This is a genomic window from Coprococcus eutactus, from assembly GCF_001404675.1.
Classification (GTDB): domain Bacteria; phylum Bacillota; class Clostridia; order Lachnospirales; family Lachnospiraceae; genus Coprococcus; species Coprococcus aceti.
In genome coordinates this window covers 576,716-619,054 of the sequence record NZ_CYXU01000002.1, presented here as the reverse complement: position 1 = coordinate 619,054, position 42,339 = coordinate 576,716, and the positions used below count along the sequence as shown (strand labels likewise).

The 42,339-nt window shown below is 41.0% G+C and carries 34 protein-coding genes and 2 pseudogenes; all 36 read right to left on the bottom strand.

The window, feature by feature from the left end; all coding sequences use genetic code 11:
* Window positions 1-42: 42 nt before the first annotated feature.
* Complete coding sequence (locus tag ARA78_RS07095; RefSeq protein ID WP_055280299.1) at window positions 43-1,143, bottom strand: P-loop ATPase, Sll1717 family; 1,101 nt, start codon at window positions 1,141-1,143, stop codon at window positions 43-45.
* 650 nt (window positions 1,144-1,793) lie between these two features.
* Entirely contained in the window at window positions 1,794-2,657 is an 864-nt protein-coding gene (locus ARA78_RS07090) for a hypothetical protein (protein ID WP_055280298.1), read from the bottom strand.
* Window positions 2,658-2,830: 173 nt separating this feature from the next.
* Window positions 2,831-2,986, bottom strand: coding sequence for an abortive infection family protein (locus ARA78_RS14640; protein ID WP_082423614.1), 156 nt, complete (start codon window positions 2,984-2,986; stop codon window positions 2,831-2,833).
* Between the two features lie 289 nt (window positions 2,987-3,275).
* A pseudogene (locus ARA78_RS14555) lies at window positions 3,276-4,066 on the bottom strand (nucleotidyltransferase).
* 326 nt (window positions 4,067-4,392) lie between these two features.
* Window positions 4,393-7,497 (bottom strand): metallophosphoesterase family protein, encoded by a 3,105-nt coding sequence (locus tag ARA78_RS07080; RefSeq protein ID WP_082423608.1) that lies wholly within the window; start codon window positions 7,495-7,497, stop codon window positions 4,393-4,395.
* A 211-nt stretch (window positions 7,498-7,708) separates the two neighbouring features.
* Window positions 7,709-8,302, bottom strand: coding sequence for a hypothetical protein (locus ARA78_RS07075; protein ID WP_330375986.1), 594 nt, complete (start codon window positions 8,300-8,302; stop codon window positions 7,709-7,711).
* Window positions 8,303-8,326: 24 nt separating this feature from the next.
* Window positions 8,327-8,815 (bottom strand): hypothetical protein, encoded by a 489-nt coding sequence (locus ARA78_RS07070; protein WP_055272393.1) that lies wholly within the window; start codon window positions 8,813-8,815, stop codon window positions 8,327-8,329.
* A 251-nt stretch (window positions 8,816-9,066) separates the two neighbouring features.
* Window positions 9,067-9,282 (bottom strand): hypothetical protein, encoded by a 216-nt coding sequence (locus ARA78_RS14635; RefSeq protein ID WP_420314947.1) that lies wholly within the window; start codon window positions 9,280-9,282, stop codon window positions 9,067-9,069.
* Between the two features lie 8 nt (window positions 9,283-9,290).
* Window positions 9,291-9,428 (bottom strand): hypothetical protein, encoded by a 138-nt coding sequence (locus tag ARA78_RS13875; protein WP_156329413.1) that lies wholly within the window; start codon window positions 9,426-9,428, stop codon window positions 9,291-9,293.
* A gap of 6 nt (window positions 9,429-9,434) precedes the next feature.
* Window positions 9,435-10,454 (bottom strand): dTDP-glucose 4,6-dehydratase, encoded by a 1,020-nt coding sequence (gene rfbB, locus ARA78_RS07065; protein ID WP_055272390.1) that lies wholly within the window; start codon window positions 10,452-10,454, stop codon window positions 9,435-9,437.
* 18 nt (window positions 10,455-10,472) lie between these two features.
* Window positions 10,473-11,357, bottom strand: coding sequence for a glucose-1-phosphate thymidylyltransferase RfbA (gene rfbA, locus ARA78_RS07060; RefSeq protein ID WP_055272388.1), 885 nt, complete (start codon window positions 11,355-11,357; stop codon window positions 10,473-10,475).
* A 182-nt stretch (window positions 11,358-11,539) separates the two neighbouring features.
* A complete protein-coding gene (locus ARA78_RS07055; protein ID WP_055280296.1) occupies window positions 11,540-12,646 on the bottom strand; it encodes a DegT/DnrJ/EryC1/StrS family aminotransferase in 1,107 nt (368 codons plus the stop codon).
* 443 nt (window positions 12,647-13,089) lie between these two features.
* Window positions 13,090-14,377 (bottom strand): annotated as a pseudogene (locus ARA78_RS13640) (IS110 family transposase).
* A gap of 119 nt (window positions 14,378-14,496) precedes the next feature.
* On the bottom strand, window positions 14,497-15,543 hold the full coding sequence (locus tag ARA78_RS07040; RefSeq protein WP_172674896.1) for an ornithine cyclodeaminase family protein: 1,047 nt from the start codon (window positions 15,541-15,543) through the stop codon (window positions 14,497-14,499).
* A 14-nt stretch (window positions 15,544-15,557) separates the two neighbouring features.
* Window positions 15,558-16,802 carry an ATP-grasp domain-containing protein gene (locus tag ARA78_RS07035; RefSeq protein ID WP_055272382.1) on the bottom strand — a complete coding sequence of 415 codons (1,245 nt, stop codon included), beginning with the start codon at window positions 16,800-16,802 and terminating at the stop codon, window positions 15,558-15,560.
* Window positions 16,803-16,815: 13 nt separating this feature from the next.
* On the bottom strand, window positions 16,816-18,270 hold the full coding sequence (locus tag ARA78_RS07030) for a lipopolysaccharide biosynthesis protein (protein ID WP_055280295.1): 1,455 nt from the start codon (window positions 18,268-18,270) through the stop codon (window positions 16,816-16,818).
* A complete protein-coding gene (locus ARA78_RS07025; RefSeq protein WP_055272378.1) occupies window positions 18,257-19,294 on the bottom strand; it encodes a hypothetical protein in 1,038 nt (345 codons plus the stop codon). The genes ARA78_RS07030 and ARA78_RS07025 overlap by 14 nt, the downstream gene beginning before the upstream one ends.
* Before the next feature lie 36 nt (window positions 19,295-19,330).
* Complete coding sequence (locus tag ARA78_RS07020) at window positions 19,331-20,482, bottom strand: hypothetical protein (protein WP_055272376.1); 1,152 nt, start codon at window positions 20,480-20,482, stop codon at window positions 19,331-19,333.
* Window positions 20,475-21,566: a glycosyltransferase family 4 protein gene (locus ARA78_RS07015; RefSeq protein WP_055272374.1), complete on the bottom strand. Its 1,092-nt coding sequence runs from the start codon at window positions 21,564-21,566 to the stop codon at window positions 20,475-20,477. The genes ARA78_RS07020 and ARA78_RS07015 overlap by 8 nt, the downstream gene beginning before the upstream one ends.
* 36 nt (window positions 21,567-21,602) lie before the next feature.
* On the bottom strand, window positions 21,603-22,499 hold the full coding sequence (locus tag ARA78_RS07010) for a hypothetical protein (RefSeq protein ID WP_055272372.1): 897 nt from the start codon (window positions 22,497-22,499) through the stop codon (window positions 21,603-21,605).
* Between the two features lie 27 nt (window positions 22,500-22,526).
* Window positions 22,527-23,621, bottom strand: a complete 1,095-nt coding sequence (locus tag ARA78_RS07005) for a glycosyltransferase family 4 protein (protein WP_055272370.1) — start codon at window positions 23,619-23,621, stop codon at window positions 22,527-22,529.
* An 88-nt stretch (window positions 23,622-23,709) separates the two neighbouring features.
* Window positions 23,710-24,204, bottom strand: coding sequence for a PssE/Cps14G family polysaccharide biosynthesis glycosyltransferase (gene pssE, locus ARA78_RS07000; RefSeq protein WP_055272368.1), 495 nt, complete (start codon window positions 24,202-24,204; stop codon window positions 23,710-23,712).
* Window positions 24,205-24,678, bottom strand: coding sequence for a PssD/Cps14F family polysaccharide biosynthesis glycosyltransferase (gene pssD / locus ARA78_RS06995; RefSeq protein ID WP_055272537.1), 474 nt, complete (start codon window positions 24,676-24,678; stop codon window positions 24,205-24,207).
* 21 nt (window positions 24,679-24,699) lie between these two features.
* On the bottom strand, window positions 24,700-25,950 hold the full coding sequence (locus ARA78_RS06990) for a nucleotide sugar dehydrogenase (RefSeq protein ID WP_055280294.1): 1,251 nt from the start codon (window positions 25,948-25,950) through the stop codon (window positions 24,700-24,702).
* Between the two features lie 65 nt (window positions 25,951-26,015).
* Window positions 26,016-27,467: a sugar transferase gene (locus ARA78_RS06985; protein WP_055280293.1), complete on the bottom strand. Its 1,452-nt coding sequence runs from the start codon at window positions 27,465-27,467 to the stop codon at window positions 26,016-26,018.
* A 246-nt stretch (window positions 27,468-27,713) separates the two neighbouring features.
* A complete protein-coding gene (locus ARA78_RS06980) occupies window positions 27,714-28,484 on the bottom strand; it encodes a hypothetical protein (RefSeq protein ID WP_055223477.1) in 771 nt (256 codons plus the stop codon).
* Window positions 28,485-28,577: 93 nt separating this feature from the next.
* Window positions 28,578-29,330, bottom strand: coding sequence for a CpsD/CapB family tyrosine-protein kinase (locus ARA78_RS06975; protein WP_055223475.1), 753 nt, complete (start codon window positions 29,328-29,330; stop codon window positions 28,578-28,580).
* Window positions 29,327-30,145 (bottom strand): YveK family protein, encoded by an 819-nt coding sequence (locus tag ARA78_RS06970; RefSeq protein ID WP_055280292.1) that lies wholly within the window; start codon window positions 30,143-30,145, stop codon window positions 29,327-29,329. Before ARA78_RS06970 ends, ARA78_RS06975 begins: the two co-directional genes overlap by 4 nt.
* A gap of 54 nt (window positions 30,146-30,199) precedes the next feature.
* Window positions 30,200-31,210 carry an LCP family protein gene (locus ARA78_RS06965; protein WP_055280291.1) on the bottom strand — a complete coding sequence of 337 codons (1,011 nt, stop codon included), beginning with the start codon at window positions 31,208-31,210 and terminating at the stop codon, window positions 30,200-30,202.
* A 28-nt stretch (window positions 31,211-31,238) separates the two neighbouring features.
* A complete protein-coding gene (locus tag ARA78_RS14375; RefSeq protein ID WP_015534756.1) occupies window positions 31,239-31,364 on the bottom strand; it encodes a hypothetical protein in 126 nt (41 codons plus the stop codon).
* A 55-nt stretch (window positions 31,365-31,419) separates the two neighbouring features.
* Window positions 31,420-32,133: a CpsB/CapC family capsule biosynthesis tyrosine phosphatase gene (locus ARA78_RS06960; RefSeq protein WP_022217122.1), complete on the bottom strand. Its 714-nt coding sequence runs from the start codon at window positions 32,131-32,133 to the stop codon at window positions 31,420-31,422.
* 271 nt (window positions 32,134-32,404) lie between these two features.
* Window positions 32,405-33,160, bottom strand: coding sequence for a hypothetical protein (locus ARA78_RS06955; RefSeq protein WP_015534754.1), 756 nt, complete (start codon window positions 33,158-33,160; stop codon window positions 32,405-32,407).
* A gap of 131 nt (window positions 33,161-33,291) precedes the next feature.
* Window positions 33,292-34,149: a TrmH family RNA methyltransferase gene (locus ARA78_RS06950; RefSeq protein WP_022217123.1), complete on the bottom strand. Its 858-nt coding sequence runs from the start codon at window positions 34,147-34,149 to the stop codon at window positions 33,292-33,294.
* A complete protein-coding gene (locus ARA78_RS06945) occupies window positions 34,146-35,426 on the bottom strand; it encodes an O-acetylhomoserine aminocarboxypropyltransferase/cysteine synthase family protein (RefSeq protein ID WP_015534752.1) in 1,281 nt (426 codons plus the stop codon). Before ARA78_RS06945 ends, ARA78_RS06950 begins: the two co-directional genes overlap by 4 nt.
* Window positions 35,427-35,448: 22 nt before the next feature.
* Window positions 35,449-39,258: an EAL domain-containing protein gene (locus ARA78_RS06940; protein WP_055280290.1), complete on the bottom strand. Its 3,810-nt coding sequence runs from the start codon at window positions 39,256-39,258 to the stop codon at window positions 35,449-35,451.
* A gap of 400 nt (window positions 39,259-39,658) precedes the next feature.
* A complete protein-coding gene (locus tag ARA78_RS06935) occupies window positions 39,659-41,983 on the bottom strand; it encodes an alpha-galactosidase (protein WP_015534749.1) in 2,325 nt (774 codons plus the stop codon).
* Window positions 41,984-42,339: the final 356 nt, after the last annotated feature.

The following is a 42,339-nucleotide window of genomic DNA, read 5'->3' as shown; positions in this document are numbered from 1 at the left end:
AAATGGATGCCACCTGTACAATACAGGATAGCATCCATGTGTTCAGCCTAGTTCATAAATATGTGTCCAGGATTCTGGGTACATATCAATCAAATTTAGACGTTTTTTATACGCTTCTTCAGCTACACTTTGGCACAATTTTACCATATCTCTAGGTTTTCTTCTTATTAATGAATATATTACTTTGTGTGTTGGTGCATTTGTCCATGCCCTTGCTTGCTCATCAAATCTAGGTACAAATACAATATTTAAATATTTTGCTATATTATATTGCATTGTTTGTTTATTTGCAGTGATAGACTCATCAAATGTTTCATCAAAATATGTACATATCCTTTTGGCCAAGGTCTTCATTATTTCCTGGTTGTTCCATTGACACTTAATAATCGAGCTTTCGAATTTGTCAGAAAACTCCTCATCTCGAATCATCTCATATACATCTGTTCTTAATGCAATTCTTGCAGACAATCCCCCCATGTCACTAGTCATATCGCTTAAAACCAATAATAAACTTTTTATTTTTAATATATCCGACGCCTTCCCCTTCCAGTCCAAATCAAAATCATCAAAGAAAAGCCTGATTTTTTTATTATTGATCATTCTCTGTAGCACATGATGCTCTCCGCATGATTCAGAATCCTCATCTAATTTAATATATTTATCATACATCGGTTTTAATATTTTCACTGATTTAGCTATAAAATCTTTTTCTGCATAGCCCGTATTATAGGCCCAAGTCATAGCCTTCTGACAATCATCTCCCATAACAAAAGTCATATGGGATATCAGTTTCATTATTACTAATTTACTAATTGCTCTCTTCCATAATGTTTTTAACTCATACAAATTATCTGATCTAAGTATATCTGAGTACAACTCAGATAAATCATCTAATCTAATCCATAGGGGAACAAAATTTCTTTCTGCTGACTCTATATAAGCCATTTTTAATAATGCAGATTTACCTGTTCCCTTTTCCCCCGTTATTATTTGTAAATTCAATCCAGACATTACATCCTCATATTGTATTGTTTTATAATAGTACGATGTTAAACGAGAATCATCCTCCTTTCCTGCATCCTCATGTCCAAATAAAATAAGTCTATTTTCCTTTTTGAATGTCTCAAATGTTGAATTCTTCATTTATCCGTCTCCCCTTTCAATTATGGATTTAGTTTAGTGTTCTATTTGTATATATATCGATAGTATCATGTATTTATTATACAATCAATATATTTTGATATATCATCATGTTGTTTTACGTAACCATCAAACTATAAATTCCACATTATTTGTTTACTATATATTGCTCCAATTATCATTTTTCCCTTATTTATCAGTAACTTTCATCCTCCATTCGGCCAACTGCTTATCTACCGCTATCTGTCCTACTTCATTATTCTCTCCATTCTCCATGTTGCAATTGTTGTGATCAAGCTTTTTTGTAATACTACGACCTAAATTCTGCCACAGGGTTTATGCAACCCCGTAGCGTGCCTCGTAAGGCGTTTTGTAATTATTATAAGAACGCGGACGTACATGATTATATTGTACATACCTCGTTTCCTCCTAAGATTATCAACTGCTTGATAAATAGCACAACTGCATTGTGTAAGGATGATACAAATTGTTTTCGATATTGTAGTGTAGCCTTTCCGTTTAAAATGAAATTGCTATATTTAATGGGCATTGCCCATGATTCAAGTGCATTGTCTTGCAAAATGTGCTTTATTATATTCTCTCTTTAACAAATTATAAAATGTAAAAGTTATTTTAATCGTGCTTATACACTCTTATTTTTTCCAAAAGTTTCTAATTTTATATCTTAGAATCGCCTTTTTTACTTCTCTCTCCACATCAATAGCCTGGCTATTCCTAACCGTTACTGGCAACTTTATATCATCTTCAAATTTATATCGTGCATTATACGTTTTTACAAATAGTTTAACGAACGTCGGATCATACTCTAAATAATCAAGCAACTTCTGCCAGTAGTCTGCCATACATCTCGCATCTACAAAGTATGAGTCCAACGTTTCTCCCAGTTGTATCATTATGTCTTCACTAGCCGATTCTATGTATTCTTTTGCCAGCTTATCAATTTCAGGGTATTTGTTTCTGAGATTTGGCAGCCTATTCTTCACATGATTCAAAATCCCCAACAACTTGAAATTAAGGTTAATGAAAAAGCATGATTGAATTGAGTCAATCAGCAAATCATTGCCCTTGTATGATAATGTCAAATTTGCAATATAAATGTCACCTTTATGCTCCCAATAGAAGTCAATATATTTCTTTGCATTTTTTTTGCGAAATTCTTCATAATCACAAACTCTATCCCATTTTTCCTTTTCTGGAACTAATGGCATATATTTTCTAACTGCTTCAATGCCATCATATATACCTTCAATACATTCGTTACATCTAAAATCCTGCTTCAGCTTTCTCTTGCTATACAACACCTGCCATTTGTAAATAATAATAACAGCAATAATACTGCAAGCTACACCAGAAAAATAAGTATTTGTAACAATCTTCTCTACTAACGAAAAAAATGGTAGGCCTACAATTGCTGTAAACACACCAACTTTCCATGCAATTAGAGATAATAGTATCAATGACAGCAACATCAATGAAAACATTACTTTTCTATACATAATTTATCCTTTACTTATAAGCCTTGCTACAGGTACAAGGTCTGTAAAAACGCTCCCAATATTATTCCCCCACACAGGGCATTCTACCTCTTCACGTTCACGGTTGCCCTCCCATATAGATCTATCATCATATTCCGAAATGGAACCACATTTATCACAAGTCACTCGATGAATCATATCGTCATGCCTCCTTCATATAAACAGATAATATAAAAATCCGACATTGCCATTGACGCATTTACAAACAGTCTTGCATGATGTTCATCAATTGCTATCCTATTAGCCCCAACTCCATGCGCATCACTGTCTTTGTTTCTCCTTTCAACAATCGAAGATTTATTCCTTTATTGTATAACCATCCCCAATAGCTATTATTTACTAGCTAAGAATTGATACGAATAAAGTATCTATATTACCTTACCAAATTGGTTTAAATAAAATTGTCGTCAGTCATTTGTTTTGTCGCATACTTTGATATTGAACATTATAACATACAATCTTTTCCAATCTACATTATATTGTAAATCATAATAAATCTGTGAAATTCCCTATAACCACCAATTGCCAGCCCTCCCGGGCTGGCAATTACATCACATCACATCCATATAAACATCCTATCTACAAATCCCCAAACAAATCCTTCTCATACATACCGTCCTCAATCATCCCCTTAAAGCTCTCCTTAACAGCCTCAACATCCTCCTTATACGTCATACCATATCAGGTATCATTCGTCCGGAGAACCTTAACTGTCATCTTCTTCTCATCCAGAAGTTCTCCTATAAATGTAGGAATAAGGAACTCTGCCTTAAGTGGATCAGTTGGAACCTCCGTCTCAAAGAACTCCGCAAATCCTGCCTCCAACATATCCAGGAATTCCGGTGTCAGTCCCCACATGTTCATGGACACCAGAGACTCCGTATCAATGGCTGTGCCGTCCGTCTCTGCACCATTCACAGTCTTGACGATATTCCTGGTCTCCACCACCTCCGTCAGATTATTCTGATCGTCCATCTTGCAAATGCCTCTGGTCACACCACCATTATCAGACAATGTATTCTTAAGTACAAATCCAGCCATACATGACTGTCCTCCGTTCACCAGATGCTCATGAACCAGTCTGAAGCCTTCCTTGCCATAATAATCATCTGCATTTATCACGACAAATGTTGTATTCAACACAGCTTTAGCTACAAGCACGGCCTGTCCTGTTCTCCATAGCTAATTCTGCCTGCCGACAGCTCCCATGAATTACCCTCGATATCCTTGCGGATAATAAATACAACGTGATTAAACCCTTCATCTATGGCATCATGGATTGAGTAATCCATGATAATGTGCTAACCATCATCTATAGGCTCCAGCTGTTTTATTCCTATTACAAATCTTAATCCCATTCCTGCCGCCATAATAAGTAAATTTATTTACATATATCTCGTTTCCTTAATTAGTCAAATGCTTATAAATCCATATTTATCTTCAACAGCAATATATACATTATGTACAGTCATATCTCATTGTTCGCAAACGATTTCCTATTATAGTAATTGTTTTCATAGAACGTTCGCCTACCCCTAACACCTCAAGATTTCCATTCATATTTTTCAAAATCTCAAATATACTTATATTAGCAATCACTATTAACGTATCTTGAATACTATACCACCTCATATTAAGTTGGTCGTAATCTTTTATGAGGAAACGACATATAGGTGAAAATCCTATATAGTGATTGCTATTTTTTTATTATTTGATTTTTAGCTTGTAGAATTTGGCAATCTTTTCTTTGCCCTTTTCCAAAAAATTTATCTATTAAACGAATAGCATCCCCATGCATTTCAACATCGTGATAAATAAAATACTTTCTGACAATTAATTTAACCATCTTCTTAATTAGCGGTAAATTTGATGCATCATAAATTTGCTCTGCTCTTGCGGCAAATGTTTTGAAATTGGCAACATTCTCTTGCATCATTAAATTTTGTATTTTATAATTTGTATTTTGGTTATAATCAAATTTTTCTAAGTCCCCAATAGTTTTCATAGTCGATGCTGTCATAGAAATAAAATCATAAATACTTAAAATGTATGCCATTGATTGATTTTGCAATTCACATGTTATCATATCTTCTGTTATTAATATACCTTTTCTTGTTTTAGGTTTACTTTTTAAAATATCTTCAATGATCCTACTACAATTTGCATCTATATCCTTAAGCATAAAATATAATAGCTTATTTGGATATCTATACAAAATATCTACTATTTCTTTCTTTTCATCAGCCTGCAACATAAATCTAAAATTAGGAAGGATTTTTGCAACAAGATCCAAATAATTAATACCCTTAGCTATTTTATTACTGAAAGAATTCACTTTACTAGCATCATACGAGTATAGACTATCGGCTTGGTTTTCCTTTTCTTCAATAATCTCCTTTTCCATTTTATTTTTCACTTCTTTGATTTTTTCTTTTTCTGTTTTGTCTGGAAGTTTAGGAGTTGATGTATTTGAAACTTTCGATAAAAATTCAATATTATTCTTATCAATATCTAACTCTAGCCAGTCATTCATATGTGCAAAAATGCTCTGTAATATTGGCCTTAATATTTGTGTATTACTTGTAATATATGACAGAAAAAGTATTACATCACCATTAATTCCAAAGCAAATATTATCTAGAACCTCCTTTAAATCTTCTAGGCTCTCCCTCATCTGGCATGTTCTATTCAAATGCCGAGCAACAAAGTATGCCAATAAGTTTTCATCGCAAAATTCAAGCTCGAAAGAAATGCTTGATTCTTTCAAAATATTTGAGTTTATCGCCACTTTATACACATATTTTGTGTTAAGTTCTTCATTATCATATCTTTTTTTATATTCATCAACAGCGCTCTCAAATTCTTTATATGAAATTTTCTGATACTTTTTTATAAAATGAATAAAATGTGCAACATAATCTAATGCCATTAAAATTTCATCAACATCATTATCTTCTTTTGTATTTTTAGAAATTCTGTATGTAATATTTGCGGCAAATACCTTACTAAAAACATTTGTTTCACTCTGTGTTTTTATATGTGAGAACTGGATATAATAATCAACAAATTGATGAATGAAATCAGGAGTAAGCTGAAAATATTTTATTTGATTAGTAATATCTTCATTGATTTTTCTGCTTTTTTCTTCAACATCCAATGAAGGATATTCCACTAAGTAGTTAGAACATATTTTCTTAATAAGTTGCTCTCTTTTCACATAATAAAACGGACATATTTTTAAATAGAAGAATGCATTTTCTGTTAGTTCTTCCACTGTTCTGTCTTTTATATTCATATTCCAGTCAATACCACAAAATGTGATAATATGTCCAAATTGCTCTGAATATTCATCTAAGAATGCTCTCCATTTTTCTTTATTAACTTTATCGTTGCCATCCACTATAAGAATTTTCTTTTCTTTTTCAAGTTGCAAAAATTCATCTACATCAGCGTTATCACCAAATTCATTTTGAATGGCATATTTTATAATATTCTTTATATTTTTAGGAGTAAAACTATCTTCTGTTAAAAACAATACAGTGTAATCTTCTGATAATTGATTCGTAAGATATTTTGCTAAAATACTTTTCCCTGTACGCGAACTGCCCTCAATAGATATTTTTGATTTAATCGACAATAATTCTTTAAATTTACTATCAGATGTAACTGTAAAATTCTTTAAATCTGAATTTGTATCTTTTGACTCTAATGCTGGGAAAACAAAATACTTACTATAATTTTCACCATCCCGCTCATTTGCATCAGTCAACAGTTCTTTCTGAAATTCTGGCGTGAATCTAAAGTTACTATTAGTATTGAAAATAACATTTTTATTATCTATCACTTTTGTCGGTTTATATATTTTGCCATTATATATGTATTTATATCCAACAAGTGTATGTGCTTCAGTATCTAATATTAATGCATTAAATCCATGTTCTGTTTTTGTTCCATAAAGTGCTATACCACTTGAAATATCAATATGTTTTCCGTTAACATCCTTGTCCTCATTTAAAGCAAAATGTTCATGTCCTACAAATAACAAATCTGTTGATTGATTTAGAGTATCATACAATTTATGCTTTGATGTATCACTAAACCATTCTGGGCCATGATGAATTATAGAAATTGTATATTTCTGGTGTAAATCTATGTTTAACTTTTCAAATTCAGTCAGAGGAATATAATGCATTCCTTTGTCCCTATTTCCACTTCCTAATAAGGAAAAAGGAGCTGAATTTATTAAGTTTACCTTTATTATGAAATTATCATATTTGACTTTTCTCACATCAATTACTTTGCTTTTTAAAAAGCATCTATTTCTTTTTGCAAATTCATAAAAATTTGATAATTCATCTAAATCATCATTAAATCTTGAATCTACTTCGTTCCTTTCATAATAGGACTCCAATTCAAAATTATCTCTATTCTTGTTTTTTACTAAATTGTCATGGTTTCCAGGCACAATAAGTGTTTGAACATATTTTCCGTCAATATATTTCTGACTAATGTTTTTTGCGATATAACCCACAAGTTTCCCTGCATTGGCATATGAATTTTTATCTCCTGCATTAACAATATCCCCTGAAAACACCAATGCACATTCATCAAATTCTCCAATTTGTACTAAAGAATTCACAATTGCATTTATATTTATTACTCTAAGTTCTGTATTATCTCTTAAATGCGCATCACTTAAGTGTAAAAAAAGTATCTTCATTTTACCTCCTTCACTCCATGGGCTTTCATCTATAAATTGTCCTTTTCTTCTTGTTTTGTCATGTATTTCAATAATAATCATTATAACACGCAGTTCTTTTATAGTCTATATTATGTGGCAAATCTCAATCCATCTACATCTCCTATAACCACCAATTGCCAGCCCTCCCGGGCTGGCAATCACATCACATCCATATAAACATCCTATCTACAAATCCCCAAACAAATCCTTCTCATACATACCGACCTCAATCATCCCCTTAAAGCTCTCCTTAACAGCCTCAGCATCCTCCTTATACGTCCATACCATACCAGGTATCATTCGTCCGGAGAACCTTAACCGTCATCTTCTTCTCATCCAGAAGCTCTCCTATAAATGTAGGAATAAGGAACTCTGCCTTAAGTGTATCAGTCGGGACCTCCGTCTCAAAGAACTCCGCAAATCCTGTCTCCAACATATCCAGGAATTCCGGCGTCAATCCCCACATGTTCATGGACACCAGAGACTCCGTATCAATGGCTGTGCCGTCCGCAGCTGCACCATCCGCAGTCTTGACGATATTCTTGGTCTCCACCACCTCTGTCAGATTATTCTGATCGTCCATCTTGCAAATGCCTCTGGTCACACCGCCATTATCAGACAATGTATTCTTAAGTACGAATCCAGCCATACATGACTGTCCTCCGTTTACCAGATACTCATGAACCAGTCTGAAGCCTTCCTTGCCATAATAATCATCAGCATTTATCACGACAAATGGTGTCTTCAGCACGGCTTTAGCAGCAAGCACGGCCTGTCCTGTTCCCCATGGCTTAGTTCTGCCTGCTGGCAGCTCCCCTGGAATATCCTCAATATCCTGAAATGCATAATCAACCGCTTTGTTCATGGAGTCAGGCACCTACTATCTGTACTATCTGTATAGAGAACCGAATAGCAAACTTACCGCTGTATTATTTTTGCAATATTCATTTGTGTTCAATATATAAGCAAATATATTTGTCATAAAACAACAGAAGCAAAACCCAACAAATCCATACATCGACTGCTTGCATAACATATTCAGTACAAAAAGAAAAATCATGTGCATATAATATATTACTGTACTTGTTCGTCTAAATTTTCTTCCATCGCCAGAGCAGTTGCACATCAGCACTAACATAAAGAACATCACACTCATTATTATTTTCATGAGAAAGAGATTTAAGAATGCTGCAGCTAAAAACGTTCCCACCAATACTGGAAGAATAATTTTTGCCTTTGCAAATATTCTTGTTCTTGCAATCAACACACCCAGCAAAATATAATATGTTCCCGAAAAGATTCTTCCTTTACCTATTGTTTTTTCTATTAAAACAAAAATAATGCCAAGTAACTGGTTCTCAGAAACGGGCACTGCCATAATGTAATCTACCGAATACTGCAAAGTAACGGCAATACAGATAGCTACAATACCGTACAGTTCGAACTTTTTTTAGATATGATCTTATATACCATAAATCCATATATGGATGAAAGAAGATACCACAACGGCCATGAATAGTGATTTTCACCTTGAAAGATCACATTCCTAAAGAACAAAGCCGTAGACTTTACTATCCCGTCCCCAGATTAGGCAAACCAATATATTGTAATAGGCAGATAAATTGCCGTCTAAATAACATAATACCGTATCAGTTTCTGTATCTGCTTGTTTAATACGAATATCTTGTCATTCCTTTTTTTGCATTTTTTCTCTACAAGATATCCACTTGAAAGAAAAAAGAATGGAACCGCAAGTGAAACAAATATATCAAACAAACTGGTAACTACTTCATTTTGAACATTCTTTAATGGCAATGTATGAATAGCAATAACACAAAATGCCATTATGTATTTCACAACATCAATCGCATAATTCTGCTCTGCTCTGCTCTGCTCTGCTCTGCTCTGCTCTGCTCTGCTCTGCTCTGCTCTGCTCTCAAGATTGTATCGCCCCTGTTTCTTTCGTCAATATTGATTTTTACTGCGTTCACTCCCTGTTAGCGATTGCTGTACATTTTCTCGTAGTAGTTCTGATACTCGCCGCTGATGATGGTCTCCCACCACTCACGGTTATCGAGATACCACTGGATCGTCTTCTTGATGCCGTCCTCGAACTTGGTCTCCGGCAGCCAGCCCAGCTCATTGTGGATCTTAGTCGGGTCGATGGCGTAACGCATATCATGACCCTTACGGTCGCCAACATGGGTAATCAGACTCTCCGGCTTACCCAACTCTTTGCAGATGATCTTTACAATCTCGATGTTCTGCTTCTCGTTGTGACCGCCGACATTGTAGACCTCGCCAACACGACCCTTGTGGATAATCAGGTCGATAGCCTTGCAGTGGTCTTCCACATACAGCCAGTCGCGGACATTCAGGCCCTCACCGTAAACAGGCAACGGCTTGTCAGCCAGAGCATTAGCGATCATCAGCGGAATGAGCTTCTCCGGGAAGTGATACGGACCATAGTTGTTGGAGCAACGAGAGATCGTCACAGGTAGACCATAAGTACGGTGGTAAGCCAGAACCAGCAGGTCTGCTGCAGCCTTGGAACTGCTGTACGGAGAGCTGGTGTGAATAGGAGTCTCCTCAGTAAAGAACAGGTCAGGACGATCCAGCGGCAGGTCGCCATAAACCTCATCGGTAGAAACCTGATGATAACGCTGGATACCATACTTTCGGCAAGCGTCCATCAGCACACTGGTACCAATGATATTGGTCTGGAGGAAGATGCTCGGATCCTCGATGGAACGGTCAACATGAGATTCTGCTGCAAAGTTGACCACGATATCTGGATGTTCTTCTTCAAACAGCTTATCCACAGCTTCGCGGTCACAGATGTCTGCCTTCACGAAGCGGAAATTCGGGTTGTCCATAACAGGTGCCAGCGTGGACAAATTGCCTGCATAGGTCAGCTTGTCCAGACAGATGATCCGGTAATCCGTATACTTCTTCAACATATGAAACACAAAGTTACTACCAATAAAACCGGCACCGCCGGTAACAATAATATTCATTCTCTTCTTCCTCGCCTTTCAAAAAATAATTCTATCTTCTGCCACTCTTCTCAGATGTTCGCCATAAGGAGACTTTCCATAAGCATCCGCAGATTCGAGCAATTTTTCTTTATCAATCCACTTCTCATGGTAAGCAATCTCTTCTGGTGCAGAAATTACCATATCCTGTCGATTCTGAACTGTCTGAACAAAGATGGCCGCTTCCATCAGGCTGTCCATCGTTCCAGTATCCAGCCAAGCAAACCCACGACCCAAAATCTGTGCTTTTAGCTTTTCCTGTTTAAGATACATGTCATTCAATGTGGTTATTTCAAGCTCTCCACGTGCTGAAGGAACAACCTGCTCTGCCATTTCAGACACACCGGCAGGATAGAAATATAAGCCCGTAATGCAATAGTTTGACTTTGGATTCTTCGGCTTTTCTTCAACAGAGATCACATTTTTATTCTTATCAAACTCCATGATACCAAATCGCTCAGGGTCTTTGACGTAGTAGCCAAAAATAGTTGCATATCCATTTTCTGCATTATGTACTGCATCAGATAAGTTTTTTCTAAACCATCCACCATAGAAAATATTATCCCCAAGCACCATTGCGCAAGCATCATTTCCAATAAACTCTTTTCCAATGATGAACGCCTGCGCTAAACCATCAGGACTTGATTGTACAGCATATGATAAATTAATTCCGAAATGTTTTCCATCTCCCAGCAGCTCCTGAAATCTCGACGTATCTTGCGGTGTAGAAATAATCAAGATATCTCGAATTCCGGCAAGCATCAGTGTTGACAGCGGGTAGTAAATCATCGGTTTATCATACACAGGTAACAACTGTTTGCTTGTCACCCTTGTCAATGGATAAAGACGTGTACCTGAACCTCCCGCTAAAATAATTCCCTTCATTATTTTTCCTACTTTCTATGTTAATCACAAATTGTTATTAAGCTTTAATACATTTCTGCCGTAATAGATATTACGTTGCCTACTGCTCACCACGAAGAGGTATGTAATTTCGAGCAGCATCGCCTGCATCTAAAAGCGTGCAGGCGTTCTTATCTACTTTTATTTATGTATTGCGGTTTCTCTTAACCAAGAATGATATCGCAGATACGATCAACATCTTCCAGTGCAAGATCTGCATACAACGGCAGGGTCAGCACACGCAATGCCAAATGCTGTGCCACAGGAGTTTTCTCCGTTCCAGCAGTCGGATAGTTACGATAGCACTCAAAACTATTGGTTAGCGGATAGAAATACTTTCTCGCCGTGATGCCCTGCTCTTCCAACATTGCAAAGACTTCATTACGAGTATACTTATAGCCGTCGAAAACAACTGGTAAGTACGCATAGTTACTTTCCACATTTTCTTGAATAGCACTAAGCTGAATTCCTTCTACACCAGACAGACGCTTGCGATAACGCTCTACGACTTTCCTTCTCTTTGCAATTTCATCGCTCAGATGGCGCAGATTGCAAATTCCCATTGCTGCCTGAAACTCATTCATCTTGGCATTACCACCAACAAAGCACACTGATTCAGGTCCATGAATACCAAAGTTCTTCTGATCATTCAGCAATTGAACCCAGCTATCATTTTTGAAGCAGACTGCACCGCCCTCAATGGTATTGAATACTTTTGTAGCATGGAAACTGAACATTGATGCATCACCAAAGCATGCAGAAGACACACCTTTGTATTTTACAGCGAAAGCATGAGCAGCATCATAGATGACTTTCAGGCCATTCTTCTTTGCAATTCTATCAATTTCTTCCACATTACAAAGATTGCCGTAAACATGTACAGGCACGATAGCAACCGTACGGTCTGTGATGAGACTCTCAATCTTTGTAACATCGATCGTATAGTCTTTCTCATTGACATCACAGAACACTGGAACTAATCTGTTTCGAACAATTGCGTGTGTAGTAGACGCAAAAGTAAACGGTGTAGTAATCACTTCACCTCCTTCTGGCAGGTTCAGCGCTGCGATAACATTCTCCAATGCCAAATGGCCATTTGTATAAAGAGCCACATGCGGAACTTCCAAAAATTCCTCCAACTGTGCTTGTAACTGCTTATGCTTTACACCCATGTTAGTCAGCCAGTGGCTATCCCAAATAGAACGAATCTCTTCAACATATTCGTCAAGAGTCGGCATAGATGAACGAGTAACTAAAATTTTATTATCCATATTCCCCTCTCTATTCTTTTTAGTGCAAATTTAACAAAAAGCCTTGATTTTACGGCATTTGCTAAATCGTTAATAGGTTACATATATTTACAAAACAGAGTTTTCTGGATATGAAGCGACTTCTAAGAGTCCATTTCTGATGATTTTAGGTACAAGAAATAAAACGTCGTTTGTTTTTCCCTATGAAGACTTTCTTGTTCTCCCAAATTCCTCTACAGTAACTAACCTCTCATATCTACCAGGATCACCTGCTTCTGCCGGGTCCTAAATTCCTTCGTTCTGCTTATCCATAGTTGGGTGCTGCTTATGCTCCTACAGCAAGGTCTTTGCCCTATAAAAAATGTCAACGCAGCTACTAGCTCTACTTTGTTTTATATACTTTTACATTCCTGTTTCACAGCACCATTGACGGCGGACGCTTTCCTGTTTACAGTACTTCTTTCTTATGCGGCTATAACTCCTCTTTCATGATGAATATCTGACATAATTTTAAACCGGTCATAGTCCACACCTTTTGTTAATACCGCATAGAATACGCGAATTAACTTACAACTGACAGCAATCATTGCCTGTCTTCGTTTTAATGGATTTTTTACACGAGTCACATAATAATCATAGATTGTTCGAAACTCTTTGTTCCTTGCCAACAACGGTATCATTACCTGATACAAGATCTTTCTGAGTTTTCTTCTTCCTCGCTTGCTGATTCTCGATCTTCCCTTATGCTTTCCGGAACTGTTTTCTACTAATTCCAAACCGGCATACTTTTGGATCTGTTTCGGCGACTTAAAACGTCTTATATCACCTACTTCAGCAATAAATCCTGCTATTGTAACACTTCCTACTCCTTTAATGGCGAGTAACTTCTCCACATGCTGTACTTTCCGAATAGTCTCTTCCAGTACCTTATTCACAGCTTCCAGTTGTGAAATCCATAATGATGTTCCTCAAGCAGCATATATAACTCACTTCTTGTTCCAATTTCTCCATCCAGACCAACACTATTGTGTGCAGCTTCTACCAGGGTCTTTGCCCTATCTTCTGTAACGCCTCTGCCACGCATCTTCTTATCGTGCCAGATCTTTCGGATTCCTTCTACTCCAAGTGCAATTACATCCTTCGGCATTGGTGCTTTTTCAAGCACCGCCAAACCACTTGCGGCATCAAATCTTGTATATAATCCCAGATACTCCGGGAAGTGTATTGCAAGCCATCTCTGGATTCTGTTTGCAGATATGTTATGCTGCTTCATAATCCTGTCACGGCTGTATACCAAATCTCTTGTCTCGGCATAAATGCCCTCTGGCATGTATGGAATCGAATATCTTCCATCCACAACCAGCTTTGCTATTGTCTTCGGATCTTTTGCATCCGTTTTCTTTGGAATATTATCATCAAGATCCTTGATCTTCTTAACAGAGAATGGATTGACCATTACCAATGTTTTCTGATGATCCTGTACATACTTTGCAAACGCAAACCAGTAATGACCAGTCGGCCACAGCCAATCAGAACTGCAGTCTTTTTATTCTCATTTTTCAGCTTTTCTGTCCAAAGCTGAAAGGAATTAAATCCTTCGATATCATTCTGAAATGAAAAAACTCGTTTTGTACGCTCGCGCCCTCTGTTATCAAAAGCTCTTGCATAATGCGTCTGGCTTCCAATATCAACTCCAACAACCAATGTTGTATCTGTTACTTGCTCAATTTTTTCATTCTGTGTATAATTCATGTTGAACCTCCGGTGTTTTGATTGTTTTGTTTACATCCGCCAAGATGCAACTCAATCATACCTTGAGGTTCTTTTTTATTCAATTGGCGCTTTTAATGAATTACAGGAATGCTCCACAATCAGATACTCTTTAACAATGCATCTGTAACATCTGTTTCCTGAATCTTCCAGTCTTTTCCCAGATTACTATTCAGCACTTTCTTATAGAAACTGTATGCAACGCTAACATCAACAAAAGAAAGACCGATGGAATTGAAATAGCAAATTTCATCATCATTTTCTCGACCAGGCTTTGTTCCGTCTATAATGTCGGCTATATTAGCATATATATCGCTATCTTTTAGCAATCCATCTTTATACATCCGGGCAATGGTTGGTGAGCCCCTATGCTTTAAAGAATGCCAATCATCACATACAATTTTTGTTGCTTTTTGCGGTACAGCGTATTCATCTTCCCATCCACCTACATGGCAGTAATAGGTTCCATTTTTTACAGCATCTGCTTTTAGAAGAGGTGCTTGGCAGCTAACTGCTGTAACAATTATATCGGCGTTTTGGGCGGCCTTGTCATAATCAGAATTACACGGTATAAAATCGACATCAGGATACTTTTTTTTCATTATATCAATAAATTGATTTTCCCCTTTTCCACTTCTGGATGCCACATAACAAGTATCTATTTGCGGGAACATCTGTTTAATCGCAACAAAGTGCGCCTTTGCTTGTTCTCCAGAGCCAATCGTTCCATATATATGGCTATCTTGACGAGCTAAATATTTTGCCCCAATTGCCCCCATACAAGCCGTGCGTAATGCAGTAATCAGCGTGCCATCCATCACCGCAATCGGAAATCCCTGTTCCAATTCTGATAAAATAATTACGCCGGAAACATTCTGAGATGAAAACTTATGTGGGTTTTCTGGAAAAACGGATACCCATTTAATTCCGCAAACACCGTCCTTCATCAATGTTGATGGCATGCAGTTAATTCTATCCTGCGTTTCCAGATTAAAGATTTGCGAAATTTTATCTGGAAGCATAACTCCACCATTTTTATAATCAACAAGAACTTCTTCAATTACCCTAATAACTTCCTGAATATCACAGCATTTTGTTTCCATAATATCTTCCATGGATATCAGCTTGACATTTAAATCGTTTTTCAAGAAAACCCCTCCCCTCATAAAATCCTATCTACTGAAAACTTTTCGTATTGCATATTATTACCCAGCTCATCAAATACCAGCATACTATCCTGCAACTTTGAAATTTCACCTTTAAGATCTTCCGTATCAGCACACAAAATATCCATTTCGGCCATTCTTTGATTTACATCGTAACTCCAAGAAATTTCACTTCCAATCTCACATCTTGGAATCAGCGAAACCACTTTACAATCATCAGTCCGGTCGAAGCCTTGCATTTTTGCGACTTTACCTGCTTTTAACGTGGGGAACAAAACCGCTGCACGCTTACCGTTCAGGTTAACACCATCTTCCAGTGGTTTCACACTGCCGCAATTACCTTCCAGCGCGTAATGAACCATTGCCTCCATCAAATCAATGCCAAATTCCTTTGTATACACTCTTTCATAATCGACACCCGGAAATCTCAGGCCTGGATCAAAGAATCTAAATTTACCATTGTCCTCAAAACCCTGCATAAAGATCGGACCGTTCTTGTATCCCATTGCTTTAAACATTTTCACGACATTTTGATGTGCCGTTTTCAAATATTCATCTGTAAATCTTGATGGAGAAACAGCGCAGGCTACAACTTTTTCAAGGTGATTTTCCTCAGAACCACAGTAACTGTCTACTGTTCTAATTAAATAAGGTTCACCATCCACAAAGAAATATGTGACTTGAAACTCATGAGTCCCCTTCATATATTTTTCGATGAGGATATCTTCATTTGAAGATTCGCTTTTTGCAAAATTTATTGCATTTTCAAGTTGTTTTGTAGTGTAACACACAGACTGTCCACGCGATCCTCTGCTGTCAACAGGCTTAACGAACAGTGGAAATTCCGCCTGTCCGGATAAGGCTTCTTCTTCTGTATACTCTGGAATAACATCAACACCGTTCTCCACGCACATTTTCTTGAAAGCATGCTTATCAGTCATATAGAAGAACTGATCTTTTGTTCCATAACACGGCAAATCAAGTGCCTCACAGATTTGTTGATATGGCCTTTGACATGGGTCAATGTATCCGCAAATGACACCATTCACTTGCTCTTGCTTACAGCGTTCAACAATCTGATCTACATCTTTAATATTAAGCATCCATGCTTCATCTGCGACTTTCTTTGCAGGAGAATCCACAAGATAATCTGTAACAATCGTGTATACGCCCATCTTTTTCGCTGCTTCTACCAGCTTTATCTGTTGAGCGGTTCCACCAAGAATCAATAATTTTTTCATCATCCATCCTCCCTTATTTTTTCACAATTTTCTTCAAAAGTTGACGAACCATATCTAGCAAATATTCGTAGGATTCCAAATGTAATACAGCTGACATTCCTATATAAACCGCTGCACCAAATGGTATCTGAATCAGCAAGGTTATTCCATTAGACAAATGTAATAGGCCTGTTAAACTCACACAGAATCCCATAAATACCGCCAAAGAGATGCCTGGAAGAATATCTTTTAACTGTTCCAGATATCCGTAGTTTAGAAGTTTTCTATTAGGCCACGAATTAATAATCTGACTTAATACGCTATTCACAAGCAAACTGTACGCCATAGCCAATACGCCAAACCACATTGTAGAGAAAAGCAATCCCAATCCAACTATTTTCTTTGCAATCTCCAACTTCAAAAAGTAATCACTACGTCCCATTGCCTTAATAGCATTCAAATTAGCAGTGTGAATTGGGTAAAACATATATGTAATGCAGAAAATTCTCAAAAATGGCACGCACGGCAGCCACTTGTCCGTTAATACCACCTGAACAATAGTTTTCGCACAGAAAGCAAGTCCCATCATTAACGGTGCCATAATATATGTACTGGTCTTGATGGAACGGCGCGTCATCGACTTAACACGAGCCCGATCATCTTGCGCAGATGCCATTGAAGGTAATAAAACACTGTCAATTGAGGAATTAATATTATTGACAATCGTGTTCGGAAACTGTTTTCCTTGGTTATAATAGGCCAAGTCCGAAGAAGAATACATTTTACCAATAATGAGACTTCGGATATTATTGTAAATCGTGTCCAACAAAGAAGAGGCAAGCATTTTCCATCCAAAAGAAAGCAATCCTTTTAGACGCTGCCATGAAAACATTCTTTTAGGTCTCCACTTGACTGTCAACCACAAAATCAGTGTATCAATCGCCGTATTTGAAAGTTGCTGTGCAACAATGGCCCAAACACCAAATCCCGCATAGGCTAATCCAATACCTAAAAAAGCAGAAAAAATTGTTCCTCCCAATGTTGAAAAGAAAAATCTCTTAAACAACATATTGCGTGAAACATACGACTGCTGAATTCCCTTAACTCCTGATATCACAATCGTCAAACTTATAACGCGTATTATCGGCGTTAGGGTTGTATCTTTATAAAAATTGGCGATAAATGGTGCCGCAACAAACATTACTGCATATAGCACTAAACAAACTGCAAAATTAAAATAGAATACAGATGAAAAATCCAAATCATCTGCATCCTTTTTCTGAATTAATGCAAGTCCTAATCCGCTATCAACGAACACCTGCATAATAGTAGTAAACACTGTAATAAGTGCAATTTGCCCGTAATCCTCTGGCGCAAGAATTCGTGCAAGAACAATCGACACAATAAATGTTACCAATTGTGCACCACAACGTTCAGCAAATCGCCATATGAAATTTGAAAGGACTGAATTTCTATCACTTTTTGCCATTTTTTATTCTTTTTAGCAGTCTAAACAATCGAACTGTTATTTCTCTCCCAAATATTTTTTCAAAGAAAAGCAGCGTATCAACTTTCCTTTTCTTATACTCATCCGTCACCAGGAAATCATCTAGCAAAGTTTTGTTATAGTTTAGAAAAGTATCATCATCCTCTATTAACTCCACTTCATTCCCGTCACCCATATCTATGACTTGCGCATTGTAATCATAAGAAAGGGATGTTCTATTATCCGTATTAGTTATTTTCTGGCAGCACAGTCCCGTTCCGTCAAAACCTGAATTTTGTGTTTTCGACACAAACGGTGTAATTACATATAAATCATTGAATGCCATATAGACACCCAAAGACATATCAGATGAAGTCTTAAAGTACTTACTGCTGTTCGTCAAAGCATGAAACATATAGTCGTAATATCGTCCCTGAATCAGTTGATCCAATTTACCATTACGCTTTACTTCTGGATAGCAGTCATACATATACCCATTTTTTAATGTCTCTATAGTCTTCAGCTGTTTAGCCTTCCAAAATCCCGCTCCCCACATTGAAAAAGTAAACTTTTGTTTGAAAATATTTGCACCTTTAACATTTGCTTTATAGGGAAGTGGATACGAGTACCCATTAACTCCTATTACACTCTCATCCGCTTCATATTTTTCCAACGCTTTGTCCATAAATTCCAAGAAAATAGGCGAAAACACTATATCATCCTCGGCATAGATCCATCGATCATATTTACCGCTGATATAGTCTCTCATCTCTGAGGAATTTAATGCCGCACCATAGTTTTTTTCTCTTTTAACAACATTAAAACTATTAAAACAGTCAAATTTGCCGTTTTCTAAATAACTACATATCTTTTCATACCCGGCTCTATACTTTTCACTTGGCGGATAATCCAGTGCAATATAAACATCCGTATATCTAGCCCATGTATTTGTCTTTAGTGACTCGATGCATTTCTGAAAATGCTCTGAGCGACATAGAGTCGGAATGTATATAGGAGCATATACCATAATGTAAAAATCTCTCCTTCCTTTGTTGATTTGAAATTATATTGATGGCTCTATGGCATTGCGTCGTTCCCTAGCTCGATAGCTTCCTGGAATAACCAACGCAGCAAATAAAATCGGGAAACACATATAACAACTTAATCCATGTACTTCCGTCATTGAATACAACGCCCACACAAGGATGAATATATTGTTTTTCAAACTGCCTTGTTTAGCAACTTTGTATAAAACGACAATTATTAGCAACAATATGACTATTCCAACATTAATCAATAAGTACGAATAAATGTTATCGAACGTAAATCCGCCGGAAAAGCCGTAATATTCATCCCACGTTGTGGTAAAGTTACGCATATCTCTTCCAAATATCGTCAATCCCAAACGGTTATATGCATACGATGCCAATCCAATCCGGCGCGTTAATAACTGATCCACTGCATGTGACAATAGGTTTCCCTTCTCATATAAAAATGTCATTACAAATGTAAATAAACTAAGAATAGGAACTGCATATTTAGCTAATGCATCAATCAACTTGCTGCATTCTTTATTTTTATATATCATTACGATCAGAAGTACGAACACAGATAAGTATAAACTTGTTCTAGTTTTGGCTACACGATAGAACAATAACTCAACTATTATTACCGCTATAAAGTCTTGTGAATTTAGGCTTTCAAACTTTAGCCAAAAATACATAATAACTAGATTAAACACAAATGCCGATAAAACATTTGCATGCCCAAATCCCAATGAATATCGTATATATCCGTGATAAAGAACATAGTATTTACTGCCCAGTAAAGTACTTACTGCTCCTACCAAACAATGAATGCTTATCAACCAAAATTCATATTTAAAAATGAAACGAACTACTCTCTCAATATCCTCATCTCTGATCGCTAGACAAGTTATTACAGTTATTAGCAAACCTGCTGAGCCAATATTAATACAGATAACTCCAAAAAGAACTGTAACAATTGCATACGCAACAAGCTGTCTGATATTATATTGTTTACTTAGAATATGAGCCACTAATAGCACCACAGAAATTGCAGTCAATATATTATCTACCATTCCCGATGAATGCCACATCGAAGACATGCTCAATATAGTCTTCACTATTAAAACTAAAATTCCAAAATCCAAAGCACTCCTTGGTTTTGGAATAGTTAATATACTATCATTCATCTGCTACTTCCTCTATCACTTTATCTAAATGCGCCACAAATTTTTCCATATCAAATTTATGTGCCGTCATTATCGCTCTATTTTGTATATGCTCCCACTGTTCCTTATTATCAATTGCTTTCATTATCACTTCCGCCAACGCTTTCGGATTGCCTTTTTCAGCTAAAAAACCATCAACACCATCTGTAATAATTTCAGGAATGGCACCTGAATTAGAGCAAACACAAATCTTACCAGCTGCCATTGCCTCAACAATCCCAATTCCAAATCCCTCTTCCCAGATACAAGAGTGAACAAAGATATCTGAATTTGCAAGAATTTGTGGGACATCTCTTCTTGTTCCGACAAAGCTACAGTTTTGGTTTAATGCCAATTCTTTTGCAGTCTTCTCCAGTCGCTCTCTGTATTCTCCATCGCCAACAATCGTAAACGAAAGATTATATCCATTTTCTTTACAAATTTTTATTGCTTCTAGCGCAATCTGTACACCCTTTACTTTTACTAATCTTCCTACGAACACAAGTCGAACGGGATCATGAGCAGATAAACACCTTTCAGCAAATCGGCTAACATTTACACCATTGTAAACGACTTTTATCTTCTCAGCTCTTGCCTTGAAATTGACTATTATACTTTTCTTGACATAATTAGATATTGCAATTATTCTTTTTGCGCTTTTTGCAGCGGTAATATTTATAACTTTTCGAGCGGTTTCATTGTTTCCACTTAATTCATCTTTTGCATCACAGTGGACATACATGAGTACAGGTATTCTACGGAATAGGATAGAAAGTAGTGTCACATAAACTCTTATCATCGGCGAGCCATGATGTGTTACAATGACATCGGGTTTTACACTTTTAATAATTGCAATCAATTCTTGTGTGGCCTTAAAAGAGCCCACCTTTCCTGCATCTAAAAAATATGTATTACAGCTGCACTCTCTAATTTGTTGCTCATAATATCCATCTTCCCACACAAATACAAAATAATTATTGTGACTGCTTTTCTTTGCATATTCCGCTACTAATGTTTCTATGCCTCCGCTCTTGCCACAAGCAAGTATGTGTACAACTTTGTGCATAATCCACCGCCTCGCCATCTCTTATTACTCACATCATTAGATTCTGGATTTCTTAAAGAGCAACTTCTTTGACGAGCGAACACATAAAACAAACGAATCTGCATAAGCAGCAATCAAATACGCACTTCCTACAAACGCGTTCCATTTTTTCTTATGCTCCCATTCATAATCAACTTTTCTTTTTTCAATTTGATATAGCGGAAGAATCGTTCTCGATGTTCCAAAATGTACCAGTTTACCACCTGTAGTATCACTGCCGTTAAACCAATACTCCAATCTTCTGCCAAAGAAATCTGCTCTCAGTTTTTTTGCATTTCGTAAAAAGCAAAAACGATCATTAATTTGATCAATCGGTCTTGCACCATTGACTGCCATTGCCAACGCAATAATCGGCTCGTCTGCAGGATTTCTAAAATTCTTAAAACGAAATGCCTTATAGTTATTTGAAATATCGATACACGTCTTATAAATGGCATCTACTTCTTTAGATTTTCTAAAATAATAGATTCCACCATGCAAATCGATAGAATACTTTACCTGTTCCTTATACTGTAACGTTTCGCTAATCTTAAACCATGCCCGTTCTGAGTCTTTATAAAAGACCTTACCGTATGCTGAGAAGGTGTTTTGCCCCCCCCCGAAATCTTTCCAGTATATGTTTAAATCGTTGAATGCAATACAGTCCGAATCAATAAAAATCGTTTCATCATATGGGCTATATCGCATTATATCAATCTTATCCATATAAGAACATGTGGCATCCTTTATAAGAACCACATCATCAAATTCTTCAAATTTATCATCGGCTTCATCAGTTATGACACCAAACCTCACGGGACTAGCACTTGTCAGCTTATATGACCTAACAAGTGTCTTCGCCATTTCGTGATATTTCTTATCACCTGTCGCAATCGTTATAAATCCTCTGCTCATGTTCTATTACCTCTAATAGTCTCTCGCTTAACTCATCTTAAATGCCTTCTTATGCGTAGCTTCCCGATAGCAGTTGTATATCTTCTCAAAATACTTACTATCCGAAAATTCAGTCAGTGCAATCTCTTTTGACTTCGCAGACATTTGAGTATACCGACCTTTGTCCTCGGTGATTTTTTTGATTTTGTCCGCTAATGCTGAAACATCTCCCGGCTTTATAAGAAAACCGTTCTCGCCCTCTCTAACGGCAGCAGCCATATCACCAACAGCCGTAGCAATCACTGGTAAGCCATAACTAATGGCCTCCAGCACCGCAATCGGAAGGCCCTCGTTATAAGACGGAAGTACCAACGCTTGGCTTTCTTTTAAATATCGTTCTTTTGCCTTTCCGTCTGTCCATCCAGCAAATTCTATCCAAGGTTCAACTTTTAATTCACTTGCCTGCTGTTTTAGGCTTTCTTCTTCCGATCCACTTCCAGCAATTATAAATTTAATATTATTAAGCCAGCCTTCCTTTTTCAGCAAGCTAATTGCTTGAATTAAATCTGCCACACCTTTCCGTTTAATCAAAACTCCAAGGAACAAAATTTGAAATGTATCTCCGTTCCAATTTGTAGTATAATCCGGAATGTGAACTGCATTACTGACAACAACCGTTCTAGTGGCAGGCTCAATTTCCTTTACTGCCTTATTCCATTTATCGCCTAATACAATAAATGCAGAACTTTCTGCCAGAAGATTTCTGATTTTCTTTTTTGTTCTTGAATTTGATTCATTATACCATTTTTGAAATTCAGATCCATGTAAATGAATAACATCAGGCACATCATACTTTTTGCACAGTTTATGAATCAAATATTTTCGGTAGAAACTACCTTTATAAGACATATGTATATGAACAACATCCGGTTTGTCAGTTCTTATTGCTTTTTTTATATTTTTATAGGCGTGAGCAAAAAATATAATTTTCTTAATACTTGAGTCTTCGATATATGTTGGGAGAAAACTCATTTCTACGCCAATGGAATTCCAATCATAAGCCAATAGCTGCTGAATAACACTTGTAATTCCGCCCTTTACTGATTGGTCATTTCCAACCATTAAAATCTTAATTTTCTCCACACGATACCCTCCTCTTTATATCTTCAAGATATTGTCCTTTGATTTCACTTCATATCTTGTTCACTTTCCTACTGCAACGACAGTCCATTTAGTCCAGATTGCTTACAAACCCATCAATACTACTTATAATTCTTTGTGTGTTACTCACATACTCCTTATATGTAGTCTTTTTCACTGTTTCCAGTGCATCACCGACTTTTTCAGCATCATCACACTCACAAATTAACTGAAGCTCTTTGAACTGCCCCACCAACTGAAGCTGATGGTCATCAACATGCTCACCATATTTCGCACGTCTAGGAACGGCAATTACCTTTTTACCTTTTTTTACAGCCCCAATAATGGCGCCAGTACCTCCATGAGTTATAACTATTTCCGCCTTGCTCATTTCCTTGCTGAACTCTTCTCTGTCCAAAAACTTTTTGTAATTAAAGTTCTTCGGCAAATAATCACTGTAGCCAATCTGTGCAAACACATCTTCTGCATCAACTGTTCCTTTTTCACACAGTTCATCAACGGCTTTCAGCAATCTATTAAACTGAAACTTCTGTGATCCAAGTGTTATAAAAATCTTATTTACCATTTAATAGATTCCTCCTAAATATATAGCTTTAGGATAGAATTTCAGCATCGGCTTCCACTGAACATAAAACTGATCCGCAAACTTATAGAGCAGTTTTCCGGTTTCTGTCGGAGAAGTAACTTTTGCAAAAGATTCAATGTAAATCAGCTTTTTACCCATAAGTTTAGAAATCAGACAAATCGGTATCATTGCAAGAACTCCTGTGCAAATGACCACATCAGGTTTTTCTTTTCTGTAAATGCCGATAGACTTCCAAGCATTTTGAATCATCCGCCAGATAAAATCTTTTTCTCGGCGGTTGACCTGCTTCATATAATATGTTTTTTCGCCTTTTGCTTCTGCGCTGTAATCTGTCTTCTCAGTAATAACAAAGCTTTCATATTTCTCCATCAGTGGTTTTAACATCATGAGCTGCTCATAATGTCCGCCTGATGATGCCGCAAAGCATATCTTTACGTTTTTCTTTTCATCCATCTCTCTACTAACCCACACTTATTAATCTCTACCAAACAAATCTCTCGTATAAACTTTTTCTTTCACATCATCAAGATCTTTACTATACCTGTTTGCGATGATGGCGTGGCTCATTTCCTTGAACTTATCCAGATCATTAACCACTACTGATCCGAAGAATGTCTCACCATCTTTCAGAGTCGGCTCATAAATCACAACCGTTGCACCCTTGGCCTTGATACGCTTCATTACACCCTGAATAGAACTCTGACGGAAGTTATCGCTGTTGCTCTTCATGGTCAGGCGGTACACACCAATAGTTACCTTTTTCTCTTTATCTTCATCAAACTCGTTCTCTGCATCGTAGCCGTAGTAACCAGCCAGCTTTAGAACGCGGTCAGCGATGAAGTCTTTACGAGTTCTGTTACTCTCGACAATAGCCTCGATCAGGTTCTCCGGCACATCTGCATAGTTAGCCAGCAGCTGCTTGGTATCCTTCGGCAGGCAGTATCCGCCGTAGCCAAAGGACGGATTGTTGTAGTGACTGCCAATACGAGGGTCAAGGCAGACTCCGTTGATAATCTGCTGGGTATTCAAGCCCTTGCTCTCTGCATAGGTGTCCAGCTCGTTGAAATAGGCCACGCGCAGAGCCAGATATGTATTGGCGAATAGTTTTACCGCCTCTGCTTCGGTGAAGCCCATGAACAGAGTGTCAATGTTCTCCTTGATAGCACCTTCCTGCAGCAGACCAGCAAACTCATGTGCAGCCTTTACCAATCGCTCATCACTTAAATCAGTGCCGACGATGATACGAGAAGGATAAAGATTGTCGTACAGTGCTTTGCTTTCTCTTAAAAATTCCGGGCTGAAGATGATGTTCTTACTGTTGAATTTTTCACGTACGCTTGCGGTGTAGCCCACAGGGATCGTGGACTTGATGACCATGATGGCGTTCGGGTTATATTCCATGACCAGCTTGATCACAGCCTCGACTGCGCTTGTGTCGAAATGCTGCGTGTGGCTGTCATAGTTCGTAGGGGCCGCAATTACAACAAAGTCCGCTTCAGAATATGCAACCTTTGCATCCAACGTTGCGGTCAGCTTCAATTCTTTTTCAGCCAAGTATTTTTCAATATATTCGTCCTGAATTGGAGACTTATGATTGTTAATAAGATCCACTTTCTCAGGAATAATATCAACAGCAGTTACCTGATGATGTTGAGAGAGCAATGTCGCAATTGACAGCCCAACATACCCAGTACCAGCAACCGCAATTTTATAATCAGTTTTCATTGTCATTTATCCTCCTGCATCTAAGTATCTCTATTTTTAATTCACTTATAGAAAGCAGCCGTATACTACTTCGACCCTTCCCTGCCAAGCACTACCTTGATAGTCTTCAGCACTATCTTCATATCAAGTCCAAAGCTCCAGTTCTCTATATACTCCGTATCCAGTCTCACAACCTCCTCGAAGTCCGTGATGTCACTCCTACCACTAACCTGCCACATACCGGTGATTCCAGGTTTAGTAGCAAGTCTGCTCTTGTGATGCATCTCATACTGCTCCACCTCAGAGATAAGTGGTGGTCTTGTTCCAACCAGTGAGAGATCCCCTTTCAGCACATTGAAGAACTGTGGGAACTCGTCTATGGAGAAGTCTCTGATATACTGGCCAATTCCCTTCTTCCTGGTGCCGTCCGGCAGTATCTTGTTGCCTATGACTCTCGGGTCAAAGTCCATCTTGAACATCTTCGAATCGCTCATAGTGTTCTGCGCCATGAGTTCCTTCTTGCGCTCCTCAGCGTCCATGTACATGCTTCGGAACTTGTACATCTTGAATATCTTGCCATTCAGTCCCACTCTCTCCTGCTTGAAGAAGATCGGTCCCGGGGACTTGATGTATATGATAGGTTCTATAAATATGGTGAGGATGAGCGTGAATATGCTGCCCACCAGACCTCCTATTATATCCATGACTCTCTTTAACAGCATCTGCTTTGGTGTTGCGTAGTTCATCATGGTCGTGACCACGGTCTCACCGTTTATCTTCTGGATAAGCTGCTTGTCGCCGTGGGTCCTCACGATGGATGATATGCACATGTGAACCGTGATGCCGCCCTCGATAAATGCGTCTATTAGGGTGTTCGCATATCCGTATGCTCCGCGCACATCCACATATATCTCGTCCACCCATGCGGTTCTCACATAGTCAACTGCGCTGTTGTAATCTGCCACCACCGGCACTCCCTGGATCTCCTGACCGATGAGATTGGCATCTACCACCATGACTCCTACTATATCAAACCCGGAGTAGTTCTTCTCCTTGAGCCCTGCCACCACATCATCTGCTATATGTCTGGTGGTCATAACGAGCAGCTTCTTGCCCTTGCCCTTCTCTGCATATTTCTCAAGATGCTTCTTCCACAGGCTTCTCACCGCGAATGTGGCATACACATATATGGCCCACATGAGCAGTATGGTAATTCTGGAATATATAGATGTATCCTTGAGGACAAACACATACAGAAGGAGCAGTGCAACTATCACGAAACCGTTCTTGAAGCTGGATATGAATTCCTTGAAGTATCCTCTTCTGAGAACGCCCTCATATGTATTCAGGAATATCATGGCTACTATATCCGCCAGCTCCGTGATGATAGCCAGCGCGAGATAATCTCTGCTCGCATACGGATTTACCATGCCGTGTCTGATCTGGAATGCCACAAGAAATGATAATTGAAGTACTATAAGATCCAGCAGCATGAAGTCGAAGTGCTTCAGCCAGCCCTTTGCGCCTTTCTGATACATAATTTTCTCTCCTCATCCTCTGTCGTCAGGGTCATATTTGTGCCCGCATGACCCAGTCTGTTGATTCATACATGAAATGACTCAGCCCGTGTGATTGTCGGCTGAACCTTTTCATCTGTAAACCATGATACGCATTAAACGGTCTGTTATTTATCACCCACACCGGCGGCGCGGAACGTCCTGTGGCATGGACATTCGTTTTGCGCCACCGGCTAGGGCTTGGAACTATTTAACATAGCAGGATGATTATTTAACCTTGTAAATAATTGACTTGCTGTATGCCTTGTAGTTCTTTGTTGCAGCAACCTTAACAGTGATTCTTACCTTTGTGCCCTTCTTGACACCCTTACCAACAGTAATCTTGCCATTCTTAACCTTGACCTTCTTATTGGCTGACTTGTAAGTAACCTTTGCCTTTGCCTTAACACCAGATACAGTGATCTTCTTCTTAGAAGCATTTACCTTAACCTTAACAGACTTCTGAGCAGCCTTGTTAATTGTGTAGTAAATTGTCTTTGTACCCTTGTAGTTGTTGATACCCTTTACGGTAATCTTATACTTGCCAGCGTTCTTAGCCCTAGTTACACCAGTAATCTTGTAATCAGTACCTCTCTTAAGAACTGTGTTACCATACTTAACTGTAACCTTGGTTGTCTGATTCTTAGCATTGTATGTCTTTGCAGCAGCAGTAGCCTTGTAGCTCTGCTGTGCGTTAACTGTGTACTTAACTGTTGTATCGCCTGAATAGTTACCTATTCCCTTGATCTTAACTGTGTATGTACCAGCCTTTGTTGCCTTAAGGCTTCCTGAAACGACTTTGAAATCCTTGTTCAGGGTAAGTGTCTTACCGTTAACAACAATTGTTGTTGTCTGGCTCTTTGCATTGTATGTAAGCGACTTTGCTGTAGCAGACTTAACGTTTACCTTAGTTGGTGATGATGTAGCTGCAAATGCAACTGTTGGCACCATCATTGCGATACATACAACTATAGCCAAAAGCTTCTTTAAATTCTTCACAATAAATTCCTCCTTCCCAAAAAGTTCTATTGTATTGAATATATGATAAAACGCCCTGCACGCCACTATACATGGCGTTATATCCAAAGTGAATTATTTTGACGGGGTGCTGTCGCTGGCGGCTGCAGCCTCTTTGCCGTAAGTGCCATAACCATAGCCGTACTGGCTATAGTATTTGCCATACTTGCCGTAGTATTTCTTGTATGCTCTCCCCGTTGTCTGGGCTCTGTTGAGTATGACTCCAAGCAGCGTACAACCTACCTGGTCAAGCTGCTGGAATGACTGTTTGATGAGACTTCTTGATGTCTCACCTGCTCTGACTACCAGAGCTGCGCCATCGCACAGTGATGCGATCTGAGCGGCATCCGCCACACTGCCAAGCGGTGGCGAGTCTATAATGACATACCTATATGTCTCTGCCAGCTTGTCAAGAAGCTCTGCAAATCTAGCATCCTCCAGAAGAGCCGATGGATTCTCCAGAAGGTTCATACAAGGTACGATGTATGCATTTTCTACCTGTGTTTCATAGATGACATCCTCCATCTCGGACTGTCCCGAAAGGAAATATCCAAGATCCGGAAGCTTGTCAGCATCCTTTATGTGATGTCTGTCCTTTATGACTGACTTACGAAGATCCACATCCACCAGCACTGCAGGGAATCCTGCCTCAGCGAGCATCTTCCACAGGTTGATCGCTACGCTGCTCTTGCCCTCATTTGGCATGCTGCTGGTTATGAGTATCTTTCTTGTGTTCTTGCCACAGAACTTTATGTTGATCCTGAGACGGTTCATCGCCTCCTCCACTGCATATGGGAGTTCCTGAAACTCTATGTTAAGCTTCTTCATGCTCTGACCCTCTCTTTCCTGTTGTGTTTCTTTCCAAATTCATCCTCTGTGTCGTCTGTCCTGAACTGATCACTCTCAGGTATTGTCGTGAGCGGTACTATTCCGAAATACTTCTCCATGTCGTCTGCTGAGTGGATCGTGTCATCCATCAGGTATCCCACAATGACGATCAGGCAGTAGATGAGTGCTCCAAGCAATGCACCTATGGCGGTGTACTTAAGGTAGCTTGGTCCGACCTTCTGGTCTGCTACCCTTGCAACCTGGGCTATGTTAGGTGCGCTTGTGCTCATGGTATCCGGGAGATACTCTATCGACACGTTTGCCAGTGTATTTGCAATGTCACATGCCTGCTGCTTGTCAGTGCTTGTGACCGTGATCTTCAGGACTCGTGTGTCTGAAGGATTCTCAAGGGTTATCATCTTGGCAAGCCCCTCTGAGTCCATATCAAGGCCGAGCTTTTCGATGACCTGGTCGAGAACCGGATAGCTGAGTATCAAGTCTTCGTAATCCTTGGTAAGGGATGAACCGATGTTAAGGTCCTGGAGATTTACTATGGAATCATCTGATGCTGATACCACGTACAGCTTGGCTGTCGACTGGTATGTCGGCTTGATCAGGAAGTATGCAAATGCGTTGAACAGCACCGCACCGATCAGGAAGCACAGTATGATGTATGGGAGCTTCTCAAGAAGCGCCATTCCCATGTCCAGGAGATCGATCTCGTTTTCATCATCCTCTGTATTCTTGTATGTGTTCACTGCGGCTATCTGTGTGGTCTTATCCTGCACAGCAGCCATTTTCTTGTTGGAATTCATATATTCCCTCCATCCGTTTTTTGTATCTATATCCCCTGCATCAAATGTGTGATGCTAGTTATATTCCTTGTAGAACAGCTCTACGATTGCCTGCTGAAGGCTATCCGCATCCGGCTCCACCTCGACAAATCCGAGATCATCTACGGTCTCTGTTCCAGCTATCGACACCGCTCCGGCGTCCTTTTCCTTGAGAACAAGGAGTGCCAGCTTGGAGAACTTCTGTGAGCTGATGTCAGTCACCATGTAATCTCCCAGGGCGTCATATATGGTCAGTGGATATGTGTTATCCTCGCTGCACTTTGCCGCCAGGTTATCCTTGAGTCCTGCCTTGTACACCTCCTGACGCTTCATTCGCTGGGTGTTGGATTCATCTCCCACATCGAATCTGTCATGGATAAAATGTACTGCCTGCTCATCGGTCAGTGTGATGGTCTCTCCCTGCTTCATGGTCTTATCCACCTTGGAGAAATCATCCTCTATGGTAACCGTGACTCCGCCAGCCAGATTGTTGATGGTTCCTATTGCCCCCATATTCACCGCTGCGTATCCGTCTATCTTCTGGCCGCCAAGGAAGTTTGACACCGCCTTGACCACGTTCTCGCAGCTTATCTCCATTCCGTCACCATTCTCATGTGCCAGAGCAAGCTGTGCCGGGCTCGTTGCAACGTAGGTTCCGTCGGGATCCAGTGTATCCTGCTCCACTATGGTATTTCTGTCTATGCTCAGCGTCTTGTATGTTCCATCTGTCAGGTCTCTGACCATCAGCATGACCACATCGCATCGGCCTGCCCCCTCATAATCGGTGACTTTCTGAACCTTGCCCATGTTGTCGATTCCCATAAAAAGATATGTTTCTATATTCTTCTTGGGAACGTATTTGACTCCGTCCACCTCGATCATGCCTTCGACCGCCTGTGTGCCCGATGCATTGTGTGATGCATTTCCTTTTGTCGGTCTGAGTGCTATCGCCAGTGCAATGCATACGACCAGTATGGCTGTGATCACAAGTCCAAGCTTCTTGTATATTCTCTTTTTTTCTGATAGTGTTCTGTTCCTGTATGACATATGTATCACCTCTTCGGAATGTAATGTGCTATCTCAGAACGTTCAGCATAAGCAGGTCTGTTCCCGCTGTAGGCCACTTCTTCTCGCACACAATAAGACCACACAGTATTATGAACAGCACAATACTGATGATTATCGCTGTCTTCTTAGACATGTTGTTGTCCTCCATCTATCTGTTTATCTTTTACATGTTTCGTTGTTATTGCTGATTATGGGTGTATCTGATGTTCTTTCAGGAGCTTTGTTCCGTAGCTGTCCATGTTCTCCAGGAATTCATGTCCCAGCTTCTTCTCCAGCACCTCGCGGCCCAGCCACAAGTTCGGCACCCTGTGATGCATACCATGGCAGTCGCTTCCTATGATGTGTGCCTGTCCTTTCTTGAACATCTTGAGCATTTTGCCCTTCTGTCTGAAATCCAGAAGTGTCTCCGCATTCACCTGCACCGTAACTGGCAGTTCAAGGATCTGTCTCACATATGGCTTGTTGCCTGGTATTTGTAAGAATCGCTCTATATGAGCTAGTATGATATGGAAATGTCTCTTCTCAATTAAGTCTCGTACTTCCTGCACTACCGAATCACTCCATGTCACAAACGGCATCTCCAGCAACATGATATCAGTTCCTTCTACTTTTAGTGCGTCCGTTTTCTCCGCTCTGCTTATTCCTGCAAAGAACGCGACCTCTGCCCCCATTATAATCTGCGGTATGTCCATATTCTCAGCCATGACTTTATCATATGCTTTCTGTCTTGAATCAATGAACCTCTCCACAGTATTTGAATCAGCATAAAAGTGCGGCGTTGCTATCATAGTATCCACGCCGTGCTCTTTGCACATCCAAAGCATGCCTATAGATGTCTCGACATTCCTGCTGCCGTCGTCTATACCCGGCAGTATGTGTGAATGAAAATCTATAACACCCATGTTTTCCTCCTGTTTTCTTTATAAAAAACTATAAATATTTATATAGGAAAATTCTTTATCCATGCTCACACCCTAATTTAACAGTTTCTTCACAATTTTTCAATTCCATTTGCGATTTAAAATCGACAAAAATCCTCGTTGATTCTTCGCTTAACTATACAATTTGTATAAACCACTTTATTTTCTTAATCCAATTTCTTCCATAATAAAAAAATAAAAAAGCGGAATATGATATTTCATATCCCGCCGTGTCAATCTCTTCTTTATTCTATTATACATACATCTCCGAGCCGTTGCCCAGGCAGTATATTCCAAGCTGTCCGCCCTTGCCGCACCCGCAGTCGATGGCAACGTTGTTGTTCTTCTTAACGATCTTGCCCTCACCGCCGAGCTCTGTGGTTGGCACATGTCCAACGACGAGTGTTCTGTTCTTGTAATATGTCTTGTCCAGGTCTGCTGGCTCTGTGATGAAGTCCTCTGTGTCGTACTCATCCAGTTCCTTCTTCGGATCGAAGTTTCTTATTCCGGCGTGAACCAGCACAAATTTCTTTCTCGCCATCATCACTTCGAGGAACGCTTCCTCAGAAATCTCATCTATATACTCTATGACATCCTCACGCTCTTCATCGTCAAGCTGCAGGAACTCCTCCACCGCACCTGAGAGCTCTTCTCCAAGCATGGATGTTATCTTGTCTACCAGCATCTGTGGTGGCACCTCACCTGTGGACTGGATATGGTCATTCAGTGCCTTGAGTGCCTGTGTGATCTTGTACTCGTTCTCACCGACAACTGCGATGACATTATCTCTGCTCATCATATCCTGAAGTATCTTCATGGATCCGCCGCCTGCTCCGATTATATTGCCAAGGACATACAGGACATCCTCGCCCTCAAGGGTGCTGATGACAGCCTCCTCGTTCATGATGTCCTCTTCCTTTATATCGTCAAGGTTCTGAAACTTGAGTTTCTTGAGTGCTCTCTTGTATGCCTCATAATCCCCGTTAATTCCTGAAATAGCATAAAACATGTCTATCATCCTCCTAAGTCTTTTCCTTCTGCCGACTGTGAGCCTGTCCGTTCACATCCTGACTATTATAACATATTTTCCATATCCTGTAGATATGTATGCGTATTTTTTGAGGGAGGTTTTTCGACGTTTTATGAGCGCCTGCCAAGCTCCCAGAATGCCACGGCACTGGCTGCAGCCACATTCAGGCTGTCCACTCCGTGATACATTGGTATCTTCACTGTGTAGTCGCTGGAATCTATGGTCTCTGTCTTGAGGCCTTCTCCCTCGGTTCCCAGTATTACTGCAAGTCTGTCGATCTGCTTCAGCTCCGGGTCGTGTATGTCTATCGTGTCATTTCTTAGCGCCATGGATGCCGTCCTGAAGCCCATACTGTGAAGTTGTTCCATCCCAAACTCCGGCCATATGCCATGATCTGCTTTATTGTGTGCAAGACCCAGGGTGTCAAATGTAATATATGTCCACGGTATCTGGAACACCGTTCCCATGCTGACCCTTGCCGACCTCCTGTAGAGTGGGTCACTGCAGCCCGGCGTGAGCAGTACAGCATCCATCCCGAGTGCCGCCGCACTTCTAAATATCGCTCCCACATTTGTCGGGTTCATCACTTCCTCAAGCACCGCTATTCTGGCGGCATGTTCACACACGCTCTCAACAGACGGCAGCTCTGCCCTCCTCATGGCGCACAGCATCCCCCTTGTCAGGGCAAATCCCGTGAGCTTCGTGAGGACATCAAATGGTGCTGTGTATATCGGTATATCTCCGCACCGCTTTATTATATCCGCGCACTGTCCTTCCACGTGCCTGTCTTCCAATAGAATGGACACTGGCTCGTAACCCGCATCCAGTGCCCTCTCTATGACCTTTGGACTCTCAGCTATGAACAGCCCGGAAGCCGGTTCATATATGTGCGCCAGTTGATTCTCTGACATGCGCGCATATATATCAAGCTCGGGTGCCGAAAGGTCGGTTATATTTATTATTCTCATATCTGTACCTTATCCAGTGCATTTTCAAGATCTGCTATTATGTCTTTTACATTCTCAATGCCCACCGACAGTCTCACAAGATCAGGACTTACTCCTGCCGCCAGAAGCTCCTCGTCATTCATCTGTCTGTGTGTAGCTGATGCAGGATGAAGAACGCATGTATGTGCATCCGCCACATGTGTTGCTATCATCGCAACCTTGAGTTCCTTCATGAAGGCCTCCGCAGCAGCTCTTCCTCCCTTGACGCCAAATGACACAACTCCACATGTGCCGTCCGGCATATACTTCTTAGCACGCTCGTAATACTTGCTGCTCTCAAGTCCAGGATAATTTACCCAGGCTATCTTATCGTGTGCCTCGAGGAACTTCGCAACCGCCAGTGCGTTCTCACAGTGACGTGGCATACGCACGTGAAGCGACTCCAGTCCAAGATTGAGCATGTACGAATTCATAGGTGCAGGTATCGGGCCGAGATCTCTCATAAGCTGTGCCACGATCTTGTTGATATATGCGCCGCCCTGGCCGAACTTCTCTGCGTATACCACTCCGTGATATGACTCATCAGGTGTGGTGAGTCCTGGGAACTTGTCTGCGTGTGCCATCCAGTCGAATTTGCCTGAATCCACGATCGCCCCACCCACGGTTGCATCATGTCCGTCCATGTACTTCGTGGTGGAGTGTGTGACTATGTCTGCGCCCCACTCTATAGGTCTGCAGTTGATCGGTGTGGCAAATGTGTTGTCCACGATGAGTGGTACTCCGTGTGCATGTGCCGCATTTGCAAATCTCTCTATATCGAATACTATGAGTGCCGGATTGGCTATGGTCTCGCCAAACACGGCCTTGGTGTTTGGTCTGAACGCTGCCTCAAGTTCCTCGTCCGAGCAGTCAGGATCCACAAATGTGAATTCCACACCCATTCTCTTCATGGTCACAGCAAAAAGGTTGAAGCTTCCTCCGTATATGGTGGATGATGCCACAACGTGATCTCCCACTCCGGCAATGTTGAATACCGAGAAGAATGTTGCTGCCTGTCCTGACGATGTGAGCACTGCTGCCGATCCCCCCTCCAGGGCACATATCTTGGCTGCCACATAGTCATTTGTCGGATTTGCAAGTCTGGTGTAGAAATAGCCGCTCTCCTCAAGGTCAAACAGCTTACCCATATCCTCGCTCGTGTCGTACTTGAACGTTGTGCTCTGTACGATCGGTATCATTCTTGACTCCCCATTCTTAGGCTGGTATCCAGCCTGTATACACATAGTCTCTCTTTCCATTATTCCTTTATACTCCTTTGAATTAATATCGCTCTACTACCTTGCGCTCTATATTCTCATTGTTCAGAACGAACATGTATCTTCCATTCACCAGACGTATGTCCTGCTCTGCCGCGGATATATCTATGTTCAGTGAATTCCTGACAACCACATTCAGATCTGCATTATTGCTGGACAGCATGCCTGTGCCGTCTCTGCTTCCAAGTGCGAAGCACGCCTCGCCCTGAACCGCCAGCCTTGAGTTGGCGTCCGTCATGCGTATGTCTGCTATTCCATGGTCAGATCCCATGGCTATACACGAATTGCCCTTAAGGTTCATGTCCACATGTGCTCTGCTTATATCTACGCTGCATCCATCTCCGTCCAGGGTTCCGACCGCCACGTATCTGTTGCCCGATCCTCTGAGCGATATGGATGTGTTCTTTATCGCGATATCTGCATGCTGGCTCACCGAGCCGATGGCGACTCCATTTGCAGCCTCATAGGTTATGTCTATGTCCGCCTGCAGGAGATTCAGATTCACCGGGGTGCTTATGCTTCCAATAGCAACTCCGTTCTCGCCGTTGATATACAGGTCGTATCGTCCCTTCTCTATACGTATATCTCCTCCGAGTCCGGCGCCTATTGCCACTCCGTTCACACCGTTTGTTTCTATATTAATGGCGCCCTCCTGCTTGAACTTCATGACTCCATGCTTTGAATTAATGTCATTGCCTATTCCGTAATAGCTGTTACCGTTGACGCGGATCATTATATCCCCATCTCCGATAAATGTCACTCTGGACGACTCCGGTATCTTTATTCCGCCATTCCTACAGAAATTCTTACCCTCAAGCATGATGTGCAGATCCGTATTCTCACCGCAGTCTATACAAGGCTTGTCACGGTCGCCCGAGAAGCTTACATTCTGCAGCACTATGGTTCCGGTGAAACCATCCTTTATCTTGAGTGTCATATCTGACTTGAAGCCCTGTGCGCCGACTATGCGAACATTGTTGTCGCCACCGGCTCTCTGTGCCACAACTATCTTCCTGATTCCCCGGGATGTGAGCTTCAGAAGTGATGCACTTCTCTCATGCTCCATGACAAATATGCTGCTGTTCTCAGCCACCTCTTCCTGTTGGTTGTACTGAACTATCTCATTCACAACCTGTGGGGATATGAGCTGTACCACCTCCGCGTTCGGATGGGCGGTATAGTATCCCTGAATGAGATCCGCACCGAGCTGGATGACGGTCTTCATCTCCTTCGTGGTCTCAACGCCCTCTGCCAGCGCCTTGATGTCGTTGGTCGAGGTGAATTCTATTATATCCTTGACGAAATGCTGTCTGTGTGGGTCTGCATCGATCCCTGTCAGAAGCATTCTGTCTATCTTCACATACTCAGGCATATACCTGAGAAGATTGTTTACATTTGAATAGCCTGAGCCGTAGTCGTCTATGGCGATCTCCATGCCATTTCCTCTGAGGAATGCCTTGAGATCATTCAGTTCCGCATCCGACAGCTCTGCTCCCTCGGTAAATTCTATGACGATGCCTGCACACTGGAGCGTCTTCACCTTTGAAATGAATTCATTTCTGTCCTGTGCGTTGAGCATATGCCCCGGCATGCTGTTGATAAATACCTTCTTGCCCCTGAACATCTCAGGATTCGATGCCACGATCTCCACGATGTTGAACAGTGTGAGTTTTTCCACATCGTACAGTCTGTTCAGTCTCTCTGCACTCTCCAGAAGCTCAGGGGGTGACATTCTCATAGGAACCAGTATCCTCATAAGTGCCTCGTATGCAAATATGCTTCCGTCACGGGCACTTACTATAGGCTGGAAATGATATGTAAGCATGTTGTTGTCCAGTATCATAGCTACTATCTCATCTCTCTCCAGATCCCTGTTCGTTATCGTCGCTTTGTTGCGTCCCTTGGCATTGTTCTGTTCTTTTATGCGGTTCTTCTGGTTGACCGCATCGTTGATGAGGGTCTCCAGCTCGGCAGATGACTTGACCAGAGCCTTCTTACATCCGTAATATATACCGAGCTCGTAATCGTCCTTTCCGCCACTGTTTGCCGCCTCAAGCTTCTTCTTGAGTTCCTCGGCTATATATTCTCCCCTTGAGATATCGCCACTCTTTGCCACTGTGGCTATGACGAACTCGTCATTTTCCATCCTCATGGATATCTCGTATGGGGTAAGTATCTCATTTATCGACTGGGCAACATAGCTCAGGACTCTGTCACCCTCTGTTCTTCCGTAATTGCTGTTTATCTGGCGTGTATTCTTCAGATCCACCGCCAACACAAGTATCTCGGACTTCTCTTCAGCGGCCTGGACTATCATGTCATTTGCCCTGCCCATGAAGCCTCTGAAGTTGTACATTCCGGTGAGACCATCTCTTATCTGATCCGCCTCAAGCTTGTTTAGAAGTACATTGAGTCCCTGATGTCTTGCAAATGACTCCATGTCCCTGGCAACCGTCTTGATCCAGGATCTGTATACATCTTCGTACACCCTCGGCTCTGCACCGTAGTTCACCACTGCATAGCCAAAGCTTCTGTCCTGGAAGAACAATGGTGTAAATATGAACGCTGTAGGATAATCCCTGTCCTCGTACAGCTCCGGCAACAGCTTCGCAGACTCGAATACGTCGTCGTAGCGTATGTGTCTCTCTTCTTTTTCATCCGGGCCACACTTTATCAGTCTGTATACATGATCTGTGTAACCGTGGCGAAGTGCCTCATCGCCGGTCATGACCTCCGGATTTCTCCAGTAGTCGTTCAGGCACAGATGGAAGCTCTCAAATGGTCTTATCTGGTACACGTATTCCGACACGGTGTCGAAGAATGACTCCACGCTCGTCTGCGCCACAAGGTCATCCGCCATGTTGTTGAAGCAAGAGTAGAAGCCGGTCTCTGAGAGGTCTGTCTCCCATTTGTCTCTTCTGATCCTGACTGTCTCTCGTTCCCAGCCCTCACAGCCACAGGTTCCACCTATGTACAGCTCCACGTTGGACTTGAATTCCGGTACGTCATGTCCGTTAAGCTTTGCATCTATATATTTCATACAGTAGTGCCCGCAGTCATCCGCCGGTATGTCCGCAGATGTGATCGGAACAGGACTGTTTCTTCCGTCTTCTATGGAGTCATAGCCCACCACGGCTATGTCCTCGGGAACTCTTATTCCATATCTGTCAAATGCGGTGCACACTCCGATGGCCATACAGTCATTTGCACATACGATGGCATCCGGCAGATGCTCCTTATCCTTCACAAGCTCGTCCACCATGTAGTCGCCGCTGTCGTACCAGTATGTTCCATAATATATCATGTCGTCCGTAACCGGCAGGTTGTGCGCCTTCATGCTGTCTATGTAACCGGCGAGTCGCTGCTTGGAGTGTATGTGCTCTTTGAGTCCGCCCAGGAAATATATATTCTTGTGTCCGTGAACCTCTATAAGGTGATCCACGAGTTTTACTATAGGGGTATAATGATCCATCATGACCGTTGGGAATATGTTATTCTCTTTGTCGACTACCACTACCACACCATTTGCAAATTCTGACTGCAGGCGCTTCTCCAGCTTTTCTACGACTCCCGGAGTCTGTATGGTGTCCTGACACAATACCACAGCATCAAAAAGGTTAAAATTAATAAGGTTGTAGATGTTTGAATCTCCAACATCCCTGTCTGTTGAATCCTGGTACTTCAAAAACATGGAAAATATGCAGACATCGTAATTCATATCATATGCCTGCTTCAGAAATCCCTGCATGAAGCGATTCTGTGTACTCTCTTCAACCTGTGCTGTTATAACGCATATTCTCTTCCTGTTGCTCATCTGATCATCCCCAACTGCATTTTCAAAACATTCTTTATGCAATTATATCATGTTTGCAGGCTAAAAAAAACCTTATTTATGCAATTTGACAAATGCCATAGTTTCTGTCTACATTTTTAGTCTATTTTTCACCTCAAGCGCCGTGCGAGTGGTTGCAAGGCCTCCACGCGCAGTCTCCTTCAGTGTATTTCCAGAAGTCCTGCCACTATGGCCTTTCTGGTACCATGCCCTTTGCTGGTCGTCAGAAATAACCCATACAGGCATATCTTAACTGCCTTATTTCAATCATAGACCACGAGTGCGGTTATTTGGATTTTATTATCTTAGTTTTTTGACTCGGATATACTGTCTTTTTTCTTTTTCTGCCCGAAAAAGCAGGAAAATTTTTTCGCAAACCCGCTTACTCTGCCTTGAGCACATAGAGTCTGGAATCATAGTCTCCGCAAGGCATATCCTCTCCGACTATCTCTCCCGCCGATGTGTCGCTGGTGATGAGTCCGAGGTTCATCAGCTCATCGCCATAGCATGATGGGCCTGCGATGACATTGACTGCAGAATCCTCTCCTTTGTCTCCTGACACTTTCTCATATATCAGCTTTCCATCCGGTGTCTTGCTCACTGTGAGCGCCTGTCCCCCGAGCACATTGCAGCTATATATCGCATCAGGATCAAGGCCGTGGAGCTTCATTCTGGTGAAGCATTTGTTCGGTGTGTAGAGTGTTCTGAACCACGCAACGATGGCGGTCTTCTTATCGTCTGATACGACCATCCAGCCGCACTCCTCATCGTCAAATGGACTTGCAAGCCTGTAGAATGTTCCGTACTGGATCACCTCACGGTATGCCTTCATGAACTTGACCTGCTCCTTGACCTCCTCTATCTCCTCGGCTGTGAGCTTGTTCAGATCCAGCTCATATCCAAATGTTCCAAAATATGCAGCATTTGCACGGGTCTTAAGCGGAGTCTCACGTCTTGTCTGATGATTTGGCACAACCGAAACGTGGCTTCCCATACTGCTGATCGGGTAACACATGGATGTTCCATACTGGATCTTGACTCTCTCTATGGCATCCGTGTCATCACTTGTCCAGCCCTGTGGCGCATAGTAGAGAATGCCCGGATCAAAACGTCCGCCGCCGCTGGCACATGACTCAAAGAGTACATGTGGAAATGTGCTTGTGAGTCTCTCATACAAATCGTACACACCAAGTATGTATCTGTGAAACACCTCGCCCTGTCTGTCAGCCGGAAGAGCCGCACTATAGCACTCGGTGATACTTCTGTTCATATCCCACTTCACATATGACACCTTTGCCGTGCTGAGTATCTTTGCCATCATCTCATATATTCTGTCAACGACCTCTTTCCTGGAAAAATCCAGAACGTACTGGAATCTTCCGTGTGAGTCATGTCTTCCCGGAACTGAAAGTATCCAGTCTGGGTGCTCTCTGTAGAGGTCTGAATCTTTATTTGTCATCTCCGGCTCGAACCACAGTCCGAACTTCAATCCTACCTTCTCTATATCCTCTGCAATTCCTGTGATTCCCTCCGGGAGTCTGTCTGGATTTGCAACCCAATCTCCAAGGCCTGCATGGTCTGTGGTTCTGGCTCCAAACCAGCCGTCGTCAAGAACGAACAGCTCAACTCCGCACTCCTTTGCCTTCTGTGCGATGGCTATGAGCTTCTCTCTGGTGAAATCAAAATATGTAGCCTCCCAGTTGTTGATGAGGATCGGCCTTGGCTTGTCTCTCCACTCGCCTCTTGCAAGTCTCTTCTGATACAGCTTGTGGAAAGTCTGGCTCATCTTGTTGAGTCCCTGATCTGAGTATACGATGACTGCCTCAGGAGTCTGGAAATGCTCACCTGCATCGAGCTTCCAGTCAAATGTATCCGGATTTATTCCGGCAAGAATGCGGGCTGTATTTCTCGTGTCAACCTCTGCCTGTATCTTAAAATTGCCGCTATATACAAGGCTTATTCCAATCGCCTCTCCCTGGTTCTCGTCCGTTGTCTCTCTCTTCAATACGATGAACGGATTGTGCTCATGGGATGAATGACCACGATTACTGCCTATCGACTGTACGCCCTGCTCGAGATCCCTTGTTATTATGTTGCGCTCCCTTGCCCATGCGCCTGAGAGCTGCATCCACTGATAATCAGGATCAGGGAGATCCAGACACATACTGTAAGCAGTGGTGAGATGTACCGCCTCTGTGCCTTCATTTACATACTCCACACTCTTTGCTATGACTGGTCTGTCGCTCCATATCGTATAGAGCATTCTCGCCTTTATGCCTGTGAGTGAATCCTTCAATGTGACGATCAATGTCTCTGCCTCGTCATCATTCTCTGTGTATGTTGCCGGCAATGCCTCAAGCTTTGGCTTGCCCTCATTTACCTCATGTGATACATATACAAAATCTGATATCCTGCTGCCATTTGACTGAAGTACCTCAACCATCGGTGCTCTGTAGTCTGTGGTTCCGTACACAGGAAGCTCCTGCTTCACTGACTCAAGTGAGAACAGTCTGTCATCGTCATATACATACTGGAACATAGGTCTCTGGACAAGCTCCAACAGATGTGAGAAATCCTCTCTGTCCCTTATCGCCTTACCATAGTACAGATTTCCCAGATGTCCATTGGGGAGCACTGTCATGATGTAGCTTATCTTGCCATTTGTAAGGTGAAATGTCTTTGTTTCTTCGTGAAAAATAATACCCATAAGTGTGACTCCTTTTCTCCATTTATTTGTCTGAGCAGACAACCTCCGTTACGCCTGTGCACTGCGCACCCTCTGCTCTAAAATCTCATGTCTGACTGCTTTTAATACAGTTATTTTAATATCTGGGAATTAGATTTTATATGGAAAAAAGTTGACCAAATATGGTACCGATAATGGTTAAGTTGGGTGATTATTCTGAACTGTGAATACGCTCTGAACATTAAGACATATCTTGCATTTAATGATCCATTCACTTTGTCTATAGATTTGAGCAAAGTATCCCAAAAGTATACAGACAATGAAAAAAGCCTGAATACTGATACCAGACCAACTGTAATTTTCAATCAGTCTCCACC

Coding starts and splice junctions, on each gene's coding strand:
- ARA78_RS07095 (WP_055280299.1), bottom strand. CDS start 1,143: ATGAAGAATTCAACATTTGAGACATTCAAAAAGGAAAATAGACTTATT.
- ARA78_RS07090 (WP_055280298.1), bottom strand. CDS start 2,657: ATGTATAGAAAAGTAATGTTTTCATTGATGTTGCTGTCATTGATACTA.
- ARA78_RS07080 (WP_082423608.1), bottom strand. CDS start 7,497: ATGATTATTATTGAAATACATGACAAAACAAGAAGAAAAGGACAATTT.
- ARA78_RS07075 (WP_330375986.1), bottom strand. CDS start 8,302: ATGAACAAAGCGGTTGATTATGCATTTCAGGATATTGAGGATATTCCA.
- ARA78_RS07070 (WP_055272393.1), bottom strand. CDS start 8,815: ATGGCAGTGCCCGTTTCTGAGAACCAGTTACTTGGCATTATTTTTGTT.
- ARA78_RS14635 (WP_420314947.1), bottom strand. CDS start 9,282: ATGGCATTTTGTGTTATTGCTATTCATACATTGCCATTAAAGAATGTT.
- rfbB (WP_055272390.1), bottom strand. CDS start 10,454: ATGAATATTATTGTTACCGGCGGTGCCGGTTTTATTGGTAGTAACTTT.
- rfbA (WP_055272388.1), bottom strand. CDS start 11,357: ATGAAGGGAATTATTTTAGCGGGAGGTTCAGGTACACGTCTTTATCCA.
- ARA78_RS07055 (WP_055280296.1), bottom strand. CDS start 12,646: ATGGATAATAAAATTTTAGTTACTCGTTCATCTATGCCGACTCTTGAC.
- ARA78_RS07035 (WP_055272382.1), bottom strand. CDS start 16,802: ATGAAAAAATTATTGATTCTTGGTGGAACCGCTCAACAGATAAAGCTG.
- ARA78_RS07030 (WP_055280295.1), bottom strand. CDS start 18,270: ATGGCAAAAAGTGATAGAAATTCAGTCCTTTCAAATTTCATATGGCGA.
- ARA78_RS07025 (WP_055272378.1), bottom strand. CDS start 19,294: ATGGTATATGCTCCTATATACATTCCGACTCTATGTCGCTCAGAGCAT.
- ARA78_RS07020 (WP_055272376.1), bottom strand. CDS start 20,482: ATGAATGATAGTATATTAACTATTCCAAAACCAAGGAGTGCTTTGGAT.
- ARA78_RS07015 (WP_055272374.1), bottom strand. CDS start 21,566: ATGCACAAAGTTGTACACATACTTGCTTGTGGCAAGAGCGGAGGCATA.
- ARA78_RS07010 (WP_055272372.1), bottom strand. CDS start 22,499: ATGAGCAGAGGATTTATAACGATTGCGACAGGTGATAAGAAATATCAC.
- pssE (WP_055272368.1), bottom strand. CDS start 24,204: ATGGTAAATAAGATTTTTATAACACTTGGATCACAGAAGTTTCAGTTT.
- pssD (WP_055272537.1), bottom strand. CDS start 24,678: ATGGATGAAAAGAAAAACGTAAAGATATGCTTTGCGGCATCATCAGGC.
- ARA78_RS06990 (WP_055280294.1), bottom strand. CDS start 25,950: ATGAAAACTGATTATAAAATTGCGGTTGCTGGTACTGGGTATGTTGGG.
- ARA78_RS06985 (WP_055280293.1), bottom strand. CDS start 27,467: ATGTATCAGAAAGGCGCAAAGGGCTGGCTGAAGCACTTCGACTTCATG.
- ARA78_RS06975 (WP_055223475.1), bottom strand. CDS start 29,330: ATGAAGAAGCTTAACATAGAGTTTCAGGAACTCCCATATGCAGTGGAG.
- ARA78_RS06970 (WP_055280292.1), bottom strand. CDS start 30,145: ATGAATTCCAACAAGAAAATGGCTGCTGTGCAGGATAAGACCACACAG.
- ARA78_RS06965 (WP_055280291.1), bottom strand. CDS start 31,210: ATGTCATACAGGAACAGAACACTATCAGAAAAAAAGAGAATATACAAG.
- ARA78_RS14375 (WP_015534756.1), bottom strand. CDS start 31,364: ATGTCTAAGAAGACAGCGATAATCATCAGTATTGTGCTGTTCATAATA.
- ARA78_RS06960 (WP_022217122.1), bottom strand. CDS start 32,133: ATGGGTGTTATAGATTTTCATTCACACATACTGCCGGGTATAGACGAC.
- ARA78_RS06955 (WP_015534754.1), bottom strand. CDS start 33,160: ATGTTTTATGCTATTTCAGGAATTAACGGGGATTATGAGGCATACAAG.
- ARA78_RS06950 (WP_022217123.1), bottom strand. CDS start 34,149: ATGAGAATAATAAATATAACCGACCTTTCGGCACCCGAGCTTGATATA.
- ARA78_RS06945 (WP_015534752.1), bottom strand. CDS start 35,426: ATGGAAAGAGAGACTATGTGTATACAGGCTGGATACCAGCCTAAGAAT.
- ARA78_RS06940 (WP_055280290.1), bottom strand. CDS start 39,258: ATGAGCAACAGGAAGAGAATATGCGTTATAACAGCACAGGTTGAAGAG.
- ARA78_RS06935 (WP_015534749.1), bottom strand. CDS start 41,983: ATGGGTATTATTTTTCACGAAGAAACAAAGACATTTCACCTTACAAAT.